The sequence below is a fragment of the Lysobacter sp. genome (genome assembly GCA_013141175.1).
Classification (GTDB): domain Bacteria; phylum Pseudomonadota; class Gammaproteobacteria; order Xanthomonadales; family Xanthomonadaceae; genus Lysobacter_I.
Window position 1 is genome coordinate 1197807 of sequence record JABFRN010000001.1, and the last position, 57671, is coordinate 1255477.

At 66.4% G+C, this 57671-nt stretch carries 47 protein-coding genes and 2 pseudogenes (2 of these 49 cut by a window edge); 26 read left to right on the forward strand and 23 right to left on the reverse strand.

From position 1 onward, the window contains the following. The 3 genes from HOP03_05450 to HOP03_05460 form a co-directional block, all read left to right on the forward strand. Nucleotides 1–23, forward strand: partial view of a hypothetical protein gene (locus HOP03_05450; protein ID NOT87609.1) — the final stretch only. 337 nt of this gene lie to the left of the window's left edge; only the last 23 of its 360 coding nucleotides appear in the window; the start codon falls outside the window, past its left edge; its stop codon occupies nucleotides 21–23. A 144-nt stretch (nucleotides 24–167) separates the two neighbouring features. Continuing rightward, the gene (locus HOP03_05455; GenBank protein ID NOT87610.1) at nucleotides 168–575 is read left to right on the forward strand and encodes a hypothetical protein; all 408 of its coding nucleotides are present in this window, start codon (nucleotides 168–170) and stop codon (nucleotides 573–575) included. After that, nucleotides 572–958: a hypothetical protein gene (locus HOP03_05460; protein NOT87611.1), complete on the forward strand. Its 387-nt coding sequence runs from the start codon at nucleotides 572–574 to the stop codon at nucleotides 956–958. The genes HOP03_05455 and HOP03_05460 overlap by 4 nt, the downstream gene beginning before the upstream one ends. A gap of 122 nt (nucleotides 959–1080) precedes the next feature. Here the strand turns inward: HOP03_05460 and HOP03_05465 are convergent, their stop codons facing one another. Continuing rightward, nucleotides 1081–2049 carry a YafY family transcriptional regulator gene (locus tag HOP03_05465; GenBank protein ID NOT87612.1) on the reverse strand — a complete coding sequence of 323 codons (969 nt, stop codon included), beginning with the start codon at nucleotides 2047–2049 and terminating at the stop codon, nucleotides 1081–1083. Between the two features lie 184 nt (nucleotides 2050–2233). Here HOP03_05465 and HOP03_05470 point away from each other — a divergent pair, with 184 nt between their 5' ends. The 6 genes from HOP03_05470 to HOP03_05495 are packed head-to-tail and all read left to right on the forward strand — an operon-like array spanning nucleotide 2234 to nucleotide 8579. After that, nucleotides 2234–3250: a methyltransferase domain-containing protein gene (locus HOP03_05470; GenBank protein ID NOT87613.1), complete on the forward strand. Its 1017-nt coding sequence runs from the start codon at nucleotides 2234–2236 to the stop codon at nucleotides 3248–3250. Between the two features lie 2 nt (nucleotides 3251–3252). Further along, a complete protein-coding gene (locus HOP03_05475) occupies nucleotides 3253–5406 on the forward strand; it encodes an FAD-dependent oxidoreductase (protein ID NOT87614.1) in 2154 nt (717 codons plus the stop codon). Continuing rightward, complete coding sequence (locus HOP03_05480) at nucleotides 5403–6233, forward strand: DUF3047 domain-containing protein (protein NOT87615.1); 831 nt, start codon at nucleotides 5403–5405, stop codon at nucleotides 6231–6233. Before HOP03_05475 ends, HOP03_05480 begins: the two co-directional genes overlap by 4 nt. After that, nucleotides 6230–7237: a radical SAM/Cys-rich domain protein gene (locus tag HOP03_05485; protein NOT87616.1), complete on the forward strand. Its 1008-nt coding sequence runs from the start codon at nucleotides 6230–6232 to the stop codon at nucleotides 7235–7237. The genes HOP03_05480 and HOP03_05485 overlap by 4 nt, the downstream gene beginning before the upstream one ends. After that, nucleotides 7234–7902, forward strand: a complete 669-nt coding sequence (locus tag HOP03_05490; protein ID NOT87617.1) for a glycosyltransferase — start codon at nucleotides 7234–7236, stop codon at nucleotides 7900–7902. Before HOP03_05485 ends, HOP03_05490 begins: the two co-directional genes overlap by 4 nt. Beyond that, nucleotides 7899–8579 (forward strand): DUF2064 domain-containing protein, encoded by a 681-nt coding sequence (locus HOP03_05495; GenBank protein NOT87618.1) that lies wholly within the window; start codon nucleotides 7899–7901, stop codon nucleotides 8577–8579. The genes HOP03_05490 and HOP03_05495 overlap by 4 nt, the downstream gene beginning before the upstream one ends. Here HOP03_05495 and HOP03_05500 read toward each other — a convergent pair. Beyond that, nucleotides 8553–9383, reverse strand: a complete 831-nt coding sequence (locus HOP03_05500) for a sterol desaturase family protein (protein ID NOT87619.1) — start codon at nucleotides 9381–9383, stop codon at nucleotides 8553–8555. The genes HOP03_05495 and HOP03_05500 overlap by 27 nt on opposite strands. Before the next feature lie 115 nt (nucleotides 9384–9498). Here HOP03_05500 and HOP03_05505 point away from each other — a divergent pair, with 115 nt between their 5' ends. From HOP03_05505 to HOP03_05530, 6 genes are all read left to right on the forward strand, one after another. Then, a complete protein-coding gene (locus HOP03_05505) occupies nucleotides 9499–10095 on the forward strand; it encodes a hypothetical protein (protein NOT87620.1) in 597 nt (198 codons plus the stop codon). 55 nt (nucleotides 10096–10150) lie between these two features. Further along, nucleotides 10151–13078 carry a molybdopterin-dependent oxidoreductase gene (locus HOP03_05510; protein NOT87621.1) on the forward strand — a complete coding sequence of 976 codons (2928 nt, stop codon included), beginning with the start codon at nucleotides 10151–10153 and terminating at the stop codon, nucleotides 13076–13078. Beyond that, nucleotides 13075–13317: a hypothetical protein gene (locus HOP03_05515; protein NOT87622.1), complete on the forward strand. Its 243-nt coding sequence runs from the start codon at nucleotides 13075–13077 to the stop codon at nucleotides 13315–13317. Before HOP03_05510 ends, HOP03_05515 begins: the two co-directional genes overlap by 4 nt. Further along, entirely contained in the window at nucleotides 13314–14135 is an 822-nt protein-coding gene (locus HOP03_05520; GenBank protein NOT87623.1) for a 4Fe-4S dicluster domain-containing protein, read from the forward strand. Before HOP03_05515 ends, HOP03_05520 begins: the two co-directional genes overlap by 4 nt. Nucleotides 14136–14227: 92 nt before the next feature. Next, a complete protein-coding gene (locus tag HOP03_05525) occupies nucleotides 14228–14488 on the forward strand; it encodes a hypothetical protein (protein ID NOT87624.1) in 261 nt (86 codons plus the stop codon). Further along, complete coding sequence (locus HOP03_05530; GenBank protein ID NOT87625.1) at nucleotides 14488–15420, forward strand: dimethyl sulfoxide reductase anchor subunit; 933 nt, start codon at nucleotides 14488–14490, stop codon at nucleotides 15418–15420. Before HOP03_05525 ends, HOP03_05530 begins: the two co-directional genes overlap by 1 nt. Nucleotides 15421–16316: 896 nt before the next feature. Here HOP03_05530 and hemC read toward each other — a convergent pair. The 7 genes and pseudogenes from hemC to HOP03_05565 all read right to left on the reverse strand — a co-directional run bounded on the left by hemC (nucleotide 16317) and on the right by HOP03_05565 (nucleotide 23977). Then, nucleotides 16317–17222 carry a hydroxymethylbilane synthase gene (hemC, locus tag HOP03_05535; GenBank protein ID NOT87626.1) on the reverse strand — a complete coding sequence of 302 codons (906 nt, stop codon included), beginning with the start codon at nucleotides 17220–17222 and terminating at the stop codon, nucleotides 16317–16319. 206 nt (nucleotides 17223–17428) lie between these two features. After that, nucleotides 17429–18361, reverse strand: a complete 933-nt coding sequence (locus HOP03_05540; GenBank protein NOT87627.1) for a hypothetical protein — start codon at nucleotides 18359–18361, stop codon at nucleotides 17429–17431. Between the two features lie 59 nt (nucleotides 18362–18420). After that, nucleotides 18421–19182, reverse strand: a complete 762-nt coding sequence (locus HOP03_05545; GenBank protein NOT87628.1) for a response regulator transcription factor — start codon at nucleotides 19180–19182, stop codon at nucleotides 18421–18423. Between the two features lie 55 nt (nucleotides 19183–19237). Continuing rightward, nucleotides 19238–19942, reverse strand: a complete 705-nt coding sequence (locus HOP03_05550; GenBank protein ID NOT87629.1) for a carboxylesterase — start codon at nucleotides 19940–19942, stop codon at nucleotides 19238–19240. Between the two features lie 577 nt (nucleotides 19943–20519). Further along, nucleotides 20520–21767: pseudogene (locus tag HOP03_05555) on the reverse strand (hypothetical protein). A 2-nt stretch (nucleotides 21768–21769) separates the two neighbouring features. Then, nucleotides 21770–22717 (reverse strand): hypothetical protein, encoded by a 948-nt coding sequence (locus HOP03_05560; GenBank protein NOT87630.1) that lies wholly within the window; start codon nucleotides 22715–22717, stop codon nucleotides 21770–21772. 12 nt (nucleotides 22718–22729) lie between these two features. Continuing rightward, a complete protein-coding gene (locus HOP03_05565; GenBank protein ID NOT87631.1) occupies nucleotides 22730–23977 on the reverse strand; it encodes a hypothetical protein in 1248 nt (415 codons plus the stop codon). Between HOP03_05565 and HOP03_05570 the strand changes: the two genes are divergently transcribed. Next, nucleotides 23964–25508, forward strand: coding sequence for a hypothetical protein (locus HOP03_05570; GenBank protein NOT87632.1), 1545 nt, complete (start codon nucleotides 23964–23966; stop codon nucleotides 25506–25508). The genes HOP03_05565 and HOP03_05570 overlap by 14 nt on opposite strands. On the opposite strand, the gene HOP03_05575 is transcribed toward HOP03_05570, so the two are convergent. From HOP03_05575 to HOP03_05615, 9 genes and pseudogenes are all read right to left on the reverse strand, one after another. Next, on the reverse strand, nucleotides 25438–26490 hold the full coding sequence (locus HOP03_05575) for a hypothetical protein (GenBank protein NOT87633.1): 1053 nt from the start codon (nucleotides 26488–26490) through the stop codon (nucleotides 25438–25440). The two genes, HOP03_05570 and HOP03_05575, sit on opposite strands and share 71 nt — an antisense overlap. Before the next feature lie 63 nt (nucleotides 26491–26553). Beyond that, nucleotides 26554–28308 (reverse strand): hypothetical protein, encoded by a 1755-nt coding sequence (locus HOP03_05580; GenBank protein ID NOT87634.1) that lies wholly within the window; start codon nucleotides 28306–28308, stop codon nucleotides 26554–26556. Nucleotides 28309–28487: 179 nt separating this feature from the next. Continuing rightward, nucleotides 28488–29951: a S8 family serine peptidase gene (locus HOP03_05585; protein NOT87635.1), complete on the reverse strand. Its 1464-nt coding sequence runs from the start codon at nucleotides 29949–29951 to the stop codon at nucleotides 28488–28490. After that, a complete protein-coding gene (locus HOP03_05590) occupies nucleotides 29948–30730 on the reverse strand; it encodes a hypothetical protein (protein ID NOT87636.1) in 783 nt (260 codons plus the stop codon). Before HOP03_05590 ends, HOP03_05585 begins: the two co-directional genes overlap by 4 nt. Then, a complete protein-coding gene (locus tag HOP03_05595; GenBank protein ID NOT87637.1) occupies nucleotides 30727–30981 on the reverse strand; it encodes a hypothetical protein in 255 nt (84 codons plus the stop codon). Before HOP03_05595 ends, HOP03_05590 begins: the two co-directional genes overlap by 4 nt. A gap of 104 nt (nucleotides 30982–31085) precedes the next feature. Then, nucleotides 31086–31880, reverse strand: a pseudogene (locus tag HOP03_05600) (hypothetical protein). Between the two features lie 112 nt (nucleotides 31881–31992). Then, nucleotides 31993–37503, reverse strand: coding sequence for a trypsin-like serine protease (locus HOP03_05605; GenBank protein ID NOT87638.1), 5511 nt, complete (start codon nucleotides 37501–37503; stop codon nucleotides 31993–31995). Nucleotides 37504–37512: 9 nt separating this feature from the next. Further along, nucleotides 37513–37911 carry a hypothetical protein gene (locus tag HOP03_05610; GenBank protein ID NOT87639.1) on the reverse strand — a complete coding sequence of 133 codons (399 nt, stop codon included), beginning with the start codon at nucleotides 37909–37911 and terminating at the stop codon, nucleotides 37513–37515. Between the two features lie 377 nt (nucleotides 37912–38288). Beyond that, the gene (locus HOP03_05615) at nucleotides 38289–39260 is read right to left on the reverse strand and encodes a response regulator receiver protein (protein NOT87640.1); all 972 of its coding nucleotides are present in this window, start codon (nucleotides 39258–39260) and stop codon (nucleotides 38289–38291) included. 329 nt (nucleotides 39261–39589) lie between these two features. Here HOP03_05615 and HOP03_05620 point away from each other — a divergent pair, with 329 nt between their 5' ends. The 3 genes from HOP03_05620 (at nucleotide 39590) to HOP03_05630 (ending at nucleotide 42236) form a co-directional block, all read left to right on the forward strand. Then, nucleotides 39590–39997 (forward strand): helix-turn-helix transcriptional regulator, encoded by a 408-nt coding sequence (locus HOP03_05620; protein NOT87641.1) that lies wholly within the window; start codon nucleotides 39590–39592, stop codon nucleotides 39995–39997. Nucleotides 39998–40110: 113 nt separating this feature from the next. After that, nucleotides 40111–41397 carry a L,D-transpeptidase family protein gene (locus tag HOP03_05625; GenBank protein NOT87642.1) on the forward strand — a complete coding sequence of 429 codons (1287 nt, stop codon included), beginning with the start codon at nucleotides 40111–40113 and terminating at the stop codon, nucleotides 41395–41397. Between the two features lie 161 nt (nucleotides 41398–41558). Further along, nucleotides 41559–42236, forward strand: a complete 678-nt coding sequence (locus HOP03_05630; GenBank protein ID NOT87643.1) for a murein L,D-transpeptidase catalytic domain family protein — start codon at nucleotides 41559–41561, stop codon at nucleotides 42234–42236. Nucleotides 42237–43114: 878 nt separating this feature from the next. Here the strand turns inward: HOP03_05630 and HOP03_05635 are convergent. Both HOP03_05635 and HOP03_05640 read right to left on the reverse strand, forming a co-directional pair. Then, nucleotides 43115–44356, reverse strand: a complete 1242-nt coding sequence (locus tag HOP03_05635; protein ID NOT87644.1) for an MgtC/SapB family protein — start codon at nucleotides 44354–44356, stop codon at nucleotides 43115–43117. 52 nt (nucleotides 44357–44408) lie between these two features. Further along, a complete protein-coding gene (locus HOP03_05640) occupies nucleotides 44409–45251 on the reverse strand; it encodes a universal stress protein (GenBank protein NOT87645.1) in 843 nt (280 codons plus the stop codon). Between the two features lie 305 nt (nucleotides 45252–45556). Here HOP03_05640 and HOP03_05645 point away from each other — a divergent pair, with 305 nt between their 5' ends. The 5 genes from HOP03_05645 to HOP03_05665 all read left to right on the forward strand — a co-directional run bounded on the left by HOP03_05645 (nucleotide 45557) and on the right by HOP03_05665 (nucleotide 53324). Next, nucleotides 45557–46264 carry an ABC transporter ATP-binding protein gene (locus tag HOP03_05645; GenBank protein NOT87646.1) on the forward strand — a complete coding sequence of 236 codons (708 nt, stop codon included), beginning with the start codon at nucleotides 45557–45559 and terminating at the stop codon, nucleotides 46262–46264. A gap of 13 nt (nucleotides 46265–46277) precedes the next feature. Further along, complete coding sequence (locus HOP03_05650; protein ID NOT87647.1) at nucleotides 46278–48677, forward strand: FtsX-like permease family protein; 2400 nt, start codon at nucleotides 46278–46280, stop codon at nucleotides 48675–48677. Between the two features lie 11 nt (nucleotides 48678–48688). Further along, a complete protein-coding gene (locus HOP03_05655; protein NOT87648.1) occupies nucleotides 48689–49912 on the forward strand; it encodes an efflux RND transporter periplasmic adaptor subunit in 1224 nt (407 codons plus the stop codon). Further along, nucleotides 49909–52464: a cation-translocating P-type ATPase gene (locus HOP03_05660; protein NOT87649.1), complete on the forward strand. Its 2556-nt coding sequence runs from the start codon at nucleotides 49909–49911 to the stop codon at nucleotides 52462–52464. The genes HOP03_05655 and HOP03_05660 overlap by 4 nt, the downstream gene beginning before the upstream one ends. An 86-nt stretch (nucleotides 52465–52550) precedes the next feature. Further along, complete coding sequence (locus tag HOP03_05665) at nucleotides 52551–53324, forward strand: glucose 1-dehydrogenase (GenBank protein NOT87650.1); 774 nt, start codon at nucleotides 52551–52553, stop codon at nucleotides 53322–53324. 38 nt (nucleotides 53325–53362) lie between these two features. Here the strand turns inward: HOP03_05665 and HOP03_05670 are convergent, their stop codons facing one another. After that, nucleotides 53363–54928 carry a carboxylate-amine ligase gene (locus HOP03_05670; protein NOT87651.1) on the reverse strand — a complete coding sequence of 522 codons (1566 nt, stop codon included), beginning with the start codon at nucleotides 54926–54928 and terminating at the stop codon, nucleotides 53363–53365. A 25-nt stretch (nucleotides 54929–54953) separates the two neighbouring features. After that, nucleotides 54954–55736 carry an N-formylglutamate amidohydrolase gene (locus HOP03_05675; GenBank protein ID NOT87652.1) on the reverse strand — a complete coding sequence of 261 codons (783 nt, stop codon included), beginning with the start codon at nucleotides 55734–55736 and terminating at the stop codon, nucleotides 54954–54956. A gap of 242 nt (nucleotides 55737–55978) precedes the next feature. On the opposite strand from HOP03_05675, the gene HOP03_05680 reads away from it, so the two are divergent. Beyond that, nucleotides 55979–56695, forward strand: a complete 717-nt coding sequence (locus tag HOP03_05680; protein ID NOT87653.1) for a sterol desaturase family protein — start codon at nucleotides 55979–55981, stop codon at nucleotides 56693–56695. A 117-nt stretch (nucleotides 56696–56812) separates the two neighbouring features. On the opposite strand, the gene HOP03_05685 is transcribed toward HOP03_05680, so the two are convergent. After that, nucleotides 56813–57187, reverse strand: coding sequence for a YciI family protein (locus tag HOP03_05685; protein ID NOT87654.1), 375 nt, complete (start codon nucleotides 57185–57187; stop codon nucleotides 56813–56815). Between the two features lie 156 nt (nucleotides 57188–57343). Between HOP03_05685 and HOP03_05690 the strand changes: the two genes are divergently transcribed. Continuing rightward, nucleotides 57344–57671 carry the 5' portion of a YciI family protein gene (locus HOP03_05690; GenBank protein ID NOT87655.1) on the forward strand. It continues 107 nt past the right edge of the window, so 328 of the gene's 435 nt are visible here — the first part of the coding sequence; the start codon lies at nucleotides 57344–57346; the stop codon falls past the right edge of the window.

Below are 57671 nucleotides of genomic sequence, written 5' to 3' on the forward strand. Positions count from 1 at the left end.
ACGAGCTCGGTTCCGCTCCTTAGAAATGCCGTTTCGATACCAGGCCGGCCGTCGACCATCTTGCCTCTGACCCCCTACAAGCGTATTGGTGTGCGCATGCGGTGACGGTATCCAGCGCGCTCTTCCGGCAGTACGTCGCTCGCTTCGTCAACAGACGGGAGGCAGCCATGATTGGAAGCTTCAAAGACACCCAGAACCTGATGGTCGGTTTTCTGGAGAAGAATGACCTGGAGATCGCGCCCGATGCGCTCCAGCCCCTGCGAAGCATCGATTTCGCGAACATGGTGGCTATCTACGACCACGAGGAGTTGTTCCTCCGCGAAACGTTCTTCGGTTTTCTGCTCGAGGCCTACCACGCGAGACTCATCTCCGACCCTGTCAGAAAACAGGTTCTCAAGCAGGATGTGCGGGCGGCGATGCTGATGCTGGGCATCGCATTGCCTGCAGTCGATGAGGCGAAGTTCTCGCAGCGCAGCAAGACCGAGTTGATACGCCTCTGTCCGTATTGCGTCCGCAATGACCCCCAGTCCTTGCATGCATCTTCCGCGGCGAATAACGGCGAAGGCGAAGCATGAACATCGAATCGCTGATCGATTTCAATAAATATACATTGGCGCTCGCGGCAGCGGCTTTTGCCTACGCGCTCGAAAAACTGCCGTCAGGCGACAGCGGTCATGTCGCGACGATCGCGACATTGTCGGTTCTGGCCGTTTCGACTCTCGCCGGCATACTGCTCTTCAGCGTAGCCACTTCGGCATCGCACCACGTGGCGTCGAGCAGATCCGACATTCCCGCCCTGCACCTCAACGCCATACGCTGGCTCGGCACGCTTCATTCCGTCTTGCTGACCATCGGCGTCATATCGCTCGGCACCGTGCTGTTGGCACAGTTGTTTTCGCGGGCCGAACCGTCGAAATGCAGGGATTTGACGGTCGTGTTCGGAATCCAGGCGCATTGAGCGTCTGTTCGCAATCTCCGCATGGCCTGCGGCTCTATCCGGAGCGTGCGAACAGACTCCGCCTGAAGGCGGGGCGGCTTGAGGGAATCGATGCCTTATCCTTAGGATGAAACCACGAAAAGCTATTTTTCGTAGTTGCTCACCGCAAGCTGCAGCATCGACTTCATCTGCTCGCGCAGCGATGCGGGTTCGACGATTTCCGCATCGGGGCCGTAGTGCAGGATGTCCATCAGCAGTTCGCGCGGGGCGCTGTACGGCACTTTGCGTTCGAAGCGGCCGTCGGGCAGGAAGCGGTCCTGCTGCTGCGAGTGCCAGTGTTCGTCGGCGACCCAGCGCGCGATCTTCGGGTTGAAAACAATCGTGGCCATGCCTTTCGGCGCGCCGGAGAAGATGCCGTAGCTGCCGGCGAGGTGGTCGTTGAGTTCGGCGTCCGGCACGTCCTGCGCGGGCCCATCCTGCATGCGCGCGGTGGCGATCCGGTCGACGGAAAAGCTGCGCAGCGCCTCGCGGTCGTGGTCCAGCGCGTCGAGATACCAGTTGCCGCGATAATGGGTGACGCGCTGCGGCGAGACGACACGACGGGTCTTTTCGTCGGTGGAGCGCGCGCGGTAGTCGAAGTGCAGCTGTTTGCGCTCCAGCACGGCGGAACAGACGATGCGGAACACCTGTTCGTCCATCTTGCGGGTGCGGTGCGGAATGACGCGGACGCGTTCGACCGGCCAACGCTTGCCGGGGGCGTGTTCTTCCAGCAGTTTTTCGATGCGCTGCTGCAGCGGCGCCAGTGCCGAGGACAGCACCCCGCCGCCGGTGCGGCTGAGGAGCTGCTGCGCGGCCAGCAGCGCGTGCAACTCTTCCGAATTGAGCCACAGCCCGGGCAGCTCGAAGCGTTCGCCTTCACCGGGGTCGTAGCGGAAGCCGGCCTCGCCGTCGCCCATGATCGGCGCCATCAGCGCGTCGCGCAGGAAGGCCAGATCGCGGTAGGCGGTGGCGCGCGAGCACTCCAGCTCGTCCTGCAGGCGCTTGACCGTGACCGGGTAGCGGGCGCTCTTCAGGATGCGGTGGAGGGAGAGAATGCGTTCGTAACGGTCCATGTGCTCGATTATGGCGGATGGCGGGGCGGGAGGTCTGCATCCTCACGGATGCTCGTTGGACCAGCCTTCCATCGTATCGTGTAGGGGTCGCAACGGTTGCGACCGCATGGCCGCGCACCGTTTCGCCCGCCCACGCGCTCTTCTCCCATCCGGGTGCCTCCACCCGCCCGTCACGGAGCCGATCATGGGCGACAGCGTCATCCAGCAGTACTACGGGGAAACCCTTGCCAGCCAGCGCGACCTCAAGACCGGCGCCTGCTGCAGCCCCGAGGCGATGCCCGCCCATCTGCAGGACTGGCTGCGCGGGATCCCGCGCGAAGTGACCGACCGCTTCTACGGCTGCGGCTCGCCGATCCCGGCGGCGGTGGCCGGCGCGACCGTGGTCGACCTGGGCTGCGGCACCGGCCGCGACGCCTTCCTGGTCTCGCATCTGGTCGGGCCGACGGGCCGGGTGATCGGCATCGACATGACCCCGCAGCAGCTGGCGGTGGCCGAGCGCAACATCGCCGAGCACCGCAAGACCACCGGACTGGACAATCTCGAGTTCCGGCTGGGCTCGATCGAGGATCTGGCCGCCGCCGGCATCGGCGATGGCAGCATCGACGTGGTGATCTCCAACTGCGTGCTCAATCTCGCCAGCGACAAGGCGCAGGTGCTGGCCGAAGTGTTCCGCGTGCTGAAACCGGGCGGCGAGCTGTACTTCTCCGACGTGTTCGCCGACCGCCGCATCCCCGGTGCGCTGCTGCAGGACCCGGTGCTGCGCGGCGAATGCCTGTCCGGCGCGCTGTATCCGGAAGACTTCCGTCGCCTGCTGCTGGCGCTGGGCTGCGCCGACTTCCGGATCGTCGCGCGCAGCCCGGTGCCCTTGCTCGACGCCGACATCGAAGCGGTGATCGGGCATGTGCGCTTCGAGAGCATCACCGTACGCGCGTTCAAGCTCGACCTGGAAGACCGCTGCGAGGATTACGGCCAGGTCGCGACCTATCGCGGCACCATTCCTTATCAGCCGCATGCGTTCGCGCTGGACGATCACCATCGTTTCGAGCGCGGCCGGCCGATGCTGGTCTGCGGCAACACCGCCGACATGCTGGCGCGCACGCGCTACGCCGGGCACTTCACGGTGACCGCGCGCGGCGCGCATTTCGGACTGTTCGACTGCGCCCCGGCGTCGACCACCGCCGACGCTGCGGCGTGCTGCTGACCATGCATGTCGACCCGAAAAAAGCCGCCCTGCTGGTGCTCATGAGCACCGCTTCGCTGGCGCTGTATTTCGGCGCGCTGGACGAGTACCTGCAGTTGCAGAAAATGCAATCGCTGCTCGGCGACGCACACGCCTACACCGCCGCCCACCCGGTGACCGCGATCCTCGGTTTCGCCGCGATCTATGTCTGCACGACCGCGCTGTCGATTCCCGGCGCCGTGATCCTGAGCCTGTTCGCGGGCGCCCTGTTCGGCGTGCGCATCGGCAGCGTGGTGGTGCTGTTGTCGGCCACCATCGGCGCGACGCTGGCGATGCTGAGCGCGCGCTACGTGTTCAGCGACATGGTGCACGAGAAATTCGGCGAGCGGATGAAGACGATCGATGCCGGCATGGAGCGCGAGGGCGGCTTCTACTTGTTCGCGCTGCGCCTGGTGCCGATCTTCCCGTTCTTCGTCATCAATCTGGCGATGGGGCTCACCAGCATCGGCGTCTGGCGCTACGTCTGGGTGAGCATGCTCGGCATGCTGCCCGCCACGATCGCCTTCGTGTACGCGGGTCGCGAGCTGGGCAATCTGCATTCGGGGAGCGACATCCTGAATCTTCCGATGACCGACGCCTTCACCGTGCTGGGGCTGGTGCCGCTGGTCGCGCGGAAAATCATCGCCACGGTGCGCGCGCGTCGCGCCTATCGCGGCTGGAAGCGGCCGAAACGCTTCGATCGCAATCTGATCGTGATCGGCGCGGGCGCCGCCGGCCTGGTGACCAGCCATATCGCCGCGACCGTGCGCGCGAAGGTCACGCTGATCGAGAAAGCGCAGATGGGCGGCGACTGCCTCAACCGCGGCTGCGTGCCGTCGAAGGCGCTGCTGCGCGCGGCGCATGCCGCCGCGGAGGTGGACCGGGCGCCGGCGTTCGGCATTCCCGCGCAACGCGGCATGCCGGATTTCGGCCAGGTCATGGCGCGTGTCCGCGCGGCGATCGCGGCGATCGAGCCGAACGATTCGGTCGAACGCTACACCGCCCTGGGCGTCGAAGTGCTGCAGGGCGAAGCGCGCATCGTTTCGCCATGGGAAGTCGAAGTGAACGGCCAGCGGCTGAGTGCGCGCCATCTGGTGATCGCCACCGGCGCGCGACCGTTCGTGCCGCCGATTCCCGGCCTCGACCGCGTGCCGTACTGCACGTCCGACACGTTCTGGACCCTCGAAACGCTGCCGCATCGGATCGTGGTGCTCGGCGGCGGACCGGTCGGCTGCGAACTCGCGCAGTGCCTGGCGCGATTCGACTGCGACGTGAGCATCGTCGAAATGGCCCCGCAGCTGCTGGCGCGCGAAGACGCCGATGCCGCCGCCGTGGTGCAGGCGTCGCTGGAGCGCGACGGCATCCGCGTCCTGCTCGGGCGCACCGCAGTGCAAGCGCGCGCTGGCGAGCCGAATCAGCTGGCGATCGAACACGAGGGCACCCGCAGCGAACTGCCGTTCGACCTGCTGCTGGTGGCGGTGGGTCGCAGCGCGAATGTCGACGGCTTCGGACTGGAAACGCTGGGCATTCCGCTGCGCGCGAACCGCACCATCGAGACCGACGATCATCTGCGCACCCGGTTTCCGAACATCTTCGCGGTGGGCGATGTCACCGGCCCGTACCAATTGACCCATGCCGGCGCGCATCAGGCCTGGTACGCGGCGGTGAACGCACTGTTCGGGCGCTTCAAATCGTTCCGCGCCGATTACCGCGTGCTGCCGGCGGCGACCTACACCGATCCGGAGCTCGCACGGGTCGGCATCAACGAACGCGAAGCGAAAGCGCGGAAGATCGCGGTCGAAGTCATCATCCATCCGTTCTCGGCGCTGGACCGCGCCATCGCCGAAGGCGCGACCGAGGGCTTCGTCAAAGTGCTGGTGCCACCGGGCAAGGACACGATCCTCGGGGCGACGGTGGTCGGCGCCCGCGCCGGCGACCTGATCGCGATCTTCGCGCTGGCCATGAAACAGAAGATCGGTCTGGACAAGATCCTCGGCACTGTGTTCGCCTATCCCACCTTCGCCGAAGCGGCCAAATTCGCTGCGGGCACCCGCCGCATGCGCCACGCGCCGGCATGGGCGCTGGCCTGGCTGCAGCGATATCACACCCTGGAACGCCGCGATTGGAAACGAAAATGATCCGTCCCGATACCGATATCGATTCCGCATCACGCCGCGCGCTCGCGGCCTGCGCCTGCGCCTTCGCCGCCATGCTGGTGGCGACCACGTCCGGCGCATCGGCGGCGAAACGCCGCGCCGACCATGCTCCCGCAGCGGTCGCAGCGCAGGGCCGGCTGATCGCGCGGACCACGCCGTTTTCGTCCGGCCCGCTGGCCGCCACCGCGCCGCCGGGCTGGGCGGTGCAGACGCCGCCGAAAGTCGAACACCAGACCCGCTACGATCTGGTGATGGACAACGGCACCATCGTGCTGCGCGCGCGCGCCGATGGCTCGGCATCGTCGCTGCGCCATGGCATGTTCGTCGATCCCAGGCAGACGCCGGTGATGCGCTGGCGCTGGCGCACCCAGCGGATGCTGCAGGGCGCCGATCTCGCCGACAGCGACCGCGACGATCAGGTCGCCCGCATCTACGTGTATTTCGAGCGCAGCGAAGACGCGATGACGCTCAAGGAGCGCGCGCGGTTCAAGCTCGGGCGCGCGCGCCATGGCAAGCAACAGCTGTCGGCCGCGCTGTGCTACGTCTGGGACAACCGCCACCCGGTCGACAGCATCCACGAAAGCGCCGAAACGCCGTTCGTGGCGCTGGTGGTCGCCGCCAGCGGCGACGCGCAGTTGGGCAAGTGGGTCTCGTTCAAGCGCGACGTGACCGAAGACTACCGGCGCGCATTCAACACCGATCCGAAACGGATCATCGGTATCGCGGTGTCGGTGGACACCGATGGCACCGGCGAATCCGCGACCACCTGGTTCGGCGACATCGATTTCGTCGCAGCCTCGCCGCGATGAACACCGGCTTCGCCGAACCCGGAACGCTCGCGATCGCCGCGCCGGCCATCCCGTTCCCGCGCATGCTGGAACGCCACGGCCTGGCGCTGCCGCGCACGCCGCTGGAAATCCTGCAGGTGAATCTGACCGCGCGCTGCAATCTGGCGTGCACGCACTGCCATGTCGAATCCGGACCGAAGCGCGAGGAAGCGCTGGACGCGCGCGGCATCGACCGGTTGATCGCACTGATGTCGACCGCACCGGCGCTGCATACCCTGGACATCACCGGCGGCGCGCCGGAATTGCATCCGCAGTTCCGGCGACTCGCGGCTGCCGGACGCGCGCACGGGCTGAAGGTCATCGACCGCTGCAATCTGACCGTGCTGTTCGAGCCCGGACAGGAGGACACCGCCGCATTTCTCGCCGAAAACGGCATCGCGGTGGTCGCCTCGCTGCCGTGCTACTCGTCGGCGAACGTCGAGAAACAGCGCGGCAAGGGCGTGTTCCTGCAGAGCATCGAAGCGCTGCAGCGGCTCAATGCGCTGGGCTACGGCCGCGAAGGCAGCGCGCTGGAACTGGATCTGGTCTACAACCCGGGCGGGCCCTCGCTGCCGCCGGCACAGGCCGCGCTGGAAGCGGATTACCGCACGCGCCTGTTCGAGGATTTCGGCATCGTCTTCCATCGGCTGTTCACGATCGCGAACATGCCGATCAAGCGCTTCCTGCACGCACTGGAGCGCGATGGCCAGCTGGATGCGTACATGCAGCTGTTGATCGATCACTTCAATCCGCGCGCCGCCGAAGGCGTGATGTGCCGCAATCTCGTCTCGGTGGGCTGGGACGGCACGCTGTACGACTGCGACTTCAACCAGATGCTGCCGTTGCCTGCCGGCGCGCAGCGCTGCACGCTGTGGGACATCGCGCGCCTGGACGAGATCGAGCGCTGGCCGATCGCCTTCGGCCGCCACTGCTACGCCTGCACCGCCGGCAGCGGCAGCAGCTGCGGCGGTGCGCTGACCGGATGAGCGACCCGCTGTCGCAGGTGTCGATCGTGTTGCCGGTCGGGCCTGGCGATCGATCCTGGCCGCCGCTGTACGCCGCACTGCGCGAACACGCCGCCGCCGCCGAGTTGCTGCCGGTGTTCGCCGATGGCGACGCGCAGCCGACGCCCGCCGATGCCATGCGTGCGCCGAAGGGCCGCGCGCACCAGCAGAATGCCGGCGCGCACGCGGCGGGACGTCCGTGGCTGTGGTTCCTGCACGCCGACACCCGGCTCACGCCCGAAACGCTGCCGGCGCTGCGTGCCTTCCTCGATCGCAACGAACCCGCACTGGGCTGGTTCCGGCTGCGGTTCGATGCGGACGGACCGAAACCGCTGCAATGGGCGATGCGCGCGAATGCGATCGGCGCGAACTGGCGCTCGCGTCGGCTCGGCCTGCCGTTCGGCGATCAGGGCCTGCTGATGCCACGCCTGGAATTCGACCGCCTCGAAGGCTTCGATCCGCAGCTTGCCTACGGCGAAGATCATGCGCTGGTCTGGCGCGCACGCCGTGCGGGACTGCCGTTGCACGGGATCGACGCCGCACTGGTCACCAGCGCGCGCAAGTACGCGGAACGCGGCTGGCTGCGGACGACCCTGCATCATCTGCGCCTGACCGCCGATCAGGCGTGGCGCGAGATGCGTCGATGACCGCCACTGCAGCGGGCCTTGCCATCTTCGTGAAGACGCCGGGTCATTCGTCGCTGAAGACCCGGCTTGCTCAGGCGATCGGGCGGGACGCGGCGGAAGCCTTCCATCGTCACGCCGCTGCGGCTGTCGCCGATGTCGTCATCCGTGCGCAGGCATCGATGCCCGGACTCGTGGCGTACTGGGCGGTCGCGGAAACCGATGCCGTGGACGCACCGATCTGGCGCCATCTGCCGCGCATCGCGCAGGGCGACGGCGATCTCGGCGCGCGCATGCGCAGCGTCTGCGGAACCTTGCGCGCACGGCACGGCCGCGCGCTGCTGATCGGCGCGGATGCGCCGCAACTGCGCGCCGGCGATGTGCTGGCCGCCTGCACCGCACTCGACACCCACGAGCACGTCATCGGCCCCAGCGAAGACGGCGGTTTCTGGCTGTTCGGCACGCGCATCGCGGTGCCGGAACATGCGTGGTCGGAGACGCCGTGGTCGCAGTCCGACACTGCGCTGCGTTTTCTCGATGCCCTCGGCGATTCATCGGTGGCGACCCTGCGCCGGCTGTGCGATGTCGACACCGTCGACGATCTCGCCGCACTTGCCGACGCGCTGCACGCGCTGCACGCGCCGACGCCGAAACAGGCGGCGCTGGCACGCTGGCTACGCGATCTTCGTTTTCCCGCTTGAATCGATCGAGCCGCCCGCGCGAAACGGCTCGCGCAACAGATCGACAACGCGCGTCGCGCGCTCGACGCCCACGCCTTCGACACCGAAGGTCTGCGGCCGATCGCGCGCATGCATCGCATAACTGCCGAACAGCCGATCCCAGACGCTGATATGGAACCCGAAATTGCGCTGCTGTTCGTCGCGATGGGTGCTGTGATGGATCCAGTGCATCGCCGGCGTCACCACCACCCAGCGCAATGCGCTGTCCAGACGCGGCGGCAGCGACAGATTGGCATGCGTGATCAACGCGAAGCTCGACAACAGCGCCTCGAACGCCAGCAGCACCGCCGGATCGACGCCCAGCGCGATCGCCAGCGCGCACTTGCAGGCCAGCGAGACCAGCATCTCCAGCGGATGGAAGCGCAGCGCGGAGGTGGCATCCAGCGTGGTGTCGGTGTGATGGGTACGATGCAGCCGCCACAGCCACGGCACCGCGTGCAGCCATCGGTGTTGCCAATAGATCGCCATGTCCAACAACAGCACGGCGAGCAGCGCTTCGAGCCACATCGGCAGCGCATCGGGCTTCAGATTGAACAGCCCAACGCCGGCCGACTGCGCCCACACCGCCGCGCCGAACGCGCCCGCCGGCAGCAGCAGCCGCGCGACCAGGGTATCGAGCGCGATCAACGCCAGATGCGCCGGCCAGCGTCGGCTGCGGCGCTGCGGCGGATTCGGCCCGGGGCGCAGACGCTCGGCCAGCGACAGCGCCGCCAGCAGGCCGAGGAACAGCCACAGGCGCCACAGCGTCGTGTCGGCGGTGTCCATCGTGCAGCGGTGCTCCCGTGGTAGAGGCCCATGATGGCCGGTTCTGTGCGGATTTTGCGCTATTGCGAACAATGCGGCTTTGTTTCAGCCGTTCCATCCCACGGGAGTTCCACCGATGTCGTCCCCGCTTCGTCCCCGCTCCGCCCATCGTTTCGCGTGGCTGCTCGTTCCGCTGTCGCTGCTCGCCGCCATCGCCGCCTGGGCTGGACCGAAAGAGGAGATGAAGGCGCTGAGCGTCAAATTCCTGGCGCTGCGCAGCTACCACGTGAGCATGGAAGGCAGCGACAAGCGGATGCAGAAGATGGAGATGGATTTCGTCGCCCCCAACCGCTATCGCATGTCGATGCCGATGGGCACGCAGTATGTGATTGGCGACACCATGTACATGACCATCGACGGCCGCACGATGAAGATCCCGATGCCCAAGGGCACCGTGACCCAGTGGCGCGAATCCGACCGCGCCTTCCGCGAAGTCGACCAGATGCAGATCGAAGCGCTGGGGATGGAAACGGTCAACGGCAAACCTGCGAAGAAGTACCGGATGACCCAGACCGCCCGCAAACCGGCGACCACGTCGTTGATCTGGGTGGGGATGAACGGCTATCCCCTGAAGATGCAGACCACCGGCAGCACCGGCAAGCAGGCCCACACGATGACGGTCCACTATTCGCGCTTCAACGACCCGTCGATCAGGATCGAACCGCCGAAGTAAGGCGGGGCGGCAGCCGCACTCGCCTGCCGGCGCTCCCGGCAGGCACAATGGCGCGATGCAAGCGCCCGCGCTCAACCTCTCGCCCTCGCCCGGCGACGACGTCAAAACCACCACGTGCTACATGTGCGCGTGCCGGTGCGGCATCCGCGTCTGGATCAAGGACGGGCAGATCCGCTACATCCAGGGCAATCCCGATCATCCGGTGAACAAGGGCGTGCTCTGCGCCAAGGGTTCGGCCGGGATCATGCAGCACTACTCGCCCGCGCGTCTGCGCAAACCGCTGCTGCGCACCGGCGAGCGCGGCAGCGGCGAGTTCCGCGAGATCGAGTGGGATGAAGCGCTGGCGCTGGCGACCTCATGGCTGAAGCCGATCCGGGAAAGAAATCCCGACGAACTCGCCTTCTTCACCGGCCGCGACCAGTCGCAGGCGCTCACCGGCTGGTGGGCGCAGCAGTTCGGCACCGTGAACTACGCCGCGCACGGCGGTTTCTGCTCGGTGAACATGGCGGCGGGCGGGCTGTACACCCTCGGCGGCAGCTTCTGGGAATTCGGCGAACCCGACTGGGAGCACGCGCGCTACTTCATGCTCTGGGGCGTGGCCGAAGATCACGACTCCAATCCGATCAAACTCGGGCTGTCCAGGTTGAAAGCGCGCGGCGCGAAGATCGTCGCGGTCAATCCGGTGCGCACCGGCTACGGCGCGATCGCCGACGAATGGATCGGCATCCGCCCCGGCACCGACGGCCTGTTCGCGTTCGCGCTGATCCACGAACTGCTGCGCAGCGATCGCATCGATCTGGAGTATCTGGTGCGCTACGCGAATGCGCATTGGCTGGTGGTGCGCAATCCCGGCGGCGCGGACGATGGTTTGTTCGCGCGGGATGCGGAGGGGAATACGCTGTGTTGGAACAGCGGCCCCTCCCCAACCCCCTCCCCGCAAGCGGGAGAGGGCGATCGTCTCCTTCCCCCGCACGCGGGGGAAGGTCGGGATGGGGGCGCTTTCGCAGACGCCAACGCCATCGACATCCACCCCGCCGTCGTCGGCACCTACACCTTGCCCGACGGTCGCACCGCCGTACCGGTGTTCCAACTCCTCGCCGAACGCTACCTCGATCCGCAGTATTCGCCCGATGCGGTCAGCGCACGCTGCGGCATTCCCGCCGACACCATCCGCCGCATCGCGCGCGAACTTGCACAAGCCGCGTTCGAGAGCAATCTCAGCCTACCGGTCGCATGGACCGACAGCTGGGGCCGCGAACACGGCGAAATGATCGGCCGCCCGGTCGCGATGCACGCGATGCGCGGCATCAGCGCGCACAGCAACGGCTTCCATACCTGCCGCGCACTGCATGTGCTGCAGATGCTGCTCGGCGCGGTCGATGCACCCGGCAGTTTCCGCTACCAGCCGCCGTTCCCGAAACCAATGCCGCCCGCGAACCGTCCGGGCAAACTGCGCCGCGACAACGGCACGCTCGACGCCGCGCCGCTGGGTTTCGTGCACGGGCCGGAAGATCTGGTCGTCGATGCGCAGGGACAGCCGCGCCGTATCGATCACGCCTATTCGTGGGCATATCCATTGTCGTCGCACGGCATGATGCATACGGTGATCCGCAACGCATGGGCCGGCGATCCGTACAAGATCGACACGCTGCTGATGTTCATGGCCAACATGAGCTGGAACTCGGCGATGAACACCCGCGAGACCATGCATTGGCTCACCGACAAGAACGCGGACGGCAGCCACAAGATTCCGCACATCATCTACAGCGACGCCTACGCCAGCGAGATGGTGGCGTACGCCGATCTGGTGCTGCCGGACACGACCTATCTCGAACGCCACGACGCGATCAGTCTGCTCGACCGGCCGATCTCCGATGCCGACGGCGCATCGGATGCCATCCGTCATCCGGTGTTCGATCCGGCAACACAGCTCGACAGCGACGGCCGACCGCGCGACGTGCGCGGCTTCCAGTCGGTGCTGCTGGATCTGGGCGCACGTCTTGGATTGCCGGGCATGACCGATGCAACCGGCATGCCGATCTATCGCGACTACGCTGACTACATGGTGCGACACGAGCGCGCGCCGGGCGTCGGCCTGCTCGCCGGCTGGCGCGGCGAAGACGGCAGCGAAACCGGCAAGGGCGCGCCGAATCCCGAACAGCTGCAGCGCTACATCGAGCACGGCGGTTTCTGGCATGCGTCGATTCCGGAATCCGCGCGCTACTACAAAATGGCGAACCGCGATTATCTGCAGTGGGCGCATCGTTTCGGCTTCATCGCGACCACCGAGCCCATCGTGCTGCAGCTGTATTCGGAAACGCTGCAGAAATTCCGCCTCGCCGCGCAGGGTCATGGCGCGCTGCAGCCGCCGGAGGAACATCGCGAGCGTGTAGCCACTTACTTCGATCCTCTGCCGATGTGGTACGAGCCCTTCGAATCCACGCAGACGAGCAGCGAAACGTTTCCGCTTTCCGCCATCACCCAGCGTCCGATGTTCATGTACCACGCCTGGGGTTCGCAGAATGCCTGGCTGCGTCAGATCATGACGCGAAACTATCTGCATCTGCATCCCGATACCGCCGCGCGCTATAGCATCGCCGACGACGACTGGATCGAGGTCTCGTCGCATCACGGCACCATCACCGTGCAGGCGAAGTTCGCCGTCAACGTGCAGCCGGACACGGTGTGGACGTGGAACGCCATCGGCAAGCGCAAAGGTGCGTGGAAGCTCGCGAAGAACGCGCCCGAAGCCGAAAAAGGTTTTCTGCTCAATCATCTGATCAGCGACATCACCCCGCGCGGCGATTACGCCAACGCCGATCCGGTCACCGGGCAGGCGGCGTGGTTCGATCTGCGCGTGTCGATCCGCAAGGCCGACACTGCCGGCATCAGCGCGCCGCAGTTCGTGCCGATCGCGTTCGATGCCGCCAGCGATGCGCCGCTGCGCTACGGTGCGTCGATGCGCAACAAGGATCGCGCATGAATACCGCCAAGTACGCGACCGGCCGCCGCATCGCCGGCTGGACCTTCATCGCGCTGGGCAAGATCGGCAGTCTGGCATTGCTGTGGGTCATCATCACCGGCGCCGAGTCCAACGCTGGCGACGGCAGCGCAGGCACGGATACGCTGTTTGGTTTGATCGGCATCGCGCCGCTGTTCGCGATGACGCTGAGCGCCGTCGCCATCGGCATCTGGATCCTGCTGAAGAGCGAACACGCATGACCGATCTGCCGCCGCCGTCGAAAGTGAAACTCGGTCTGGTGATCGACCTCGACACCTGCGTCGGCTGTCACGCCTGCGCGGTGAGCTGCAAACAGTGGAACGCGGGCGGTATCGCCGGGCCGCTGACCGACGAGCAGCCTTACGGCAAGGATCCGTCGGGGGTGTGGTTCAATCGTGTGCACAGTTATGAAGTGGCTGCGACGACATCGTGCGGCCCCCACCCATCTGCGCTGCGCGCAGATCTCCCTCCCCCGCATGCGGGGGAGGGTTGGGGAGGGGGCGCGCAACCCGCAACGACGCTGCATTTTCCGCGCAGCTGCCTGCACTGCGAAACCCCCGCCTGCGTCACCGTCTGTCCCACCGGCGCCAGCTACAAGCGCGCCGAGGACGGCATCGTGCTGGTCGACGAGGACAAATGCATCGGCTGCAAACTGTGCTCGTGGGCGTGCCCGTACGGTGCGCGCGAATACAGCGCGGTCGAAGGCGTGATGAAGAAATGCACGCTGTGCGTCGACCGCATCTACAACACGCATCTGCCCGAAGAGGATCGCCAGCCCGCCTGCGTGCAGGCCTGCCCGACCAAGGCGCGGCATTTCGGCGATCTCGGCGACCCGGATTCGGACGTCTCGAAACTCGTGGCCGAACGCGGCGGCGTCGCCCTGATGCCGGAGCTGGGCTACGCGCCGGTCAACCGCTATCTGCCACAGCGTGCGCGTCGCGCGGGCGATGCCGCACCAGTGCAGGCGCAGGAAGAACCGCTCGATACCGAGGCATTGCCGCCGCTGTTGCGGTGGTTGGACAAGGTGTTGTCGCGATGAAGGTGCTTCACCTCAAACCTCCACTTGCGCTGGCGATCCCTGCGCTTGCTTACCTCGCGTTTGAAGCATGGGTCTGGTACTCGGATCCCGGCATGCCGAAAGCGATCCGGTTCGCTTGCGCCGGCTTGCTGATCGTCGGTGTGCTGCGCGAAAACACGATCGCGCTTCCGCTGTGGATGCTGTACAGCATCCTCGGCGGATTGATCTTCTGTGTCTGGGCCTTCCAGGCCGCACACGAATCGACGACAGGCGCATTGCGCAATGCGATGTTCGCCGCGATGGCGATGGCGAATGCTGGTTATCTGCTTTTCGTCCATCCGTCGCGCAAATCCAAGACGCCCGGATCGTCCTGATGCACCCCGCCTTTTCCGTCATCGTCTTCACCACACTCTCCGGCACCGGCTTCGGCCTGTGGTTCTGGCTGGCGCTGCGGATCGCGGTGGGCGACCGACCCGAATGGTTCGACGGTCTGGGCTGGATGTTGGGGCTGGTCGTCGGCGCGGTGCTGGTTGCTGCAGGCGTGACCGCTTCGCTGTGGCATCTGGGCAAACCCGCCCGGGTGTGGCGCGCGTTCTCGCAGTGGCGAACGTCGTGGATGTCGCGTGAAGGCGTGTTCGCGCTGGCCTGCTTCGCCGCCGCTGCTGCGGTCATGGCGCTGTCGTGGGGCTCGCGCCATGGTCTGTCGGTGCGTGCGGCGGGCGTGCTGCTGGCGCTGCTGTCGGTCGCTGCGGTCTACAGCACCGCGATGATCTACGCCTCGCTCAAGCCGATCCCCGCATGGCGACACCGGCTGGTGGCGCCGGCCTATCTGCTGTTCGCCGCGCTCGGCGGCGGCCTGCTGTTCGGGCCGTTCGCGGGTACCACCCTCGACGATCCGAGCCGGGTCGGCGCGGGCATCGTCATCGGCGCGATCGCCTTGTGGTGGGTCAAGCGTCGCTACTGGCGCGATCTCGATCGCGATCCGCTGCCGCTCGACACCGGCGATGCGGTCGGCCTGCCCGGCCGCACGGTATCGAGTTTCGAGCGCCCGCACACCGAGAGCAATTACCTCACCCGCGAAATGGGCTTCGTGGTCGCACGCAAGCATGCGAAGACGCTGCGCACGATCTCGGTCGTGCTGTTCGCGCTGATTCCCGCACTGTGCGCACTGCCGGTGTGGCTGATGCCGCACGGCGACGTCACGGTGTTGCTGTGGGTCGGCGCGATGTCGTTCCAGTTGGGCGCGTTGGTGGAGCGCTGGCTGTTCTTCGCCGAGGCGAAGCATCTGGTGACGCTGTACTACTGACGAAGCATTCCCGTGAGCGGCGCCGTGCTTTGCAGGAGCCGCTTCAGCCGCGAAGCCCGCAGCGTCTCTGCCGCGATATCGCATGCAATCCGATACGCCATCCACAGGATGCCTTGATGACGGGGAATGTGTTGTCGGAAAGGGTGCGGGCTTCGCGGCTGAAGCCGCTCCTACAACAGCGTTCGTGCGACCGGTTTCACGCAATGCATTCGCCCAAGCCAGACATCTGGTGATGCTGTATTACTGCGCAACCTGAGCCCTGCTTTTCTGTGGGAGCGGCTTCAGCCGCGAAGCCCGCAGCGTCTCTGCCGCGATATCGCATGCAATCCGATACGCCATCCACAGGATGCCTTGATGACGGGGAATGTGTTGGCGGAAAGGGTGCGGGCTTCGCGGCTGAAGCCGCTCCTACAACAGCGTTCGTGCGACCGGTTTCACGCAATGCATTCGCCCAAGCCAGACATCTGGTGATGCTGTATTACTGCGCAACCTGAGCCCTGCTTTTCTGTGGGAGCGGCTTCAGCCGCGAAGCCCGCAGCGTCTCTGCCGCGATATCGCATGCAGTCCGATACGCCATCCACAGGATGCCTTGATGACGGGGAATGTGTTGTCGGAAAGGGTGCGGGCTTCGCGGCTGAAGCCGCTCCTACAACAGCGTTCGTGCGACCGGTTTCACGCAATGCATTCGCCCAAGCCAGACATCTGGTGATGCTGTATTACTGCGCAACCTGAGCCCTGCTTTTCTGTGGGAGCGGCTTCAGCCGCGAAGCCCGCAGCGTCTCTGCCGCGATATCGCATGCAGTCCGATACGCCATCCACGAGATGCATTGATGGCTGGGAATGTGTTGGCGGAAAGGGTGCGGGCTTCGCGGCTGAAGCCGCTCCTACAAAAAGCACTACGCGATGAATTCGCCTGCACCCAGATCGAGCAACTGCAGCGCGACCTGCTGTCCCAATGCATCGACATCGTCGCCGATCGCTTCGCTGCGCACCGCGCGGCCGTCGGCGACCGAGCCGACCAGACCGGCGAGATGCAGCGTGTCGTCGTCGCGGATCCGCGCGAACGCCGCCACCGGCACCTGGCAGCTGCCGTGCAGCGCGCGGTTCATGGCGCGCTCGGCTTCCACGCAGCGCCGCGTTGGCGCGTGGTTGAGCGCGGCGAACAGCGCGCGGGTCGCGTCGTCGTCGTCGCGGCATTCGATCGCGATCGCGCCCTGCGCGGGCGCGGGCAACCATTCGGGTGCGTCCAGCCGCGCACGGATGCGCGCATCGAAGCCGAGCCGCTGCAGACCGGCGCAGGCGAGCAGGATCGCGTCGTAATCGCCGGCATCGAGTTTCGCCAGCCGCGTGTTGACGTTGCCGCGCAGATCGACCAGTTGCAGATCCGGCCGCAGCGCCCGCAGCTGCGCCTGCCGCCGCAGCGACGAACTGCCGACGCGCGCGCCCTGCGGCAGCGCGGCGATGTTGTCGTAATGATTGCTGACGAAGGCGTCCGCATGATCCGCGCGTTCCAGGATCGCCGGCAACACGAACGGGCCTTCGAGTTCCATCGGCACGTCCTTCAGCGAATGCACCGCGCAGTCGGCATCGCCGCGCAGCATGGCGAGTTCGAGTTCCTTGAGGAACAGGCCCTTGCCGCCCACCGCCGACAGCGAGCGGTCCAGCACCTCGTCGCCGCGGGTGGACATCGGGATCAGCCGGATATCGAGATCCGGATGCAGCGCGCGCAAACGGGCGGCGACGTGCTCGGTCTGCCAGAGGGCGAGCGGGCTTTTGCGGGTGGCGATATTGAGGGTGCGCATGGCCGCATTATCGCACGCGCCCCACACCATTCCGATGCCCGGGTAGGGTGGGGTAAGCGCAGCGCAACCCCACCATCACGGCACAGCCATCGCGGTGCGGATTTCAAGGATGCGGTGTCGGGCATGACAGGCGACGACGGCACGGATGCAATGGTGGGGTTGCGCTGCGCTTACCCCACCCTACTCGCTCACCCCACTCTACGCGCTTATTGAGGGGGATTCTTGTAAAGCAGGTCATTAGGTACTTCTATAACAGTCCCAAGAACCGTACTCATATATGAGCGAATATCAAAGCCAGGATGCAGTTTGTGTGTCTCCAGATCAAACCAGAGCCCATGGAGAAACATGAATAGAGATTTGGCTGGATCTACAAGTACGGGCTGCCCCTGAACAGTGGTGTTGAATGCCCTTGTGACGCCCTCGTCAGTAGCAACTGCCACCCAGCGCTGCACGTGTCCATTTGTGCTCTCCATATGGATTACTCCTTGGTCTAAAGCGCACACACGGATGACTCTAATCTCTGGATACTTTGGGGCCTTATCGATTAGTTTTACGCCACGAAAAAGATATTGCCAATCTATCCAGTGCGCAAATGTTTCAAAAGAATGACAGTCAGTACGATATGCAAACACATATAAAGCGGGAGGGTCGTGGTGAATTTCTTGCTCCCGTGTGCGCGTCTCCCAGTAAGGTGTAAGTGCAGGCCTAAATTCAAGGCCTGAGACGGAGGCAAGGTTATCCATTGCAGACTTTGCCTCTGTAGAAGACATTGACGTCTTGACTTCAATTACGGCATAGACGATCTCTATGGGATAGACCTTACGAAAGAAACTGGCTTGTTTTTCAGCGTCATATATAACGATATCGGCTTGACGGCTGACTTTACCGAAGCGATCAATGACCAGTGCATTTACCTCAACACCATATTTTGGCGGCAAGAATTTCCGAATGACATCTGCAATTGCAGTTTCGTTCTCTGCGCCGACGAGACCGGCATGCGGAAGCTTGCGATTGAATAGAAGTGCATCAGCTTCTAGCTTGATATATACGCTAGAGAAATAGTGGTCGAGGAAATTGCGTTCTTCTGTCGGCGCAGCATGAAGTATGCCGCCAAAGTTTGGTGGGATGTCTATGGTCATGACTGAAGAAGCCTAGCTTCAATTTATCCGTGAAAATAATGATAATAGGCATTGTTTATCTACAAATGCCTAACCATATCCCGCAAATGCGGCACGCACCGCCGACTCACTTCCAGCGGCTTGTCCCCATGCCGTAACACCGCCTCGATCCGCCCATCGCCAGCACGACGCAGCTCAACCAGCTCTTCCCGTGACACCAGACAGTTGCGATGGATGCGAACGAAGTTGTCCGCGAATTCGGTTTCCAGCGACTTCAGCGATTCCTCGATCAGGTCTTCGCCGCGCGCGTGGTGGACGACGACGTATTTTTCGTCGGCCTGCAGATAGCGGATGTCCTCGATGGCGATCAGGCGCAGGCTGCCGCGCAGGCGGGCGCAGAGGTGGCTGCGGCGCTTGCCGTTGCCGCCTGCGTGGGTGCTGTCGTCGGCGGGTGCGGGATCTTCGTGGCGCGGGGCGCGACCGGCGACGAAGGTGCGGGCGCGGTCGAGGGCGATGGCGAGGCGTTCGCGGCGGACCGGTTTGACCAGGTAGTCGACGGCGGCGGCTTCGAAGGCCGACAGCGCGTGTTCGTCGTAGGCGGTGCAGAAGACCACCGCCGGGCGCGGATCGAAGGTGGCGAGGTGGCGCGCGGCTTCCAGGCCGTCGATGCCGGGCATCGAGATATCCAGCAGCACCACGTCGGGCGTGTGTTCGGCACAGGCGTCGAGTGCGGCGCGGCCGTCACCGGCTTCGGCGACAAGATGCAGATCCGCATGCTCGGCGAGGAGCATGCGGAGGCGCTCGCGCGCCATCGGTTCGTCGTCGGCGATGAGGACTTTCACGTCATTGTGCGACCTGATCCCATGGCCCGATGGTAGCGCCATCCGACGCCCGTGGTCACTCGACCTTCGGCGCGGCGGCAAAACGGGCTTCGAGCCAGTCGCCGAGGTCGTTGAGTTCTTCGGTGCAGACCTGATGGGCCATCGGGTAGCGGTGCCAGGCCGGAGCGAAGCCCATGCGCCGCATCATCGCCGCGCTCTGTTCGCCCACGGCGTAGGGCACCACCGGGTCGTACAGGCCGTGGGCCATGAACAGCGGTTGGCGCTCGGCGCCTGCCTGCAGCGCGGCGGCGGCCCGGTCCGGCGCGGCCAGATACGTGGACAGCGCGACCAGTCCGGCCAGCGGGGTCTTGCGGCGCAGGCCGGCGGCCAGGGTGACGGCGCCGCCCTGCGAGAAGCCGGCGAGGATCAGCCGTTCCGGCGGGATGCCGCGCTCGGCCTCACGGGCGATCAGGGCTTCGACCTGTTCGATCGATTCGGCGACGCCGGTCTCGTCGGCGCGATTGGCCAGGTCGAGATGGGCGATGTCGTACCAGGCGCGCATGCGCATGCCGCCGTTGATGGTGACCGCGCGCACCGGGGCGTGCGGGAATACGAAACGCAGCGCAGGCCAGCCGGGGCGGATCAGTTCGGGCACGATCGGCGCGAAACCGTCGCCGCTGTCGCCCAGGCCGTGCAGCCAGAGGATGGTCCAGGCCGGCGCGGGGCCGGTGGTGCGTTCGACGCCGTCGAGCAGCGGCGCGGGAGTGGGGGAATCGGTCATCGCCCTATTCTGGCGACCCCGCCTCACGACCGCCAGCGTCCGAAGGTCGCAGCCGTTATTGCGGCGTGTTGAACAGATCCCTCAGTCCCGACTCGACCGCGCCCCCGATCGCACCACCGACCGTGGTACCGACGCCGCCGGTGGTATTGGTCGATGCGTTCGTATTGGCGGGTGCGTTGCTCGCCGGGCGATTCGCCGTACCGGTGTTGGCGGGGGCATTCGCATTGGCAGGTGTGTTTGCCGGGGTGTTGGCCGCAGGGTGATTGGTCGCGCCTGTGTTGGCGGGGGCATTGGCGTTCGCGGGCGCATTGGCTGGAGCATTTGCATTGGCCGGCGCATTGGCCGGCGCATTGGCCGGTGCGTTGGCCGGTGCGTTGGCCGGTGCGTTGGTGGGCGCGTTCGTCGCCGGGCGGTTCGCTGCATTCGCAGGTGTATTCGCAGGCGCGTTGGCATTCGCCGGTGCATTCGCGTTCGCAGGGGCGTTCGCATTCGTCGGCGCGGGCGTCGCCGGGCGATTCGCGGGCGCAGGCGTGGTCGGCGCGGGGCTCGGCGCCAGCGGTTTCGAGCCTTCGGCCACGGCTTTGTCGATGCCGCCCCGCCGCTGCTGTTCCGACTGCTGCTGCAGCTGCAGACGCGCGTTGCGCGCGGTCGACGGGTCGGGAATCTCCGCAGTCGGATTCAGCGTGCTGTTGCGGATGCGGTCGGCCTGCGCCTGCGCGGCCATCTGGTTCAAGGGCAGATAGTCGGTGTGGAAATTCAACTCGACCGAGGAATTCAGCTCGAGATCGGTGTTGATTTCCTCGGTGCGCTGGCTGCGCTCGGTCGACACGTAGCTGATGGTGTTCTCCACTTCGGCGCTGACGCCCCAGGGCCCCGCGCCGAAACTGCCGCTGGCCTTCATCCGGTTCTTGAAACCGAATTCGCTGCCCTTGTCCTCGCTGGCGGCGCTGCGGGTATCGATATGGAAGCGCATCGACGCATTGATCTTGCCGCTGTCGATCACGATCCGCTGCATGCCCATCATCACCATCGTCGCCAACTGCTGCTGGCGCTGGCGGGCGAGATAGCGGCGCGCGAACGGCACCAGTTTCTCGGGATTGCTGGCGTCGATCGATTCCTCCGGCGGTACGCCCAGGGTCGCGCGTATTTCCTCCTCGCCCGGCATCGACGCGCCGGGACGCAGCCGGAGTTTGATGTTCGAGAGTTCCTCCTGCAGATCCGCCAGTTCGTCGGCGTCCATCTTCTCGCCGGGCTGGGGCATGTCCTCGGGATCGGGCGAGTCGTATTCGATCGATTCCGGAAAATGATCGGCCACCCACTGCCGCACCTGCACCAGTCCGAACTGGGCGCGCTCGAAACCTTCCGCCGACGCCGACACCGCATTGAGCAACTGCACGTACTGGTTCATCTGCTGCGCGTTGGCGTCCAGCATCGCTTTGAACACGCCGTTGATCAGATCGGTCACGAAGCGCGGGAACGACACCGCATTCAATACGTTCCGGGTGATGCCGGCGATGCGGTCGGCGGCTTCGCCGAACCCGGGCTGCGCCGACTGCGCGGTCGCCAGCGGCGGTGCAGGCCTGGGCTCGGCGCGGCGTTCGATCTCGCCCTCCGCCTGGCCTTCCTCGGCGATGAGCTCCGCAGCGAGCGTCGAGACCTTCACCATCGCCTGCGCCAGCGCCTGGCGCTGCGGTGGCGACAGCGTGCTGTAGTTCGGCGTGCGCTCCAGCACGTCGCGCACCGCGACGCGGATCCACGGCGGCGGCGGCGCGCGCCGCGACGACGATGAGGTTCCGGTGGCCGGCATGGCACCTGTGGTGGCCATGGCTACGCCCCCATCGACAGCGACACGGTGGGCAGCGCGGAACCGATACCCGCATAGGACGGCGCGAGCGACGGCGACGCAACGGCGGGCGACGACGCCAACCAGCGCTGCGCGGCGACGATCACGGCGACGTCCTCGGGTTTGCCGGGATCGAAGCGGATCGCGCTGTCCGCATAGTGCTGGCCCAGCCACAGCAGCACCGTCTGCCCGTTGCGGCCACGTTCCAGATGCTGCTGCGGCATGCCGGCGGGGATGCCGTTCTGGTTGCCGACGATGGCGACCAGCCGCCACAGATCGTTGACCGCGAACGCGGCCTGCAGCATGCGGTCGCGCAGGAACTGCAGCGCGGTGTTGATGGTCTCGACGATGTCGCGCGCGGCGATCGCGGCCATCGGGTCGACGCGCTGGGCGAGAAACGCGGCGAGTCCCTGGGCGTGGGTCGCGACCAGCACCTGTTCGCGCAGATCGACGCCATCGGCTTGCATGACGATGGCGTCGCAGAGTGCGTGCATCAGTCGATCGAAATGCGGCGTCTCGATCACCCGTGCGTAGATCGCATTGCGCTCGTCGACATCCAGACGCTCGCGCCGGCCGCGCCAGAACGCATGCAGCAGATTCGCGGTCGGTCCCAGCGGCTGGGTGATCGCGCCGCTGACGAACAGGCCTGCGATCAGTTCGGCGGTCGGCAGCAGCCCCGCGCACTCGAGTTCGCTGGCGAAATACAGCGGCGCGGCGGCGTCGAGCTGGACCCGGTCCTCGACCGTCGGCGCCGCCTCGGGCAGATCGAAATCGATGCCCGCCAATGCCTGCGCATGGGCACTCGCTTCCGAATAAGCACGTTCGTGCGCGTCGAGCGCCGACAGCGCGACCGACACCGCGCCGAGCAGCGTCGCATGCGGATGCTGCGTCGGAATGCGCAAGGCAGGCGGTGGCGGCGCGAGACGCGGCATGGCGCGCGCACCTCAGCCTGCTGCCGGTGCGGAGGCGCCCGCCTGATTCGATTTCGCGTTCGGGTCGAACGGCGTGGCATTGCCCTGGATGCTGGCGATCATGCCCGGCGAGGCGAGTTTTTCCATCGGGAAATAATCCGACTTGAAGTTCACCCGCACTTCGCCGGAGAGCTTGGCCTTCATTTCCTGGCTGGAACTGGAAGTCTCGTCGACCGACGACGACACCGTGGTCATGTGGCTCTGCACATTGGTGTTGGCGCTGGCCGCGCCGCCCCAGCCGAAATGCGCGCCGGCCACCGACGTGTTCTTGTTGTAGCTGGAATCGCGGTCGTACAGCGATGCCTTGGCGTCGCGCTTGGCTTCGTCGGAAGCGCGGAAATTGAACATCACTTTCGCGTTGATCAGGCCATCGGTCACCACGATGCGGTTGATGCCCAGCATCACCATCGACGACAGCATCTGCTGGCGGCTGCGCGCCATCTGCATCCGCGCGGCCATCACCAGTCGCGACTCCTGATCGGGATCGGACAGATCGGTCACCGGTTGCGCCAACTGCAGTTCCTGGCTGACGCGGGTCAATGCGGCCTCCGGGTCGTCCTCGCTTTTCACGCCCAGCCGCGGGCCACCTTCCTGATCGCTGGTATCGATGGTCAGATCGGCGCCGAAGCGCTGCGTCATCCAGTCGCGCGCATTGTTCATGCTGATGTTGTCGGCGGCGAACTGGTCGACCGTCTGCGCCACCGCTTTGAGCAGGTCCGCGTAGGCCTCCATCTGCTGGATCGAGGCATCGACGATCGCCTGGAACACATTCTGGATCAACCCACCGACGAACTTGGGAAAATCCACGGCGCCAACGAAATTCTTGAAATTCTCCGCGCCCTGCTTCACCGATCCGGCTTCGAAATCGCTGCCGGCGAAGGTGCCGATTTTTTCCGAGGCCTTGCTCTTGGCCTGATCGACCGGACTGGGCGGATTGGCCAGCGCCTGCGCCGGCGCGCCGTACACCGGCAGCGCCTGTTCTTTCGCCAGCACGCCCTTGCCCGGCGTGAGTTCCTGTTTCGCCAGGCCCTGCGGATTGGCCATGTACGAGGCCACGCGCACCATCGTGCGCGCGATGTCCTGCTGCTTCTCGGGTTCGAGCTCGCGGAAACCGGCCGAGGATTCCAGCAGATGGCGCACCTGCGGACGCACCGCGCGCAGGGTGTCGTCGTCCAGCCAGGCCGGTTCGGTGTTCGGATTGCGGACGATGGAAGCGGACATGGCGGGCTCCGTGGCGGACATCAGGCCGTGGGCGCGGCGGGTGGGGGGGCGATGCGCCGCCACCGGCCGCAGCGGATGCCGGCGGACGATTGGTGGCCAGCGTCTTGACCATGCCGGGCTGCGCATTCATCTGGATCGCGGCGATGGATTCCGGGTTCGCCAGCTTGTCCAGCGGCACGTAGTCGCTCTTGAAATTGACTTCCATGGTGCCGGCGAGGCTGGCCTTGGTGGTGAGGCTGGCATCGGCGCTGGTCTGGGTGACAGAGGTCATCTGGATCAGCGGCTGCGACACGCTCTTGTAGTCGCCGGTGGTGTAGAAACTGGCGTCGCGGCGGGTTTCGGCGATGGTGCCGTTGGGCAGGCGCACCATGCTGCGGGTGGGGCCGCTGCGCTGGATGGTGCCGCCGGTGACCGACTCGGTGTTGACGGTCTGGTCGCTGTAGTCGAACTGCTGCGCGGTCTTGCGGAACTGCATGTTGTCGCGCGCCTGGAAGTCGTACATCACCTTCGCGGTGAGCTTGCCGTCGGTGACGACGATACGGTTGATGCCCAGCATCACCATCGTCGCCAGCAGTTGCTGCCGGCCGGTGGCCAACTGGGTGCGCGCGGCGGGCACCAGCAGCGCTTCGACCAGTTCGTCGTCCAGGCGCTCGACCGGCTTGTCCAGCGGCAGCGTCTGGTTGATGCGGGTGATGGCGGCGCGCTCGTCCACGCCTTCGCGCACCGTGACCCGCGGCTGCGGCGGCGCGGCCTGACCGCCGCCGCTGTCGCCGAAATTGCCGAAGTCGCCGAAGCTGTCGCCGCTGTCCATCGAAATCTGGAACACGTCCGGAAACTGTTCGACGAGATGGTCGCGGCCCTGGTTCTGGGTGGTGTTCTCGTCGCGGAACTGGTTGAGGCTTTTGGACACGTCGGCGACCAGCTTGGCGTAGGCCTCCATCTGTTCGATCGAGCTCTGCACGATCGAATGGAACACGCCGTTGATCAGACCGGCGCAGAAATCCGGGAAATTCACCGCCTGCAGCAGCGCGCCGGCCGCAGCCACGCCTTCGCGCGCGCCCTGCGCGGTGAACTTGCCGTCCTGGTCGGTGTTGCTGCCGGTCTGTTGCGTCGTCGTACCGCTCTCGCCGGCCAGCGCCCGCACCTGCGGGCTCTGCTGCTCGGGCTTCAGCCGCATGCCGTCGGGTTCGGCCAGATAGCTCGCGATCTGCACCATGCCCTTGGCCAGCGTTTCGCGCTTGTCCGGCGAAAGCTGGTTGAACGACTCGCTGCTCTCCAGCAGCCTGCGCACCTGCAGCCGCGCGATATCGAGCGTCTCGCGGCTGGCCGGCGGCGGCGCGGCGCGCGCAGCGGCCTGGGTTCTGGGCGGAAAAATGGCGGACATGTCCAGTCGCTCCGGTGGGGATGGGTCGCGCGGATCGGAGGGGCGCGGCGCGCGCCCGCACCGGTGTGCCGGCGGACTACTGCAACGCCTGCGCGTCTTCGATGGCCTCGCGCATTTCAAATTCGATCGGGCGCACGTACAGACTGATGCGCGCCTGCGTGGTCGGCGTGACCCGCAGACTGAGCACCGAGAAGTGCCCCTGCTGGCTGACGTCGTCGACGCCGAAGGCATCCAGCCAGCGCGACAGCGCGATCAGTTGGCGCGGGCGTTCGGCCAGACCCAGCTTGATCAGATCGAGGAAGCGCGCGGGCAGATCGGGGATCGCCGCGAGCAGGATTTCGAGCTTCAGTTCGATCCCGTCCGGGGCCTCGCGGATGCCGATCAGCACGCCGCCCGACGGCAATTCGAAACGTCCGCCGAGGGCAACGCCGACGATCCGCATCAGGCTCGGCAATTGATGGCCGATGCCCAGGCGGTTCATCAGCGGCCCCAGCGCACTGACCACCAATGGCCCGCGATGCAGGAAAGTCACGCGCTGGCTGCCGCTGTCGCGCTTGCAGCCGATCGAGGTGAAGATCGGCATCAGCGTCGGCATTTCGGTCATCACCTGCCGGGTCAACATCGCCAAGCCTGGCGACAACGCTTCGATCTGCGACGGCTGCAGTTCGTAATAGATCTTGGTCGCGTACAGACCGTCCTCGTCGAACGCGCTGCCGAACCAGGCGCCGAAGTTCATCCAGCTCATGCCGCCGAAGCCGCGCCATTCCTCGCTGCGGTTGTCGAACCAGCGCAATGCGTCGCGGCCGAACACCGGCTGGATCAGGCGACGCATTTCGCGCGTCGCCTCGTCGCGCCGCGACACCGGCGATGCGCCGGGGCCGAGCGGTTCGATGGTGAAGCGCAGGGTGTTGGGTTCGGCTTCCGAGAACGATGGCTCGTACGGCACCGCGCCCGGGGTGAGCGCGTTGTGTGCGTACGAGACATCGTCGTCGGGCAGGTAGAACGTGCGCTCGATCAGATCGCCGATGTAGGGCATCGGGTCGCGGGTGCCGAGCGCCTGCGAGGCCGAATGCAGCGAACGCTCGACCAGATGCCGCATCGGCTGCGCGCGTGTGCCAGGGGTGGACATGATCGTTCTCCGTGGAATGTTGCGATGACGCCATGCTGCGGTGACTTGACGCGGACGACGCGATCAGAAACTCGGCAGGCTGATGCCCGCCGAATCCAGCACGTCGCGCGCGATCTGCGGCATCTCGATCGGCCGGCTGGTGATGGTGGGCGACTCCACCGGCTGCGAGAAATCCTCGACCCGCTGGTCGCCGATGCCGCCGACCGCGATCAGCTGTTCGCAGGCCTGCAGCAGATCCCAATCGGTGGGGTCTTCCATCGGCCGCTCGCTGCCGCGCAGTTGCGGATTGGTCAGCGCATTGGTCGAAATCACTTCGCCCAGGCGATTGGTCAGCCGCTGGTGGTTGCGCGCCAGCCAGGCGATCACGATCGCACCGCATTTGGCCTGGGTGCGGAAGCGATGGCTGTTGCGGGTGCCGCCGAGATAATTGGCGTTGACCTGGTCCATCACCTGCCACATGTCGCGGGCGCCGAACGAGGTGCGGATTTCCTGGTCGCTGAGCAGGTCGCGGTATTCGATGATCAGCGTCTTCAGCTCCTTCGAGAACTGGTACGCGATGCCGTAGCAGTTGCGCGACAGGCTGGCGGCCAGATCGCGCGCGGCCTTGCGCACCTGTTCCTGCGAGACCGACAGCGGAATCTGGCTGCGGAACATCCGGTCGACGGTGAGCTGGCGGCCGAACGACGAGACCGACGACACGAACCGCCACCACAGATCGTTGAACTCGCGATTCGGCTGATTGATGCTGGGGTCGCCGCCGGGCGCGCCGAACGCGCGCATGTACAGGTCGCGGCGCTCGCCTTCGGTGATGCGCTCCGAAGCTTTCTTGTAGTAACCGTAGAGATAATCGCCGGTCTTGCCGTAGCTCAGCGGCAGCAGGCCGGCGCGGAACAGTTCGACGATGCGCTCGACCACCTGCGGCATTCGCGCTTCCTCCAACTGGTAGGCGAAATAGATCGCCTGCGCGGCGTCGAGGTTCTCGCGCACGATCTCGCCGTCGGTGGCTTCTTCCAGATCCGGCAGCGGGATATCGAACGACGACGGCGGTGCGCCGCCGACCACGCCGCTCTGCATCTCATAGGTATTCTCGATGCGGCTGGCCAGCCAGGGATCATTGGGGCTGACGCCATCGGCAGCGAGCTTGCGCACTGCCGCCGCCAGGTTGCGCCCGCTGAGCACGGCGATGACATCGTCCGGATGCGGCAGTGTGTCGGTGTTGACGGTCTCGCGGCTTTTCCCCTCCGGATCTTCGTCGGGCACGATGCAACCGAAGATCTGGGGATCGATCAGACCCGACTTGGCCTGCGATTTCAGCGGCACCTTGTAGCGGCTGGACAGCTGCGCGAACGCGGCATCGAACAATTCGCGGTGCTCGCGGTATTCGCCTTGGGCGGCGCTGACTTTCTGCACGAACCCGCGGCGGCTGTCGTCGGTGACGCCATCGATCTGCAGCAGGCCGCAGATACCGGCGATCTCGCGTTCGTTCGCCTGCAGTGCGCCGAGCAGGTTGTCCGGCACACGCTGGCTGCCGATCAGGCCGTATTTGTGGATGAAATCCGTATCTTCGTCGGGATCCGCCAAGTCTTCCCACGTGGTCTGGGCGAACGTCGCGGCGACCTTGCGATAGAACGGATCAGCGACGATGTCGCTCTTCAGCTTGGCGTTGATCTTCGCCAATTCTCCGAGCTGGTCGGAATTCAGGCCGCCGCTCGTTTCGGCGGTTTCGAGGATGGTTTTCAGGACCTGTCGCCGTGCGCGCAACTTCTGCCGTTCTTTCAGCTCGCGCTCGCCGAGGTCGACCAAGAGGATGCGGTTCATGGTGTTCCCTGCTGTGTGATTGGCCTGTCGGCCGGAAGTTGCGGCGGCGATCCGGCGGATGCCGGGTGCCTGACCGGTAGCGTTGTCCGCGGCGCCCGAGGTCTTGCGGGGCTGGGTGGTTCTGGTTCGAGTCGCCATCGGAGTCTCCTTGTTGCGGTATCTGCGTCGGGTGCCCTGGTTCAGGCGGCGAGTGCAGTTGAAGCGGTTGAAACATCGGTGTGGTCGCTGTCGGCTTCCTCGCGCAGGCTGCGGTCGATTTCGGCGTCCAGTGCGCGCAATGCGCCCAGCGCATCGACCACGCCCGCGCCGCAGCCGGTCACGCCGGCTTCGGCGAACGGGCGCGCGCTGGCGATCAGGAAACGTCGTGCGTCTTCGCCATCCAGCGGCCATGCGCGACGCTGCGCGCGCGATGCCAGCAATGCGCAGATCGCGGCGACGTGCGGCGCGGCGAAGCTGGTGCCGCTGGCGTACTGATAGCCGGTGAGGCCGCAGGTGAGGATGTCGCGTCCCGGCGCGCACACCGCAACGCGTTCGTCGCGGGTGGTGAAGCCGGTCGGCCGCAACGTGCGGTCGATCGCGCCGACAGCGATCACGCCCGCGTGCGCGGCCGGGAAATATTTTTCGGTGAGTCCCGAGTTGCCGCTGGCCGCGATCAGGATCACGCCCCGGGCGAGGGCGTAGCGCACGATCTCCTCGTGCGGGCGCGGCGCGTCGGCATCGAGCATCGATTCGGGCGTGCCGAAACTCATGTTGATGACTTTCACGCCCAGATCGATCAGCCGCTTCATGCCGGCATCGATGTTGTCCATCGCACCCACGCCGACGCGCTTGTCGCCGGGGCCGAGCGCGGCGCCGAGCACCCGCACCGGCGTCAGTCCGCACAGGCCTGCCGCGCCGGACGGCATGCCCTTGCCGAGTGCGGACAGGATTCCGGCGCAGCCGCTGCCATGGCCGACTTCGTCCTGCGGACGTTCGCCGGCATGCCGGTAATCGCCGACCAGGGTCACGCCGCCGACGGTGTCCGGATCCAGATCGACGCTGTCGAAACCCGCGCGCAGTTGCGTCGCCAGTTCGATGTGCGCCAGCGACACGCCGGTGTCGGCGAGACCGAGCACCACCGCAGGATCGCCGCGTTCGTAGCGCAGCGCTTCGTCGATGCGGGTGCATTGCCGCACCCAGGCGTTGTCGATGTTCTTGATGTCCGCCGTCGCCGGTTTGCTGGAAGCATCGTTCGGCGCATCGGCCAACACACTGGCGAATGGCGCATGGCTGAGGTGATTCGCGCTGACCCGTTCCACCATCGGCAGTTCCGCCAGCGCCTGCAGCAGTGCAGGCAAGCCTTCGGGCTCGCGCACCTGGATGCGCAGCACCCGGGCGACGCCGCTGATCTGCTCGATCTCGTCGAAGCGATACGCGCCCGCGACGCCGCGCTCGCGGCGCGGCGTGCGCGCGCTGTGCAGGCGCACCACGCGCAATGCGCCGCCGTGATGGCGCAGCAGGCGATCGATCACGCCGCCGTCGATGCGATCGGCCATCGCGGTGCCGTAGCGGGTGCAGGCGCGCCAGCCCGGCACGTGCTCGGGCATCTCGCCGAGTTTCAGCGTGATCAGCAGACGGCCGCGCACCGTGTTCGCAAGGTTCATGGCGCACCCCATTGGCCGAGCTGGCCTTCCGTCAGCTGCACGCGTGCGAACTGGCCGTCGCCGAAATCGACTTCGGCTTCGCAGCCGAGCTGCGAGGCCATCGGCGCCAGCACGATCCGGCCGTCTTCGGCGCCGACCACCGCCACGCTTTCGCCGGCCGCGCGCACGCGCGGCAGACGCCCGGGACGCAGACCGGGCGCGCTCAGATGCACGCGGCCTGACGTGTCGCTGCTGCCGATGCCCACGCCGGTTTCGACTTTCGTCACCCGTGGCGCCGCAGCGCGCAGCAGCGCCTGCTGCAGGCGGTTCACCGGCATCCGCGACAGCCGCGCGATCACGTCGGTGCCCGCCTTCTCCTTCAATTCGTTGAGCTGCTGCACGGTGCGCACGCCGATCCGTTCCAGCTGGCGCTGCTCGGTTTCGGAAATCTGGTCACCCAGCGCTTCGCGCAGCGAGAACTTCGGGTCTTCGGTGCTGTAGTCGACGCTGTTCTCGTCGATCATCGGCTTGGTGATGGTGGTCAGCTGCAGCTTGATGCTGCTGGCCTCGGTTTCGCCGGGGCCGGCGGGGCGCAGATAGATGTCGTCGTCGAGGATCTGCACGAACGCGCGCAGATCCAGCGAGATTTCCTTCACCGCGAAGGTCAGCGGCAGTTTGCCCAGCCGCGCCTTGATCGCCATCGACGCCTGCGCCTTGTCGAGCTGCTCGGTCAGCGACGAGATGAACAGATCGAAGGGCACGCCCGCGTTCTGCAGCAGCGGCGGCAGTTGCGCGCTCATGCGCCGGCTCCCGCGTCGCCGCCGTTGCTCCAACCCAAGGTCAGCCGCGACGGCGTCGAAATCCACGTATTGACTTCGCTGCTGCGGGTGAAATCCGCGAGCAGCACGCAGCCGCCATCGCGGAACACTGGCTGCACATCGATCGGCAGGGTCATGTCGACCTGCGACAGGCGCATGCCGTCGCGCGCTTCGATCGCCACCAGGCCATCGTGCAGCTCATCGAGCAATTGCGAGAGTTCGCGCAACATCACGGCCTGCCTTCCGCAGCCGGCGCCGCCGGAGCGGGTGCGGGTGCGGGTGCGGGTGCGGGTGCGGGTGCTGCCGCAGGCGGCGCGGCGGCGCGTCCGGTCATCGAATGCTGCTGCACCAGCGCCATCTTGGCCGCGTCGGCCATGCGGTCGAGCGGCAGGGTTTCGCTGACGAAATTGAGTTTGACCTCGCCGAACAGATCGGCGCGCACGGTGGATTCGTTCTGCGCGTTGACCGCCAGCGTCGAGACCATGGTGGTGCCGCCGCCCTGGCTGATCGCGCCGCGTTCGCCCCAGTTGTTGGCCCCTTGCGGGTCGCTGCTGGTCGCGTACTGCACGGCGGCGGCATCGCGCGCGGCGGCGCGGAACATGACTTTCGCGCTGATGCTGCCGTCGCGCACCGCGACCCGGTTCAGGCCCAGCAGCACCATCGTCGCCAGCAATTGTTGGCGCTCGGCGCCGACCTTGTTGCGCACCTGCGGCAGGATCTGCTGTTCCAGCAGTTCGGTCGTCAGCTCCTGGCCGTCGACGCCGTAATCGACCAGCCAGATCGGGCTGAGTTCTTCCGCGCGCGGCGCCAGCTGCGGTTCGGTCTCGCCGGCTTCGGGCAGCTTGAGCACGATATCGCCGGGATAGCGCGACACCAGCCAGTCGCGCGCCTGGTTGAAGGTGACGTTCTCCTCGGTGAACTGGTCGACCGTCTTCGCCACCGCCGACACCAGGCCGGAATAGCTTTCCATCTGCCGGATCGAGGCATCGACGATCGCGTCGAAGGTGCCGTGCACCAGTTGCGAGACGAAGCCGGGAAAATCGATTTCGTTGACCATCGCACCGGCGCGGCGGGCGATGGTTTCGGTGGCGGGCGGTTTGCTGGATGCCGCCGGCGTGGCCGATGTTGCCGGCGTTGCGGTGGTGGTTTCGCCGGCCTGCGCACGCGACAGCGCCGTCCCTGTCCCGGGCCGGGACGGAAAGATTCTGCCGCTGTTGCGCGTGGTGTCGGACATCGTGCTGTCCTCAGGCCGCCGTGTTCAGAAGGTCGGGTTTTTCGACGCTGGCGTCGCGCCAGCCGTTTTCGCGCTCGTAACGACCATCGCCGCGCAGGCAGATCTCGATGTACGCATCGGGATTGCCCTGCGACAGGCCGCGGAAGCGATAGTCGATGCGCACCCGCAGGCGCGCCACGCCATCGGCGTCGGCGCAGTCTTCGATCTTCGCAGTCACTTCGACGCCGTATGCGAGATTCGCGGGCATGCCGGCGGCGATTCGGACATCGCCCAGGCTGCCGTTGTTGACGCGGAATTCGATCTTCAGCGGCAGCGGCGTGGGCGCGCCTTCGATCGCCGGCCAGTCGTTGATGTCGATACGGACATCGGCGGCGGCGCTCGAACTCACGCTCGGCGACAGCGTCGCGGGCGACTTCAGGCCTTCGAGCTGATCGAGCGACCAGCGACTGCCGCCGGCCTCGCCGATCACGCGACTCATTCTGGCGCCGAGCACGCGGCTGGGCTCGATCGGTTCGCGGCGTTCGCCGTTGGCATCGAGATTCAAGGCGCGCAGCGACGGCGGCGGCGAAGCCAGGCGCAGGCCACCGTTGCCGCGCATCGACAGCGACTGCGACTGCGCGCCTGCGGCGGACGCCGGCAGATGCAGGATGCGCCAGTTGCCGTAGTCGGGCTGGGCCATGTCGCCGAAGGCGGCGGCGAAATCCATGAACGGCAGCCAGTCTTCGTAGCCGTTGTTGGCGGGGTGGAAATCGATCGGGTCGTTGTCGAACGCGACCCGGGTGTCCCACGGATTGAGGATCTTCACCCGCACCGCATTCGGATCGTCGAGACTGCCGCGGATGCCGGCGACGACCACCGCGTGCGGCGCGCCGACGATCACGACCCACAGCGGACCGTAGGTGTTCAGCCATTCGGCCCACTGCCGCGGCGTGTTGTAGATGCTGGCGTTGGACGGCTGGTCGATCACTTCGAAGCCGTAGTGGTTGCGCGCGGCGTTGAGCAGTTCCCAGCCGTAGGAACTGGCGAGGCTGCCGCCGATGTCGTTGATGATCGACTCCGGCGAACGCGACTGCTGGCGGCGGTGCGCGATGAGCATCGCCATCGATGCCGCCCAGCATGCGTCCTTGTTCGGCTGCGGAATCAGCGCCACCGGATAATCCGCCGGTCCGTCGTTGCCCAACGGGCGCGACAGGCGCGTGGCGCCCGCACCCAGCGAGAAAGCGGCCGTCGCGGACGACCGGCGTCCGGCGGGCACGCCGCCCGAGTGCATGATCTGGAACTGCAGGTAGCCGCCGGTGTTCGCTGTGCGGCCTTCGTACAGCGCCAGGAATTCGGCGAACGCGAGTTTGATCGGCCCGCGCGCCGGGTCGTGCATGAACATGGTGGTGTCGGAACCGTCGGCGGCGCCGCCGCTGGTCATGCCGACCAGCACGCGGACGTGACCGCCGCCGGCAGCGCTGGCGGTCTGGTCGATGTACAGCGGCCCGTTGTTGGCGAGCATGTCGCGCCAGGATTCGATGGTGTACGACGCGGGCGCTTCGGCCATCAGGTTCCAGGCATCGGCGACGAAGCCGCGCTCATGCCCGTACAGCCCGCTGTTGAACGCATCGAACACCGCCACCTTGTCGGCGATGACGCTGTCCGGGATCGATTGCTGGTCGCGCCAGCCCACCACCATCGACGCGGCGGCGGCCCAGCACGACATCGGGCTGGTCTGGTAGGTCATCGGCACATCGGTCCAGTGGACCGAGAACCCATCGCCGAGCGTGCGCACCTGCCGGCGGGAAGACGCGCCCAGCGAGAAGCTGGTGGTGCGGCCTTCGATCCAGTCGATCTTGGCCGGCGTGATGAAGCAGCCGCGGTTGAGGCCGTCGCTCGCGGGCGCGCCGCTGACGTGCACCGCGCAGACCAGCGCGCGCAGGCCGCTGCCGTCGTCGCGCAGCGTGTACACCGGCGAACCGCTGGCGCGGTGCAGGGTTAGGATCGGGTAGTCGATGGTCTCCGGCGTGGTCATGCGCTGCGCGTAGCCGCCGTGCAGATGCTGCTTGTTGCCGTCCATCAGCGCGGTCAGCGCCGGCAGCACATCGGACTTGCGCGAGTAGCCGCAGACGACCAGCGGCAGGCGGTCGGACGGCGTGGCGTTGAGGAACTCGAACCACTGTCCGTTCGGCGCGTCGATAGGCACGTTGTCGATCACCGCCAGGTCGTCGTCGGAACTGCTGCTGGACAGATAGCGCGGCGACACGCGCCAGGAGGAAGACGCGACCGTGAAGCTGCCGAAGGGCTCGTTGCCGGCGCCGTTCTTGCCCGGCGCCACCACCGCGCTGGCCTTGCCCGCGAGGTTGTGGGCGCAGGTGAGGATGCGGTTGCGGCCGATGTAGAAGCCGGTGCCGTAGGATTTGCCGCCGCTGCCGTTGTCCATCTCCAGCAGGCAGATCGCGGAGTGCGGGAACAGCTGCGTGTTCTCCACGCCCACGAACCACTCCTCGCGCGCCTGACTGAAGGCGTCGTTCTGGCACGTCAGGGCGCTCATCGGATCGGCGGGATCGTAGAACGGGGTGATGATCTCCTGCGCGGCGACGTAGGGACGACGCAGGCCGAGGCTCTGCGCGACCGCGCCACCCGACAGCGCGGCGGCTTCGGCAGCGAGATGGGTCATGTAGGTGTCCCAGTCCCAGACCGAATTCGGGCAACTGGTGTGGGTGGTCCGGGTATCGGCTTCGGAATGGCCCAGCACATGGGTGCGGTCGGCCGGCAGGCCGAACTGCGCGCACAGCCATGCGACCAGTTTCGCCGAGCTGCGGTACTGCGCATCGGTCGGCACGTGGCCGCCGGCTGCGGTGGCATTGTGTTCGATGCCGATGCTGCGGCTGTTGGCGCCGTTGGCGTGATGCGCGGTGTCGGCATGCGCGACCATCTGCACCACTTCGCCGCCGCGACCGACGATGTAGTGCGCGCTGACCCGCACCTTCTTCTTTTTCTTGCCCATCAGCTGGCGCGGATTCTGGAACCAGCCGATGGTCTTGTCGTAGTCGTTCTTGCTGGCGGTGATATGGATCACGATCCGGTCGATCGTCGTGCCGGACTTGCGTCCTCTCGTGTAGTTGTTCGGATGCGCCGGCGCGAATTTCAGCGCTGCGGGATATTCCGGGGACGGGTCGCCCAGGGCGCTGGCGTACCACGACTGCGCCTGCGGCATCGCTTCTTCGTCGGGGACGTCTTCGTCGATGCCCATCGCATCGGGATCGGTGTCGGCATCGTGGTCGGCATCCGCATTCAGCGCGCGGCCGTAACCGCTGGCGCCGTGATTGAGGCGATAGCCCAATGATTGGGTCCTGGGCGTCATCGAATCCGGCACATAACACGTGCGCGTGGTGATCATGTCCATGTAGTAGACCCAATCCCACACCGCGTTCGGACAGGCCTTGTGCGTGGTCTTTGCGTCGGCCTCGGCGTGACCGAGGATATGCGCGCGATCCGGGGTGATGCCGTACTGGTCGCACAACCACGTGACCAGCGCCGCCGAAGCGCACATCTGTGCGGGCGTCGGATTGAGGCCTCGCGTATTCGCGACGTGTTCGATGCCGATGCTGGTGCCGTTGGCGGAACCCGCATGCCAGGCGACATCGTTGTGCGCGACCATCTGCACGATCTCGCCGTCCTGGCCGATCACATAATGCGAACTCACCTTCGCGGCCGGATTCTTGAACCAGCTGATGGTGCCGTTGATGTTGGCGCCGCCGTCGGTGATATGGATGACGATCCTGTCGATGGTGCGGGTGCCGCCGACCGCGCGGAAGTTGCCGGCGACGGCGGCTTCGAAACGGCTCGCCATCGGATACTCGGGCGCGGTCAGGGTCAGGCCGCGTGCGCCGTACCAACTCTGCGCGGTGGTCGCCGCTTCGTCGGGGATGGGCCCACCGATGTCGTAGCCGCTGTCCTCGTCCACCGCCGACAGGCTGCGCGCGTAGCGACCCATCGAGAACGTCAGCGTCTGCCCCCAGCCGGCGGCGATCCTGCGGATCCAGGCGAGTTTGTTCGCGGTGATGCGGCAGCCCAGATTGGTGGTGGCATCGTGCGCGGCGACGTGCACGCCGACCATGTGCGCCTGTGGACCGGCGCCGGTGTCTTCGATCCAGTACACCGGCGAGCCGCTGGTGCCGCCGAGGGTCTGGATGTTGTAGCTGAAGGTTTCGTCGGTGGGCAGGTCGCGGATGTAACCGCCCATCATGTGCTGGCGGTTGGGATCGATGGTGTCGTTGACGAAATGTTCGATCGCATCGTTCGCGTACCAGCGCGCGGCGTAACCGCTCACCACCACGCCTTCCGGCCGGCTCTGGTTGAGCTCTTCGACCAGATCGAAATACTGTCCCTTGCCGACCGCGTTCGCGGCGGGCACGCAGATCAGCGCCATGTCGAAATCGCTGCCGTTGGTGCCGTAGGAATCGTGCTTGCTGAACCTGGTGACCCTGAAGCGGCTGAAGGGCTCGACCGCGCCGCCGGTGCCGCTGCCGTTCTTGCCCGGCACCACGATCAATTCGCTCTGGCCGTCGACGACGTGCGCGGCGGTCATGATCAGGCGCGGGCCGATGAAGAAGCCGGAGCCGTGCAGGCCGCCTTCGCCGGTGCCGTCGGGCACGCGGATCTGGCAGATCGCCGAATGCGGCATCACCCGGGTGTCGCCGACGCCGAGATACCACATCGCGCTGTCGAGGAAGAATCCGGCCTGCGCGCGCAGTGCGTCCCAGAAATTGCTGGGGCGGTAGTCGGAGGAAATCAGCAGCGAACGCGACGTCGCCATCGGGCGACGCCCGGCGCCGTTGCGCATCGCCAGGCTCTGCGCGGTCGCGCTTGCCGGTGTCGCGGGTGCGGGTGTTGCCGACGCTGCGGGCGCTTCGGTCGGTGCCGGCGCGGCGGTGACCGGCGCCTGCTTCCACAGCTCTTCGGAATACCCGTCGCTGTAGGTCACGGGCTCACCCGCACCGGAGCTCATCTTCGTGCGCGGGACGCTGCTGCGGTCTTCGTCGCGCGACGGCGGCGGCGTGGCGCTTGCGGCGTCGCCGCCCCAGCCCAGCTCGGCGCCGTTGCCGCCGCCATAGCCGGTGCCGCCGGTGCCCATCGCGCCGCGACCGCGAACCGTGCGGCGCAGGCCGCGCTCGGTCAGGCCCGACAAATTGACGTACATCGTGCCGCGATCGGGCATGCGCATCGACACCGGCGTGCTGCGATCGCTTTCGCGATACGTCGCCAGGCCGAAATACAGGCGCGGCTGTCCGATGAAGCGCGAGACCACGTCCGGCGGCACCAGATACACCGCTTCGCCGCGCTGCGAAGGCGCTGCGCGGAGCAGGCGGCTGGTATGGAAATTGCCGGCCGTGCGCTTCGCGCGCAGTTCGGGCCGGAGCAATTCCGGATCGGTCGCGATCGCGATCTCGAACAGCGGCAGTTCGGAGCGTACGGTGAACCCCAGTACGCTGAAACGGTCATCGATCGATTCGCGGTTGGCACGGATGACGGCCATGACGGACTCCTAGCGGGACTTCCGCGCGTCGAGGGACGCGGCGGCGGATGCGGATGCCGCAGCGGCGGCGGCGGAAGGAAGCGCTGAAGGGGATGCGGGGGATTCGGCGCCGAAATCGATCCTGAATTCCTTGGGCGCGCGGGTCGGGTCGTGGACGATGTCCTGCTCCCCGTCGTCCATGACCGTGGAGATGCGCTCCCAGAAGCGCTGCTGGGCATCGATGCCGATGCCTTCCAGATGCGGCTTCATGAAATCGATCACCGCGTCGAGATGGCGGAAGAACGCGCGCTGGCCGGTCTGGACGTGTTCGACCGAACCGCGCCATTCCGGCGCCAGGCTCGCGGTGTCGCCGCGTTCGCACCAGATGCGGACGATGAAAGCGGTGGTGCGGTCCTCGAGCAATGCCATGGGGCGCGCCTGGTCGATGTCGGAGCGATGGCCCGACTCTGCGCCGCGCGCATCACCGGCCCGTCACGCCGACATCACCGCAACATCACATCGAAGGCGGCGGGTGTGTGATGTCGGGTGATCGACGTGTGATGTCGGCGCAGCGCCATCCCAATCGTTCGTTTGCCCGTCGTTCCCGCGAACGCGGGAACCCAGTGCCTTTGCGCTGCGCGGAAGCTGGAAGTCGCTGGATCCCCGCGTTCGCGGGGATGACGACGTTTTTTCGAAATCCTTGAAAAAGTGCGGATGCCTCGGGCCTTTGGCGCACCATCGCGCAATCAAGACGAACGGCCGGTGCGCTGAGGCGCACCCTATGCCGTACGCGACAGAAAAAAAGCTCAGCTGTCGAGCTGACGCAGGCCCAGTTCGAGCTGCGCATCGGCCGCCGCCAGATGCTGGCGGGCGGTGGCGATGCAACTGCGGGCATGGCGATCCGCTGCGAGGTCGACGACATCCTGCGGCGTGTCGAACACGGCCAGCGGCGTCGCCGGCGCATAGTCGAAGTGCAGCGGCGCCTGCATCATCGCCGGCGCTGCCATCTGGCCGCCGCCGATCGCGCTGTCGGCGATCTGCCGGTACAGCGCCAGGGTCTCGCGCATCGGCTGGATCGCCAACTCGCGGCGCAGCATGTCGCGGCAGATCTCGAACTGGCGCAGCGCCTGCGCGCGCTGGCCGCTGAGCACGAACAGCTGCATCAGCTCGCGGTGCACGTCTTCGCGCAGCGCATCGCAATCGACAATGCACTGCGCGTAGCGGATCGCTTCGCCGTATTCGCGGCGGATGGCGCACAGCTGCATCAGCCGCCACAGCGCGTTGAGATAATGACGCCGGTGCTTCTCGCGCTCGCGCAGCGCCCAGTCGTCGGTGAACTCCATCAGGATGTCGGACTTGTACAGCGCCACGCCGGCGCGCAGGTCCTCGATGTCGTGATCGCCGAGCTGCTCGATCGGACGACTCAGCCCGGAGGCGATCCTGCGTTCGAATTCCTCGATGTCGAGCCAGATCGCCTGCGAACCGTTGAGGCCGATCGCGCCGCGACGGTCGCTGGCGATCAGGTCGCCGTGCTCGAACGGTGGGCATTCGACCATCCGTCGCAGCCGCCACAGCGCCGTGTTGAAAGAGCCGGCGGTCATCGACGCCATCCGCTCCGGCCACAGCGTGCCCAGCAGTTCGGCGCGACTGAAGTAGCGCCCGCGCCCGAGCGCCAGATAGGCGAGCAGACTGCCGCAGCGACCGGAGATCGCGGTGACCTGCTCGCCCGTGGCATCGTTGGCGACGCAGAGGGAACCGAACAACCAGATGCGTAACATCCTGTCGTGTCCTGTGCTGTGGCCGCTCCGGGACGGACGCGGCGCGCGCGGCCCGCAGCGCGCCTCACCGCCCCCTTCGCGATGTTGCGCCGCTGGAACATCGCAGGCTTTGCGTAACACGCGGGAAGATGCCACGACAGGCCGCACGCATCGACGCGATGACCGCCGTCCGCGTCAAGTATTGCTTTCCGTTTGCTCTGTCTGCCACCCGGATGCTTGTCGCTGAAGGCCTGGACAGCAGTACCGTACAATCTGCGCGGGTAAACGCTGACCGGCCCGAATCGACATCCACGCTAGCGGCGACCGCACCGCCGAGGACGAGGTCCACGATGAGCGCACTGCGCACCAGTGTGTTACCTACCAGCGCGTTACCTGCCAGCGCGTTACCTACCAGGATCCGCAAAGCGCGGCTGTCGGCGCGCTTGACGCAAGCCGAACTCGCGCGCCGGGTCGGCGTGAAACGCAGCGCCGTGACCCAATGGGAGCATCCGCTGGGCACCACGCCCAGCATGCACCATCTGATCCAGATCGCGATCGAGACCGGCACCTGCATCGAATGGCTGGCCACCGCTCGCGGCCCGTGCAGCACCACGCCCGGGGAAACCGCAGGCTCGATCCCGTTGACGAACGGCGAGGCCCACGACCCGCAGGAAGACGAAGCGCTGCTGCGCTTCCGCAGATTGCCCGCGCACAAGCGCAGGATCGCGCTGCAGATCCTGCAGGTGCTGTCGGGGTGAATACCGTTCGCGACGCCTGACCGCCGGGTACCGCGCGTCGACGGCGGTCGAATCGGCATCTTTTGGCGCATCCGGCCAGCCATCGCGCCCGGACGGCCGCTAAACTATGCGCCATGCAAACCCTTACCGTCCGAGCCGCCCTGCTGGTGTGCGCGCTCACCTGCGCATGCCCGCTGTTCGCTGCGCCGCCCGCCAGCACCGACGGCATCGACGCGCGTGCGCCCGCCGCCGCGATGGCCACGGTCGAGGCGCCGAAACCTGCGGTGCCCGTCGCGCCGAAGCCCGCGACGACGGCCGTCGCGGCGCCGAAACCCTCCGCGAAACCATCGAAATCGAGAAAACCGGCATCGCCGCCGCGCCTGCCGGTGCTCAAACCCGGTCAATCCCTGTGGATGCCGGAACTGGCGCCGGAAGGGCCGGTGGTGATGGTGGTGAGCCTGCCCGAGCAGCGGCTGTCCGTGTACCGCAACGGCGTGCGCATCGGCGTATCGACCGTCAGTACCGGCAAACGCGGATTCGAAACCGGAACCGGGGTGTTTCCGATCCTGGAACGGGAGCGCGAACATTTTTCCAATCTTTACGACAGCGCGCCGATGCCTTTCATGCTGCGGCTCACCTGGAGCGGCACTGCGTTGCACGCGGGCAAAATCCCGGGCTATCCGGCATCGCACGGTTGTATCCGTCTGCCTGCGGCATTCGCCGAAACGCTCTACGACGCGAGCAGGCGCGGCGTGATCGTGGTGATCGCGGATGCGGCCTCGCATCCACCCGCAGTGATCTCGCCGGAATGGCTGGCACCCGTCGAAACCGCGACCGGCGCGTTGCGCGATGCGACCAGCGATGCGCTCGCCGAGTCGTGGACCCCCGAACGCGCGCCCGAAGGGCCATTGACGATCATGCTGAGCACGCGGGACCGCATGCTGGTGGTGGTGCGCAATGGCGTCGAGATCGGCCACGCCAGCACCGGGATCACCGGCGAGCCCGCAAAGGGCACCCGCTTCTATTCGTTGTTGTCCGACGCGGGCGAGAACGCGGCGCTCACGGCCGACCCCTCCCTGCCCGATCCTCCGCCGACGCTGCGCTGGCAGGCGATCGCGATACCGGGAAAAGCGCCGGTGCCGGGCGCGTCCCAGCCGCCGCTGCGGGGCGGGCAGATCCAGGTGTCGGGCACCTTCGCACAACAGTTGCAGGCCGTTCTGCCTGCGGATCCGACCTTGTTGATCACCGACGAAGCGCTGCGTTACGTCCCGCCCGTGGCACCTCCTGTGGCACCTCCTGTGGCGCCTCCCGCGCCTGCTGCGCCTCCCGCGCCCGCTCTTCCCGCAGCGCCGCAAACCGATGAGACCCCGGTCACAGCGCCACTGCCACCGGCCCCACAAACCCCGCCCGAAACCCCCTGAAGGCGCGGCCTGTTCATGTTTTCCCCGCCGGCCTAGGGCATCCTCGGGCCATGCACAGACCCACCACCTCCCTGTTCGCGACCCTGTTCACGCCTGCGTTCGCGATCACCACGCTGTTGGCCGCCCCGTCCACATTCGCCGCCGATGCCGGCCATGTCTCGATGGGCACGACCCTCCACGCAACGCGCACCAACGGCACATCGCCGCTGCTCGGCAGGCTGCAGAGGCTCGCGCCCGAAGCCGACCCGAAGGTCATCGCGCTCGCGCTGGAAGCGGCCGAATGCGCCGCCGCTTCGGGCGCCGCCGCCCCGGCGCAGCGGCTCGCGGTGATCGATTACTCGCGGCCTTCCACCGAACGCCGGCTCTGGGTGTTCGATCTGAAAAAAACCACGTTGCTGTACGCCGAGCATGTCGCCCACGGTCGCAACAGCGGCGAGAATTTCGCCAACGCCTTCTCGAACCGCGAGAGCAGCCACCAGTCGAGCCTGGGTCTGTTCGCCACCGCCGAAACCTACAACGGCGGCAACGGCTATTCGCTGCGGATGGATGGTCTGGAACCCGGCGTCAACGATCTGGCCCGCGCCCGCGCCATCGTCATGCACGGCGCACCGTACGTGGATCCGGTCATGGCCCAGCGCCAGGGCCGCCTCGGCCGCAGCTTCGGCTGTCCGGCGGTGAGGCCCGCGGTGGCGAACGATGTCATCGATACGCTCAAGGACGGCCAGTTGGTCTTCGCTTATTACCCGGATCAGCAGTGGTTGGCGAATTCGCGGTTTTTCAGATGCGGGGCGAATCGGATGGCCGGGATCCGGCCGCAGGGATCGCACGCGGCGCCTTGATCTGCACTCGCGGTGCTGCTTGTGTCGGCGCTTCATGTTGTGCGGGTAAGGCCTGATACCTTTTTCGCGCTGGTGCGCGAGTTGCTTTCTTTGGCGCACTGCGCCAGTTGCTGCGCGAACGGCAAAACTGGCCCGTGAAGGGACTGTCAAGAAAGCGGGATATCCCTGGATTCGTGTAGGCGATGCGTTCGCTCACGATCAGGCCTGATCTTCTCTGGAAGTTTCGCGGCGCTGTCTTGTGTCGGCGCTTCGTGCTGTGCGGGTAAGGCCTGATACCTTTTTCGCGCTGGGGCGCGAGTTACTTTCTTTGGCGCAAAGAAAGTAACCAAAGAAAGCACTTCAAATCCAATTCAAACCTGCCGTCTGAAGCGAAGCCGGGATTTTTCGATGAGACATCCATGTCTCGTCGAAAAACGATGCACATCCTGTGCATCGCCCTCCGGGTCTGCAACCAGGTCCGACGAAACCATAGCCTGGGTATGGATAGGACGATGTGGATTTCTGGAATTTTGACAACGAGCGCACAACCTCACGAGATGCTGAAGCATGCCGTGCATGAAACGTCACAAAAACGACGGAAACATTGCTTGAATGCCGGTAGAGGGCAACGTCCTGATGATCTTGCAGAGACGGCACACTTTCCCCTGATCGTAGACCCGGAGGGCGGCGCACAGGACGTGCGCCGTTTTTCGATGAGGCAGGACGCCTCATCGAAAAATCCCGGCTTCGCCTCAGAAGGCAGGTTTGAATTGGACTTGAGGTGTTTTCTTTGGTTACTTTCTTTGCGCCAAAGAAAGTAACTCGCGCACCAGCGCGAAAAAGGTTCCAAGCAATACCCGCACAGCATGAAGCGCCGATACAAACAGCACTGCCAAGCTTCAGGTAAGCCACACCCCAACCGCAAACGCGATCACGATCAACGCCACACCCGGCAACAACCGCAGCAGAAACCCCCGACCGCCGCGCAACCAGGCCATCAACAGCTTGCTCAGCGAATTCGCGATCAACGCAACGAACACCGGCCAACCCGCATCGCCGACCGAGATCGTGCCGGAAGCCACCATTTGCGCCACGGATGCCGATGCCGCATGCAGATCCGCCAGCCCCGCGACGCCCGCAGCGATCTGCACGCCGGTGTCGCCGAGCCAGCGATGCACGCCGGCCGACAACAGCAGGATCGCGCTGACGATGGCGGCGAACACCAGCGCATGGCGCGGCTCGAACGGGCGACCCGGCGCAACCGGACGACTTTCGACTTCGGTCGCCGCGCTGCGCGCGTGCACCAGCCACGCCGACAGCATCGCGGCGAGACCGGCGAAGATCAGCGGCCACATCAGACTCACAAGCAGCGGCGGCGACAACGCGCCGACCACGACCGCAAGCATGATGATGGTCGCGATGTTGGAACACAGCGCGGCGCTGACGCATTGCGCCAACCACTGTGGCGACGCGCGCGAGCGGTCGCCCATCGCCGCGATGGTCGCGGTGCTGGACACGAAGCCGCCGATGAAACCGGCGAGCGCGAGCCCCGCACCCGGCCCGAGCATACGCAGCGCGACATAACCCGCAGCGTTGATCGCCATCACCAGCACCACCAGCATCCACAGCGTGTGCGGATTCAGCGCCTGCCACGGATCGATGGCGCGATCCGGCAACAGCGGCAGCACCACCACCGCCGCAGCGACGAGCAACAGCGCATCGTGCATTTCCTGTTCGGTCAGCGTATGGCTGACGAAGCGGTGCAGGCTCGATTTGCTCGCCAGCACCAGCGCGACCACCGCGCCGAGGCCGGCGGCGATCGGCAGCATGGTCATCGCCAGCACGCCGAGCAGGAACGTCACCAGCAGCGCCACTTCGGTGGTGAGCCCGGGGTCTTCCGCACGACTGCGGCGATAGCTCGCCAACGCCGCCAACGCCACGAACGCACCGCCCACGGCGATGCCGACGCCGCCGAGCTGCTGCGCGATCGCGCCGGCCAGCGCCACCAGGATGAACGTGCGCACGCCGGCCGCAGCGCGCCCCGGGCCTTCGCCCTTGCTGCGCTCGCGTTCGATACCGATCAGCAGACCGATCGCGAAGGCGACGCTGTAACCGTAAAGCGCTGCGTAATTCAACGGCATGCGGAAGCGGGACATGGACTGCGGGGACTTGCCCGCAGTCTACGCCGCGCGTTCAATGCGAGAACAGCACCGGCAGATGGGTGGTCTGCAGCAGTTCACGGGTCGTGCCGCCAAGCATCGCTTCGCGCAGCCGCGAATGACCGTATCCGCCGGCGACGATCAGATCGGCACCGACCGTCCGCGCGTATTCCAGCAGCGCGTAGGTCACCGAGAAATTCATGCTCGGCCGCGTCACCACCTCGACCTTCAGTCCGTGGCGGGCCAGATGCGCGGCGATGTCGGCGCCGGGCTCGCCGCCGTGCGCGGCTTCGCCGACCACCGGATCGATCACCAGCACATCGACCGCATCGGCCTTGCGCAACAGCGGCATCGCATCGGCGATCGCGCGACTGGCTTCACGCGTCGGTTTCCATGCGATCACCACGCGTTTCGGCGGCATCGTCGCAGTGTTGCCTTCGGGTACCACCAGCACCGGCCGGCCGGAATGGCGCAGCACGTCGTGGAAATAATCGTGCGCCAACATGTTTTCGGCGCCGTTGCGCGGCATCGCCGGCAACACCGTGAGATCCGCATAGCGCGCCTGCAACGCAGCGGCGTTCTGCGGATACAGCGACACCGCCTCGGCGATGCGCAGTTCGAACGGCACGGACGCATGCGCGAACTTTGCGCGCAACGCGTCGGCGCGTTCGCGTGCGCGTTTGCGCGCCTCCTCGTGCAGGCGCGCATAAAGGTCGTAGGCCATCGCGCCCCAGTCGCTGGGCATCGGCGCCGGCACATCGACCGTGACCAGCATCGCGACATGCGCCTCGAAGGTTTCCGCGATCGCCATCGCTGCGGCGATCGGCGCCCGCTCGCTGTCCGTGTTTACATCGGGAATCAGAATGTCCTTGTACATGACGACACCTTATTCGACAGTGCGGGAGATGTCATTGACGCACGCTTTCGTGCAACCGGTCTTGATCGCCGTCAAAATGCACGATGGTTTTCCAGCGTATGTTCATAACCGCTTGACCGTCGCCCGTCCTGTTACAGTCGAAGCGCGCATCGCGCCAATGATCACCCTCGGACGGTCGGTCGTCTCATGGTCGCTACCGCTCCTCGGAGAACGAGATCGCACCGATGGCTCCACAATCGTCTGAATCACCGACGCCCACCGCCACGGAACCAGAAACCGTTGCGCGCGCGGGTGCGAACGGCGGCATGCGGGAAATCGTCTTCCGTGCCCGGGGTCTGCGCAAGATCTACCGCATGGGCGAGGTCGAAGTGCCGGCGCTGCGCGAGATCGATCTGGACATCTTCAGCGGCGAATTCATCGTGCTGCTCGGGCCCTCGGGCAGCGGCAAATCGACGCTGCTGAACATCCTCGGTGGCCTGGACGTGCCCAGCGACGGTGAAGTGGCGTATTGCGAGCATCGCCTCGACGGCGCGAGCGAGACCGAACTCACGCGTTTCCGGCGCGAACACGTCGGCTTCGTGTTCCAGTTCTACAACCTGATCCCCAGTCTGACCGTGCGCGAGAACGTGCAGTTGGTGTCGGACATCGCCGAAGACCCGATGCCGGTGGACGAAGCGATCGGCCTGGTCGGCCTCACCCCGCGTCGCGATCATTTCCCGGCCCAGCTCTCCGGCGGCGAACAGCAGCGCGTCGCGATCGCGCGCGCGATCGTGAAACGCCCGGCGGTGCTGCTCTGCGACGAGCCCACCGGCGCGCTCGATTACCAGACCGGCAAGCTCGTGCTGGACGTCATCGAAAGAATCAATCGCGAACTCGGCACGACCGCGGTGGTGATCACCCACAACGCGGCCATCGCCGGCATGGCCGATCGGGTGATCCATCTCGGCGACGGTCGCATCCAGCGCATCGACGTCAATGCGCACAAGTTGCAGCCGTCCGAGCTTTCGTGGTGACGACGCCATGAGCATGCGCGCCCTCGACCGCAAGCTGCTGCGCGATCTGCGCCTGATGTGGAGCCAGGCGCTGACCATCGCGCTGGTGGTGGCCAGCGGCGTCGCCGGCTTCATCACCACGCTCAGCGCGGTCGATTCGCTGGCATTGGCGCGCGACCGTTACTACGCCGCCGACCGCTTCGCCGATGTCTTCGCCACCGTCAAGCGCGCGCCGAACGCGTTGGCCGCCGCACTGGGCGATGCGCCCGGCGTCGCCGACGTGCAGACCACGGTCGAACACACGGTCCGGGTCGAGATCGCGGGCGTCTCCGATCCGATCATGGGCCATCTGATCGGCGTCGATCCGCGTCGGCCGCAGCGCATGAACCGGGTCACGCTGCGCAGCGGGCGCGCGCTGCATCCCGAAGGCGCCGTGCAGACCGTCGCGCGCAGCGACGGCACGAACAGCAACGGCATGATCGATGCGCTGGTCTCGGAAGGTTTCGCGCAGGCGCGCGGGCTCGCGCCGGGCGCGACCCTCACCGCACTGATCGACGGCAAACGCCGCACTCTCCGCATCGTCGGCATCGCGCTGTCGCCCGAGTACATCTTCGCCGGTTTCGGCGGCATGCCCGATATGCGTGGCTTCGGCGTGTTCTGGATCGATCGCGACACGCTGGCCGCCGCCTACGACATGGACGGTGCGTTCAACCATGTCGCGATCAAGCTGGCGCCCGGCGCATCGGAGGTCGCGGTGATCGCCGCCGTCGAGCGCCTGATCGCGCGCTACGGCGGTCGCGAAGCCTACGGCCGCGAGGATCAGACCTCGCACGCGATGCTGCAGAACGAAATCAAGGAACAGCACGTCCTGGGCACGGTATTGCCGTCGATCTTCCTGGCGGTGGCGGCGTTCCTGCTCAACGTGGTGGTGTCGCGGCTGATCGCGACCCAGCGCGAACAGATCGCGGCGTTGAAGGCGTTGGGTTATCCCAACCGCAGCATCGGCGGTTATTACCTCAAGCTGGTGTTCGCCATCGTGATCGCCGGGCTGGTCCTCGGTATCGCGCTCGGCAAATGGCTCGGCACGATGTTCATCGGTGTGTACGCCGATTTTTTCCATTTCCCGAGTTTCGAGCACCGCATCGCGCCGTGGCTGCTGCTGACGAGCATCGGCATCACCTTCGGCACCGCGGTGCTCGGCACGCTCAACACGCTCTACGCCACCGTGCGCCTGGCGCCTGCGGAAGCGATGCGCCCGCCGTCGCCGGGGCGCTATCGACGCACCCTGCCCGAACGCCTCGGCATCACCCGCATGCCGACCACGCTGCGGATGATCCTGCGCAACATGGAGCGCCGGCCATTGCGAACGCTGCTGTCGATCGGCGGCGTCGCCGCAGCCGTGGCGATCGTGATCATGGGCAATTTCTTCCGCGATGCGATCGATGCCGTGGTCGACAGCAAGTTCAACGTCGAGATGCGCAGCGACGTGATCGTGTGGATGGCCGAGCCGACGAACGACAGCGCGCGACTTGCGGTCGCGCGCCTGCCCGGTGCGATCGCGGTCGAGTCCGGGCGGGATATCGCGGTGCGTTTCGTCCACGGCCATCGCAGCGAACGCGGTGCGATCCAGGGCTACGCCGCGCGTCCCGAGCTGCGGCGGATCGTCGATGTCGACAATCGCCAGGTGCTGCCGCGCACGGATGGACTGGTGATGACCGACCGTCTTGCCGACAAGCTGGGGCTGCGCATCGGCGACGAGGTGCGGGTCGATGTGCTGGAAGGGCGCACGCAGACGCTGCCGGTGCCGCTGGTCGCCACGGTGCGCGACATGATGGGGCTGAACGCGTACATGGAACGCCGCGCGCTGAACCGGCTGCTCGGCGAGGACGATGTCAGCACCCGGTTCGCGGCGGCCGTGGAGCGTGGCGGCGAAGAACGCTTCCTGCAGGCGGCGATGGCGGTGCCGCGCATCGTCGGCGCCTTCAGCAAAGCGACGCTGTGGCGCAACATGCAGGAGATCAGCGCGCGCAACATCCGCATCATGAGCACGATCCTGACCGCGTTCGCTGCGGTGATCGCGGTCGGCGTGGTCTACAACAACGCGCGGATCGCGCTGGCGGAACGCAGTTGGGAACTCGCCAGCCTGCGCGTGCTCGGCTTCAGCCGTACCGAGGTCTCCGCCTTGCTGCTGGGCGAAATGGCGATCGGCATCGCGATCGCGCTCCCGTTGGGCATGTGGCTCGGGAATCTGCTGGTGCATCTGATCGTGACCCTGATGCGCAACGATCAGTTCTTCTTCCCGGTCGCGATCCTGCCGCGCACCTATGCGTGGGCCGGACTCGCGGTGCTCGCCGCCGGCGTCGCCAGCGCGCTGGTGGTGCGGCGGCGGATCGACCGGCTCGACATGGTCGCGGCGTTGAAAACCAGAGAATGACGGAGAAAGGCATGCACAAGACCAGAACCTGGATCATCGGCGGTCTCGCGCTCGCAGCCACGGGTGTGCTGTTGGCCTGGGCGTTCGCGCCGCGACCGCTGCAGGTCGAACTGGCGACCGCCAGCGTCGGCCGCTTCGAGATCACCATCGACGAAGACGGCAAGACCCGCGTGCACGATCGTTATGTGATCTCGGCGCCGCTGGCCGGGCAGCTGTCGCGGATCGCGCTGCACGAGGGCGATGCGGTCGAACACGATGCGGTGCTGGCGACGTTGGCGCCGACGCTGGCGCCGATGCTCGATGCGCGCACCGCTGGCGAGCTCGCGATACGGGTGGAGACGACCGATGCGATGGTCGCGCGCGCGCAGACCCGGATCGAACGCGCCAAGGTCGGGCTGGAGCAGACGCGCAATATCCTGAAGCGCGACGAGAAACTGGCGGCCGGGCGTTTCATCTCCGCCAATCAGCTCGACACCGATCGCCTCGCGGTGCGCGCGGCGCAGAAGGAGCTCGACAGCGCGACCCAGGATCATCACGTCGCCGGACACGAACGCGATCAGGCGCGCGCCGCGCTCGCGGCGGTCCGCGGCGGCGACGACGGGACCGCCTTCGCGGTGCGCGCGCCGATCGGTGGCCGGGTGCTGCGCGTGCTGCAGCCGAGCGCGGGCACGGTCGCGCTGGGTACGCCGCTGCTGGAAATCGGCGATACCGGCGGGATGGAGATCGCCGCCGAACTGCTGACCGGCGATGCGCTGCAGGCCAAGCCGGGCACGCCGGTACGGATCGAACGCTGGGGCGGCGCCGCACCGCTCGCGGGCAAGGTCCGCCGGGTCGAACCGGCCGGGTTCACCAAGATTTCCGCGCTCGGCGTCGAAGAGCAGCGCGTGAACGTGCTGATCGACATCACCAGCCCGGCGGAGCAATGGCGCGCACTGGGCGACGGCTATCGCGTCGGTGTGCGCATCGTCGCGCTCGCCCGCGACGCTGTGCTGCGGGTGCCGGTCAGCGCTGTCTTCCCGCGCGCGCAGTCGACCGGCGATGCGCGTGCGATGGCGGTGTTCGTGGTCGACGCGGATCGTCGTGCGCGCCTGCGGCCGGTGGAGGTCGGCGGACGCAACGGCGAAGACGCCTGGATCGTTTCCGGCCTGCGCGCCGGGGATCGGGTGATCGTCTATCCCGGCGATGCGGTGGAAGACGGCGCCCGCGTCGAAGCGCGCGCAACGGCATCGCAATGAACGCACCGGATGCGCACGTCGGCCTGAGCGCTGCCGAAGCCGCAGCGCGCCTGCGCCGCGACGGGCCGAACCTGTTGCCGCAGCCGGAGCGGCGCGGTTGGTCGCGGATGCTGTTCGATGTGGTGCGCGAACCGATGCTGTTGCTGCTGGTCGTGGCGGCGGTGCTCTACCTGCTGCTGGGCGACGCCCGCGACGCCGCGATCCTCGGCGTCTCGGTGCTGCTGGTGATCGCGCTGACCCTGTATCAGGAACTGCGTTCGGAGCACGCGCTGCAGGCGCTGCGCGATCTCAGCAGCCCGCGCGCGCGGGTGCTGCGCGACGGCGTCGAACGGAACCTCGCGGCGCGCGAGCTGGTCGTTGGCGACATGATTTCGGTCGCCGAAGGCGATCGCGTGCCGGCCGACGCCCGCATCATCGGCGATGCCGAACTCGAACTCGACGAATCGCTGCTGACCGGCGAATCCATGCCGGTGCGTCGCGTCGCCGGCACCGACGCAGACATCCACGCAGGCACCGACGATGCGCAATCCACGATCCAGGCCGGCACGCTGGTGGTGCGCGGCCACGGCATGGCGGAAGTGACCGCCACCGGCGCGCGCACCGGAATGGGCAGGATCGGCGCCAGCCTGCAGACGCTGCAGGCGGAGCGCACGCCGCTGCAGAACGAAATGCGGCGCGTGGTGGTCCTGTTCGCGCTGATCGGCATGGCCTCGTGCGTACTGATGATCGTGCTGTACGGATGGCTGCGCGGCGATTGGCTGCAGGCGCTGCTCGCCGGCATCACCTTGGCCATGTCGAACATCCCCGAAGAATTTCCGGTGGTGCTGACCGTGTTCCTGGCGCTCGGCGGATGGCGGATGGCGCGCCAGCGCGTGCTGGTCCGGCGTCCGCCTGCGATCGAAGCGCTCGGCGCGGTGACGGTGCTGTGCACCGACAAGACCGGCACATTGACCGAGAATCGCATGGCGCTGCAGGAGATCGCGACCGCGCGACATCCCGCGATGCCCGCGATGCCCGCGAGCGCAGCGCACGACATCACCGGACACGACGACGCCAGTCGTGCGCTGCTGCGCTGCGCGCGCCTGGCGAGCGCGCGCGAAACCCACGACCCGATGGATCGCGCGATCCTCGATCACACGGTCGCGGATGCGGTGGCCGACGATTCCACGAACATCAAACACTACCCGCTGTCGCCCGCGTTGCCGGTGTACGCGAACGTGTGGCGCATCGACGACGATCCGTCGCTGGCGGTCGCCTGCAAGGGCGCGCCGGAGACGGTCGCGATCCTGTGCGGGCTCGCGCCGGAAGCGCTGGACGAAGCGATGGCGCAGGTCGGCGCGATGGCGCAGCGCGGGCTTCGGGTGATCGCTGCCGCGCAAGCCGACTGGCCGCACGATGCCGCGCTGCCGGAGGATGCGCGCGACTTCCGTTTCCAATGGCGCGGCCTGCTCGGTTTCGCCGATCCGCTGCGCGCGGGCGTGCCCGATGCCGTCGCCGAAGCGCGCGCGGCCGGCGTGCGCGTGGTGATGCTCACCGGCGACCACCCCGACACCGCGCGCAACATCGCCGCGCAGGCCGGTCTGTCCGAGCGCCCACGGGTCGCGCTGGGCGCCGACCTCGCCGCGCTCGACGATGCGGCCTTCGCGATCGCCGCGAACGATATCGATGTCTTCGCCCGCGTGCGGCCCGAACACAAACTGCGCCTGGTCGAAGCGCTGAAGAAGAACGGCGCGGTGGTCGCGATGACCGGCGATGGCGTCAACGACGCGCCCGCGCTGATGACCGCACATGTCGGCGTGGCGATGGGCGCGCGCGGCACCGATGTCGCCCGCGAAGCGTCGTCGATCGTGCTGCTGGACGACGATTTCGCCTCGATCGTGCGCGCGATCCGGATGGGCCGGACGATCTACGACAATATCGGCCGCGCGGCCCGCTACATCATCGCGGTGCATATTCCGATCACCGGGCTGGCGCTGCTGCCGCTGCTGCTGGACGTGCCGCTGATCCTGCTGCCGCTGCATATCGTGTTCCTGGAAATGATCGTGGACCCGGCGTGCTCGTTCGTGTTCGAGCGCGAGCCGCCGGCCGAAAACATCATGCGCCGCCCGCCGCGCGCGCCCGTTGCGCATCTGATCGATGCGGCGACTTTCGCAGGCAGCATCGCCCGCGGCCTGCTTGCCTTCGTTGCGGTGCTCGCCGTGTACCTGCTCGCCGGCCGCGCAGGGTTAGCGACCACCCAGCAGGCGGCGCTCGCGTTCACCGCGCTGGTGATCGGCAATCTGGGCCTGATCGTGCTGCACCGCAGCGGCGGCAGCCTGTGGCAGGCGCTGCGCCGGCCGAACCCCGCATTCGCGATCGTGTCCGCGCTCACGCTCGCGCTGCTGGCCGCGATCACCCTGCTGCCCGCCGCAAGCGCATGGTTCGGGTTCGCACCGCCGCCACTGCCGTGGCTGCTGCTGGCGGCGGTGACGCCGCCGATGCTGCTGTTCGCCGTCGATCTGGTCGAACGGCGGTGGGCTGAACGGCGTTACGGCAACAGCACCACGACTTGAGCCGCGTCAACGCGTCGACGGCACGAATGTCGTGCAATGGCGATGACCGTTCATTCGAGATCGTCCATTCCGACAGGAGTCCCACCATGGATCGCGTGAAAGACAAGGTCTGCATCATCACCGGCGGCGCGCTGGGCATCGGTCGCGCCTGCGCGGAGCGTCTGGGTCAGGAAGGCGCGACAGTCGCCGTGTTCGATGTGCTGGATGCCGAAGGCGAGACGTTGGCCGCCGAACTGCGCGGACGCGGCATCAATGCCCGCTATTGGCACGTCGATGTCGCCAGCGAACGCAACGTGCAGACCGCGATCGATCAGGTCGCTGCATTGTTCGGCGGCGTGCAAGTGCTGGTCAACAATGCCGGCATCGCAGGCGTCAACAAACCGACCCACGAGATCACCGAGGCGGAATGGGACCGGGTGCAGTCGGTGAACGTGAAGGGCGTCTTCTTCTGCACCAAACATGCGATCCCGCATCTCAAGCTCGCGGGCAGCGGCAGCATCGTCAATCTGTCCTCGATCTACGGACTGGTCGGCGGCCCCGACGTGCCGCCGTATCACGCATCGAAAGGCGCGGTGCGATTGATGAGCAAGACCGATGCGATGCTGTACGCGCCCGACAGGATCCGGGTGAATTCGGTGCACCCGGGCTATATCTGGACGCCGATGGTCGAGCACCATCTCCTCGACAGCGGCGCCACCGATCTCGATGAAGCGCGCAAGGCCGTCGATCTCCTGCATCCGCTCGGCCACATGGGCGAGGTCGACGACATCGCCTGGGGCGTGGTCTACCTGGCTTCCGACGAATCGAAATTCGTCACCGGCAGCGAGCTGGTGATCGATGGCGGCTACACGGCACGGTGAGCGCGGCACCGCGAACGCGACGCAGCGACACGACGGAATCAATCGGGCCCGATACCGACCTCGCGATCGATCACCGCGACCGTGCGGCGATACAGGTCTTCGGCGTTCGCATGCGTGTCGGCGATGCTGATCAGGCTCAGCTTGCCGAATTCGCTGAGCGCGCCGATCAGGTTGAAGACCACGCCCTGTTGATGCGTGGGGTCGAAGTGCAGGCGATGCTCGACGATCAGATCGACGAGATCGTCGGGGGTGAGCTTGCGATACTCCGGCCGGCACAGGTTGTCGGTGGCGTAGTACACGCGCTGTTGGCCGGTCGGGGTGAGGAATTCGCAGCGCTCCGGGTCGTAACGGCCGGCGGTGAGGAACTGCAGCATCTGGAACGGCAATGTGGTGCCGCCCTTGCGCAGATTGATCTCGATCGCATGGTGCTGCCATGCGTCGCCTTCGCGCACGGTGATGAAATCGACGCTGAAGCGGCCAAGGACGCCGCCGCCGCGCAGAATCTCGCCGATGCGCGCACCGGCCGCCTGCAGCGATCCGCGGTAGCGCGCATCGGCGGGAAACGTGCTGCCGAGAAAGACTTGCCCGCTGTGGCCGCCGAGCAGCTGGTCGTGGGTGGAAATGATTTCGAGCGTACCGATCGGCGTGATCCGCATCTGCACCGACGGCGACCGTTTGTCTTCGCCCTCCAGCCACGCTTCGGCCACACCGCCCATCCGCGCGAATTTTGCCAGATAGGCCTCGACGCTCAGGCCGGCCGCTTCCGGCACCAGCCGATGCGGCATCTCGCGCTTGATCCAAGCCGGCACGACCGCATCGGCTTCGATGTCGTCGAAGTCGAACACGGCATTGCCTTCGCCCGAAAACCCTTCCTCGAGTTTGACCACCGCACGGCGCAGATCGGGATTGCGCCGTTTCAGCGCGGCGAGCGCTTCGTGCAGCTCATCGGGATTGCGCAGCCCTTCGGACCCGTCCGGCAGCGGCACGCCCGCGTCTCGGAACGCACGCCGGCTGCCGCTCTTGGTGCCGAACCCGGCCAGGGCCGGATCGCAGGCGTACAGCGGAATGCCCAGGCGCACCGCGAGCGCGACTTCTTCGGTGGTCGCATTGAAGCAGCTCAGATGCGCGGTGGCCGGATCGGCGACCGCGTCGCGGATGCGCTGCAGCAGGCGCGGCCGGGCGAGGATCTTCGAGGTCAGCGATCGCGCGCTGGAATCGTAGGCCGAGAGCAGGGTCAGGCGCCGACGCGCATGATCGCTCGGGATGCCCGACAGCAGACTCAGGTAATAGTCGATGATGACCGGGTCGACGGGCGTGCTGGTGACGAACACCACGCGGGTGCGCGGCAGCCGCAACAGCATCAGCATGCTGAGCTGGCGTTCCTCGTAGTGCGAGGCACCGACGATGTGCGCCAAGGTCTCCTGATCGAGACTCAGACCGGGAATGACCACGACCGTGCGTTCGGCCAGCGGATCGGCGTAGACCTCGCGGAACATCGGTTCCAGCCGCGCTTGCAGCGACAGGAAGATCGCGCGTTCGCGTTCGGAGCCAGACTGTTGATGGGCACCGTGCCCGAAATCGGAATCTCGATCGTCATCGCCCATCGCCGCTCCCCTTCGTGAAACGCGCCTAGGATCGAAACCGGCGGTACAGCGCCGGATCGTCGAGCAGCGGCGCGAGCCTGCGCGCGATCAGATCGGCCCACTGCTCGCGCTGGGTCGCGCTTTCGAGCAGATCCTGTCGCAGCTCGATCAGCAGATGCGGCAAGCCACGCGCCTCGGCGTGTTCGGCGATGGTGTAGCCGAACCCGACGCGGCCGGAATACGGTTCGTTGTCGCCGACATCCAGACCCTCGAGCACCCGCAGCGCATCCATGAACGGCAGGGCGATGCGGCCATCCTCGTTCCACAGCACCGAGATCGGCCAACGCCGGGTCTGCCCACCGAGTTCGGGAGCGAAGCTGTGGATGGAGATCAGCGCCGGGGACGCGCCGGCATCGAGGTGCGGCTGCAGCCAATCGGAAATGGCGCGGTGGTACGGCTGATGGAGCTGTTGCCAGCGCTGCCGCCGCGCGGCGTGATCCAGATCGAGATTGCCCGGCACGGTGGTGCCGTCGCTGTGCGCGGGGCACAGGGTGGCATCGTCGTAGTAGCGATTGGCGTCGACGACCAGCCGCGAATAGCCATGCAGGAACGCAGGCAGGTCCAGACGCGCGGCGAGCAGGCGGGTGACGGCGGCGGCGTGCAGATCGACGGCGATATGCTCGCGGAAGGCGGGCTCGGGCAGTCCGAGCTGGGCGAGCTTGGCCGGCACCACGGCGGAGGCGTGATCGCAGAGCAGCAGGGCCCGGCTGGATGCGCCGGGCAGACAGGTCCAGACCGGGGGATCGTGCGGGCCGATCAGGCTCTGCACCTCCTCCGTGGACGATCGAACGGCTAGGTCTGGGTCATCGCGCACCAGCGGATCATGGCAAGCGCACGAAGCGCGGGCAAGCGTGGCGCGCGGTCTGCCGGAGCGGCCGGCATCGCGGCGGTATCGGTATCCGCTACGCAACGTGGCACGCGGCACGACCACCCGCATCCGGAATTGAATCCTGCCCGGCCGCCACCAGCCTTCCCGTATCTCCGCACACATCGGCGACTGGAGTGCAGGCCATGCTGAAGATCATCTTTGCCGCGTTCGCGTTCTGCTTCATCGTCGAGCGCCTGTTCCCGGGCTGGCCGCTGCCGAAGGTCAAGACCTGGCCGCTGCGCGTGGTGCTGGTCAATGCCGTCCAGCTCGGGGTCGTACTGCTTGCCGGCGTGAGCTGGGAACGCTGGCTGTCCTCGGCATCGCTGTTCCAGCTCCCGGCGCACGTGCCGCCCGCAGTCGGCGGCCTGCTTGCGTATGTCATCGCCACGTTCGTGTTCTATTGGTGGCACCGCTGGCGTCACGAAGTCGATCTGCTCTGGCGCGGGTTCCACCAGATCCACCACAGCCCGCAGCGGTTGGAAGTCGCCACCTCGTTCTACAAGCATCCTGGCGAGATGGTGGTCAATTCGTTGCTCGGCAGTCTGCTCGTGTACACGGTGCTGGGGCTGTCGATGGAAGCAGCCGCGATCTACACCCTGTGCACGGCGCTCGGCGAATTCTTCTACCACACCAGCGTGAGGACGCCGCGCTGGGTCGGCTATGTTTTCCAACGTCCGGAAATGCACCGCATCCATCATCAATACGGCCGGCACAGGAACAACTATGGCGATATCGTCTGGTGGGACATGCTGTTCGGGACCTACGAGAATCCGGCGGAATGGACGGCGACGTGCGGGTTCGATGACGAGAAGGAGCAGCAGCTTGGCGCGATGCTGCTTTATCGAGATGTGAATCAGTGATGGGGGGTGTTTTGCTTGATGGTGTATGGGTAAGGCCCGGAGCCTTTTTCGCGCTGGTGCGCGAAAAAGATTCCAGGCGTTACCTGCACACCACATAGAGAAAATCGACCCGATTCCTCACGCCCCCACCCGCCTGCGCACCGCATCGAAATCCCGCACCGGCCGCACCTCGATGCTGCCGAACCGTATCCACGGAAACTCGTGCGCGATCCGCACCGCCTCCTCCATGCTGTCCGCTTCGATCAGATTGAAACCCGCCAGCACTTCCTTGGTTTCCGCGAACGGCCCATCGATCACCCGCGCCGCGCCCTCGCGGACGCGCACGGTGCGCGCCTCTGCGGGCGCCTCCAACTGCTGCGAGCCGAGCAGGCAACCCGCTTCGCGCAGTTCGTCGGCATGGGTGATGCAACCGTGCATCAAACGGTCGTATTCCGCCTGCGGCAGGGTCGCCATCAGCTCGGGATCGGTATAGACCAGCAGCAGATATTGCATCGCCATTCCTCGTGGGCTCGACCCCGTCTATGATGCCCGAGTCGCTGCGAAAAATATTTTCATGATCGTGTCGATCCCGTGTCTCCCCGTTCGTCGTATCCGGCATGAACGCCCTGAACGGGCCCGCTACGGCCCCTCTCCAACGAGGACGAGACGATGAAAGTGATGGTGATCGTGAAGGCCACCGCCGACTCCGAAGCCGGTGTCCTGCCGGACCGGGATCTGCTGGCGGCGATGGGCCGTTTCAACGAAGATCTGGTCAATGCCGGCGTGATGCTGGCGGGCGAGGGCCTGAAGCCCACGGCGCAGGGCGTGCGCGTGCAGTTCGACGGTCCGCAGCGGCGGGTGGTCGACGGTCCGTTCGCCGAGACCAGGGAGCAGATCGCGGGCTTCTGGCTGTGGCAGGTGCGCTCGATCGACGAGGCCATCGAATGGGCGCGCCGCTGCCCGAATCCGCATCCGGGCCCCAGCGAGATCGAAATCC

Bases quoted from the DNA above. Each gene is read 5' to 3' on its own strand.
- hemC (NOT87626.1), bottom strand. From the start codon at position 17,222: ATGCGCACCCTCAATATCGCCACCCGCAAAAGCCCGCTCGCCCTCTGG.
- HOP03_05640 (NOT87645.1), bottom strand. From the start codon at position 45,251: ATGTACAAGGACATTCTGATTCCCGATGTAAACACGGACAGCGAGCGG.
- HOP03_05635 (NOT87644.1), bottom strand. From the start codon at position 44,356: ATGCCGTTGAATTACGCAGCGCTTTACGGTTACAGCGTCGCCTTCGCG.
- HOP03_05470 (NOT87613.1), top strand. From the start codon at position 2,234: ATGGGCGACAGCGTCATCCAGCAGTACTACGGGGAAACCCTTGCCAGC.
- HOP03_05565 (NOT87631.1), bottom strand. From the start codon at position 23,977: ATGTCCGCTTCCATCGTCCGCAATCCGAACACCGAACCGGCCTGGCTG.
- HOP03_05475 (NOT87614.1), top strand. From the start codon at position 3,253: ATGCATGTCGACCCGAAAAAAGCCGCCCTGCTGGTGCTCATGAGCACC.
- HOP03_05685 (NOT87654.1), bottom strand. From the start codon at position 57,187: ATGCAATATCTGCTGCTGGTCTATACCGATCCCGAGCTGATGGCGACC.
- HOP03_05510 (NOT87621.1), top strand. From the start codon at position 10,151: ATGCAAGCGCCCGCGCTCAACCTCTCGCCCTCGCCCGGCGACGACGTC.
- HOP03_05490 (NOT87617.1), top strand. From the start codon at position 7,234: ATGAGCGACCCGCTGTCGCAGGTGTCGATCGTGTTGCCGGTCGGGCCT.
- HOP03_05585 (NOT87635.1), bottom strand. From the start codon at position 29,951: ATGAACCTTGCGAACACGGTGCGCGGCCGTCTGCTGATCACGCTGAAA.
- HOP03_05620 (NOT87641.1), top strand. From the start codon at position 39,590: ATGAGCGCACTGCGCACCAGTGTGTTACCTACCAGCGCGTTACCTGCC.
- HOP03_05645 (NOT87646.1), top strand. From the start codon at position 45,557: ATGCGGGAAATCGTCTTCCGTGCCCGGGGTCTGCGCAAGATCTACCGC.
- HOP03_05655 (NOT87648.1), top strand. From the start codon at position 48,689: ATGCACAAGACCAGAACCTGGATCATCGGCGGTCTCGCGCTCGCAGCC.
- HOP03_05650 (NOT87647.1), top strand. From the start codon at position 46,278: ATGCGCGCCCTCGACCGCAAGCTGCTGCGCGATCTGCGCCTGATGTGG.
- HOP03_05455 (NOT87610.1), top strand. From the start codon at position 168: ATGATTGGAAGCTTCAAAGACACCCAGAACCTGATGGTCGGTTTTCTG.
- HOP03_05505 (NOT87620.1), top strand. From the start codon at position 9,499: ATGTCGTCCCCGCTTCGTCCCCGCTCCGCCCATCGTTTCGCGTGGCTG.
- HOP03_05515 (NOT87622.1), top strand. From the start codon at position 13,075: ATGAATACCGCCAAGTACGCGACCGGCCGCCGCATCGCCGGCTGGACC.
- HOP03_05615 (NOT87640.1), bottom strand. From the start codon at position 39,260: ATGTTACGCATCTGGTTGTTCGGTTCCCTCTGCGTCGCCAACGATGCC.
- HOP03_05575 (NOT87633.1), bottom strand. From the start codon at position 26,490: ATGTCCACCCCTGGCACACGCGCGCAGCCGATGCGGCATCTGGTCGAG.
- HOP03_05630 (NOT87643.1), top strand. From the start codon at position 41,559: ATGGGCACGACCCTCCACGCAACGCGCACCAACGGCACATCGCCGCTG.
- HOP03_05580 (NOT87634.1), bottom strand. From the start codon at position 28,308: ATGAACCGCATCCTCTTGGTCGACCTCGGCGAGCGCGAGCTGAAAGAA.
- HOP03_05660 (NOT87649.1), top strand. From the start codon at position 49,909: ATGAACGCACCGGATGCGCACGTCGGCCTGAGCGCTGCCGAAGCCGCA.
- HOP03_05680 (NOT87653.1), top strand. From the start codon at position 55,979: ATGCTGAAGATCATCTTTGCCGCGTTCGCGTTCTGCTTCATCGTCGAG.
- HOP03_05610 (NOT87639.1), bottom strand. From the start codon at position 37,911: ATGGCATTGCTCGAGGACCGCACCACCGCTTTCATCGTCCGCATCTGG.
- HOP03_05495 (NOT87618.1), top strand. From the start codon at position 7,899: ATGACCGCCACTGCAGCGGGCCTTGCCATCTTCGTGAAGACGCCGGGT.
- HOP03_05485 (NOT87616.1), top strand. From the start codon at position 6,230: ATGAACACCGGCTTCGCCGAACCCGGAACGCTCGCGATCGCCGCGCCG.
- HOP03_05520 (NOT87623.1), top strand. From the start codon at position 13,314: ATGACCGATCTGCCGCCGCCGTCGAAAGTGAAACTCGGTCTGGTGATC.
- HOP03_05540 (NOT87627.1), bottom strand. From the start codon at position 18,361: ATGACCATAGACATCCCACCAAACTTTGGCGGCATACTTCATGCTGCG.
- HOP03_05670 (NOT87651.1), bottom strand. From the start codon at position 54,928: ATGGGCGATGACGATCGAGATTCCGATTTCGGGCACGGTGCCCATCAA.
- HOP03_05605 (NOT87638.1), bottom strand. From the start codon at position 37,503: ATGGCCGTCATCCGTGCCAACCGCGAATCGATCGATGACCGTTTCAGC.
- HOP03_05465 (NOT87612.1), bottom strand. From the start codon at position 2,049: ATGGACCGTTACGAACGCATTCTCTCCCTCCACCGCATCCTGAAGAGC.
- HOP03_05525 (NOT87624.1), top strand. From the start codon at position 14,228: ATGCCGAAAGCGATCCGGTTCGCTTGCGCCGGCTTGCTGATCGTCGGT.
- HOP03_05460 (NOT87611.1), top strand. From the start codon at position 572: ATGAACATCGAATCGCTGATCGATTTCAATAAATATACATTGGCGCTC.
- HOP03_05560 (NOT87630.1), bottom strand. From the start codon at position 22,717: ATGCCGCGTCTCGCGCCGCCACCGCCTGCCTTGCGCATTCCGACGCAG.
- HOP03_05570 (NOT87632.1), top strand. From the start codon at position 23,964: ATGGAAGCGGACATGGCGGGCTCCGTGGCGGACATCAGGCCGTGGGCG.
- HOP03_05500 (NOT87619.1), bottom strand. From the start codon at position 9,383: ATGGACACCGCCGACACGACGCTGTGGCGCCTGTGGCTGTTCCTCGGC.
- HOP03_05530 (NOT87625.1), top strand. From the start codon at position 14,488: ATGCACCCCGCCTTTTCCGTCATCGTCTTCACCACACTCTCCGGCACC.
- HOP03_05550 (NOT87629.1), bottom strand. From the start codon at position 19,942: ATGACCGATTCCCCCACTCCCGCGCCGCTGCTCGACGGCGTCGAACGC.
- HOP03_05665 (NOT87650.1), top strand. From the start codon at position 52,551: ATGGATCGCGTGAAAGACAAGGTCTGCATCATCACCGGCGGCGCGCTG.
- HOP03_05480 (NOT87615.1), top strand. From the start codon at position 5,403: ATGATCCGTCCCGATACCGATATCGATTCCGCATCACGCCGCGCGCTC.
- HOP03_05590 (NOT87636.1), bottom strand. From the start codon at position 30,730: ATGAGCGCGCAACTGCCGCCGCTGCTGCAGAACGCGGGCGTGCCCTTC.
- HOP03_05625 (NOT87642.1), top strand. From the start codon at position 40,111: ATGCAAACCCTTACCGTCCGAGCCGCCCTGCTGGTGTGCGCGCTCACC.